This window comes from Streptomyces sp. NPDC056361 (genome assembly GCF_042262805.1).
Taxonomy (GTDB): Bacteria; Actinomycetota; Actinomycetes; order Streptomycetales; family Streptomycetaceae; genus Streptomyces.
This window is the reverse complement of record NZ_JBHJQI010000026.1, coordinates 1-53,827: the sequence shown is the minus strand read 5'-3', so window position 1 is coordinate 53,827 and position 53,827 is coordinate 1. Positions and strand designations below refer to the sequence as shown.

Here is a 53,827-nt window from a genome sequence, read left to right as displayed (position 1 = left end):
CATCGCCGGGGCGGACTCGCCTGCACCGCGGTGTCAGTGTCGGTGTCCCGGAGTTCGGCAAGCAACTCGCTCTGTCCGGCGAGCATTTCGGTGAGGATGCGCCGCGCGGCGCGCAGCAGGTCCGCCACGTCGCCGCCGGCGAGCGCGTAACTGACGGTCGAGCCGTCACGGACGGAGACGACGATGCCGGACCGGCGGAGAACGGCGAGCTGCTGGGACAGGTTGGACGGCTCGATGTCGATCTCGTTCAGAAGCTCGCGTACGGGTACCGGGCCGTTCTGGAGCAGTTCGAGTACGCGGATCCGGGCGGGGTGTCCGAGCATGCGGAAGAACTCCGCCTTGACCTGGTACAGCGGCACCTGCATGCGACAACACTCCCGCCCGGTACGACGAATCCAAGGGCTACCGGACAGACCTGCCGGTTTCTCCATGCCCAGCTCCTGTCATTCTCCCGCCTCCCGGCTCCGGAACGCCCCCCGACTGATCACTTTCAGATGTGTCGAGTTGAAGAATCTTTCAATTCATGGGCGCACGAAGCCGGGAACAAGGGAGAAAGACTAGAGCTCCAGTTCCGCTTCGATGCGCTTCAGCTGGTGCCTGGCCATGGCCAGATTCGCCCTCGCCTTGTCCAGCACGAGGTACAGGAACAGACCGTTGCCCCCACGACCGCCCAGCAGCCGGATGAGGTGGTACTGACTCCCGAGGGTGATCAGCACGTCCTCGATGTCCTCCCTGAGGCCCAGCATCTCCATCGCGCGGACCTTCGCGCGGATCACGTCGGTGTTTGCCGCCGCGGCCACCGACAGGTCGAGGTCCTTGCCCCCGCCCAGCGTCCCCAGCGCCATGCCGCTCGTGTAGTCGACGAGCGCCACCCCCAGACTTCCCTCGATCGAGGTCATCGCCTCCTTCAGAGACGTCTCCACAGTCAACATCAGTACTCGCTCTCTGCGTTCGCGACCGCCCGGCCGCCCTCATGCCGCAGCCGGATCTTGAGCGCAGACGCTACCCACTGACCGCGGGGCCGTCAGGCACATCGGAAATCCGGCCGGAATCCGTCCCCGTGATCTGACATCCGGCGTTCCCGCGGGATCCACCCACCCGGGCGCCCTCAACGTCCTGACCAGCGAGGACAGGCAGCTGATCCTCTCCGCCCGGAACGTCCCGTGACGAAGAGCCGGCCCTCCTCGCACACAGGCCTCGATCACCCTCCCCACGTCAACTCTCCTCCGGAGGCGGCCCCTTCGCCGCCACCTGAGTCACCCGGGCGTTCCAGACCCAAGGCTCCAACGGCTCCTCCCACGTCACCTCGACGTCGAATCCATGGACGGCGCGCGTGACTGCCGTCACCTCCGCGGCCGCCTGGTCCCGCGCGTCCTGCGGGTCGGCATGGACCGGCAGGTCCAGACGCCCACACACCATTCCACCCTCCACGGTGCGGAAGCTGGCGACCCAGCCCGTGGACGTGACCATCAGAAGAATCCCCGCCGGAACACCGAAGGACGGTCGCTTCTTCTTCTCTTTCTTGCGCCTCACCATGCCGCCATCCCACATCATCGGGTGCGGGGCATCGAGGTCGGGCGGAGGTTCCCGGAAGCGCGCCGGCAGAGATACGGAAAGACCTTGCGTGCAAAGGCCGTTGATGGCGGCCATGAGGCAGCCGGAAACTCAGGTGCCGCAATCGCCTCACATCCCTACCCTCACCCCCATGCACCATGAATCCACCCTGCTGAACATCATCGACGTGGAAGCCACCTGCTGGAACGGACAACCACCGCCCGGGTCCGTCAACGAGATCATCGAGATCGGCCTCACCGTCGTGGACGTGCCGGCCCGTCGACGCGTGTCCCGCCACCGCATCCTGGTCCGCCCGGCCCGGTCGACAGTGAGCGACTTCTGCACCGAACTGACCGGCCTGACCCAGGCAGAGGTGGACCGGGGAGTCACCTTCGCCGAGGCATGCCGAATCCTCGCCGACGAGTACGAGGCCGGGGTACGCCCCTGGGCCAGCTGGGGCGATTACGACCGCCGGCAGTTCGCCCGGCAGTGCCAGGCCGACGGGGTCCCCTACCCCTTCGGGTACCCGACGGACCGCACCCACACCAACGCCAAGGCCGTGTTCACCGATGCCCACGGGCTGCGCAAAAGGCCCGGCATGGCCTACGCCCTGCGCATCGCCGGCCTGCCCCTCGAAGGCCGCCACCACCGCGGCGAGGACGACGCGTGGAACATCGCGGCACTCGTCCTCGACCTTGCGACCCGCGAGGCCTGGCCGACGAAGGTCCCGCTCTCCTGAGGGCTGCCCGCATGGGGCTCTTCCCGGACGGGCGGACTACGCACACACGTCGAGGGTGGCCGGGTAGGGCAGGCCGTTCCGTTCGATGTTGTGGGCGCTGTGCGCGACGTAGGCGACGAGCAACTGCTCCACGGTTCCGCCAGGCGCCAGACCGGGGCCGACGCGGTCGGGATGGAGGCGTCCAGTGGAATCCACTCCACGACCTGGCGGACACGCCGCCTGTCGGCGTATTCCTGAGAGTGCGCACCTGAGTACGGATGAACGGGCTCAGGTCCAGGCGATTCAGCGGAAGGCGTCGGCGTTCTCCGAAGCCCACTGCCGGAACGGGCGGGCCGGTGTTCCGGTGACTTGGGAAACTGTGTCGCGCACCATCAGCAGCTCGTGGTTCACGTCTCCGCCGGTGACGTCGAGCACCGCGTCGGCGGCCTCGGGCCCGAAGACCGCGGCCATCTGTGCGCGGGCCTGCCGGCGGCTGATCTCAGCGAAGGGAACGTCCCGGCCCAGTGCTGCCGCGATGGCCTCGACCTGCTGTCGGGCGGTGACCGGCTCTGGACCGGTCAAGGCGTACGTGCGTCCGTGGTGGCCGGGCTCGGTCAGTGCCACGCGTGCCACCGATGCGATGTCCGCAGGGTGGATGGTCGGCAGCGCGGTCTCGGCGTACGGCGCGTGGACGGTCTCGTGGCCACGGATGGAAGTGGCCCACATGAGGGCGTTCGAGGCGAACTGTGTCGGCCTCAAGATCGTCCAGGTCATGCCGCTCGCCTTGAGCAGTTGTTCCACCGCCAGGTTCTCGCCGGCGGGGCCGAGGTGCGGGTGGGTCTGGACGGTGATGGACGACACCAGCACGACGTGCCTGACGCCCGCCTGCCGGGCGGCTTCGAGGATGTCGGCGTCCGAGCCCAGACGCGACACAAGAAACAGCGAGCGGACCCCCTCCAGGACAGACTTCAACGACGCAGGCTCTGCGAAGTCGCCCTCCACGGCCTCGACCCCTTCGGGGAAGACGGCCCGTGCGGCATCACGGGTGAGCCCTCTCAGTGGCCCGACACCGCGTGCGTGCAGCTCTTTCAGCAGAGCGCTGCCTATGTTTCCGGTGGCTCCGGTCACGAGGATCATGGGGCGTTTCCCGTCGTCAGATGATCAAGTAGGCGACACGCTAGAACCTCAATCACGCTTCAGGTCAAGGAAACGCCTGGCCCCCGCGGCTGGGCACGTTCATCCGTACTCGGCTGGGCATGCTCACGTGTACGCCGACAGCTGCCTCCCGGGCGGTTCCCCTCTGCTTCCCACGCGGTCTCGTCGACTTCGCTGCCCCGCCTCTCGCCGGCCGACGGGAAGATCTACACCGTGACCGGGACGCGGCGGGACGGCCCCGTTCTCGGCGGAGTTCGCCGGAACGGGGCCGTCCCCTGGGCACGGCACGGGACCCGCGTCACGCGGGAAGCGGCGGGGTCAGAACTGGAGTGACCAGGCGTTGATGTAGCCGGTGTCGTTGGTCCAGTTGTCGGTGGCGCGGAGCTTCCAGGAGCCGTCGGCGGACTCGGCGGAGGCGTTGACGGTGAAGGTGGCCTGGATGTTGTCGACGCTGTCGTTGGAGTTGTAGTCCTTGAGGAGGAAGGCGGTGCCGTCGGGGGCGACCAGTTCCAGCTTCACGTCGCCGCGGTAGGTGTGGCGGACGTCGACGGTGACGGCGAGGTTCGTGGGGGCGTTGCCGGTGACTCCGGTGACCGTGAGGGGCGAGTCGACGGTGGCGTTGTCGCGGATCTGGTAGTCGTCGGTGTTCTCGAACTTCTTGCCGGTGGGCGGCGGGGTGGTGCCGCCGGTGCCGGTGTAGAGGAGCTTATTGGGGGAGCCGGTGCGGGCGTCGGTGACCTTGTCGGGCGTGGCGTCGGCGACCAGCTTGTCGCGGACCTGGGCCGGGGTCCAGGTCGGGTTGGCCGCGAGCAGGAGGGCGGCCGCGCCCGCGACGTGGGGGGAGGCCATGGAGGTGCCGCTCATCGTCTGGGAGGCGGTGTCACCGGAGTTGGAGGTGGAGACGATGCTGTCGCCGGGGGCGAAGACGTCCAGGCAGGAACCGTAGTTGGAGCCCTGGCCGTTGGACCAGCCGGTGGCCCGGGCGTCGCGGCTGTTGGTGGCGCCGACCGTGATGGCCGACGGGGTGGACGACGGGGAGTAGGAGCACGAGTCGGCGTTGTTGTTGCCTGCCGCGACGACCCAGGTGACGCCGGAGGCTATGGAGGCCGCGACCGCGTCGTTCACCGACTGGGTCTTTCCGCCGCCGATGCTCATGTTGGCCACGGCCGGCTTGACCGCGTTCTTGGTGACCCAGTCGATGCCGGCGAGGACCGGGGCCCAGGTGTCGCCCGAGGTGCCCTGGCAGTTCAGCACGCGGACGCCGATCAGCTTGACGCCCTTGGCGACGCCGTAGGAGCCGCCTCCCACGGTGCCGGCGACGTGGGTGCCGTGTCCCTGGCAGTCGGAGGCGTTGGCGTCGTTGTCGATGAAGTCGTAGCCGCTGACGGCGCGGTTGCCGAAGTCGCGATGGCTCATGCGGATGCCGGTGTCCACGATGTACGCGTTCACGTTGGAGGCGGTGGTCCCGTAGGTGTAGCTCTTGTCCACGGGAAGGTCGCGCTGGTCGACGCGGTCCAGGCCCCAGGAGGGTGGCGTGGGCTGGGTGTCGACCGCGTACGCCACGGCGTCGGCCTCCACGCGGGCCACGGTGGGCTCGGCGGCCAGTTCCCGGGCCTCGCTCTCCGTCATCCGGACGGCGAAGCCGCGCAGGGCGGTGGTGTAGGTGTAGCGCAGACTGCCCGCGTGTCGCTTGGCCAGGGCGCGCGCGGAGGCGGGCACGTCGGCCGAGGAGACCGAGCCCTTGAAGGTGACGATGTAGGAGCCTTCGACCGCGCCGGGACGGTCCGCGCCGACGATGCGGCTTTCCCCGCCGCCCGGCGGTGCGGGCGCGGCAGAGGCCGCGGCGGTCGCGGAGGCCACGGCGAGCAAGGCGGCACTGGTACTGACGGCGAGCAGGCGCCGGAGGGCGCGAGCTTCGAACTCCATGACTGCTTCCTTCGTGGGAGGTGTCCGGACCTGGCTCGATGTCCGGAGGGCGGGATCCGTCGCGCCGGTGGCTCCGGGCGCGCTCCGTCCGGGGTGGGGAGGGCGCGCCCGGAGGGTGGCCGCCGGTCGGCCGGGACGTCGATCCAGGTCAGGACCATGACGATCCGTCGGCCGAGGGCGGTCGTACAGGCGCCTTTGATGGCGGCGCCCGAGACGACGGGACGAGGTGACGTGTCGTACGGAGCGGACTCCGCGACGCACGGATCCGGTCACGCCGTACGACTGCGTGGGGTGCTGCCACCCCGTACCTCCAGCGGTTGGGGACCGCGGTGGACGGGGACGGCGCGACCGGACCGCCCAGAGCTTCGGTCACCCGGGAGGAGGCCGGCAATGCGTAGCGCTACCCAAAGAGTGGGGACGGGGCATCGCCTCCTGTCGTCCGGCGGCGACCGCGTCGGGCCGATGCGATTCCCTGGGTAGTCGCCCCCTATTGCGACGGCGGCCCCGCTGCGGGTAGACCACCTGCGGATAGACCTACGTGCCCGGAGGGCGCCGCGGCCACCCCCGAACAGGGACGCACGGGGAGTCCGGTCCACAGGGGACTCCGCGGCGTTCGACGGAGCTACCGGGCAGTGGCCGGCGAAAGGCGGAGCCGTGGAGAGACCTCCCTTCGATGTGCGGCACGGCGAAGTGGGGTCCGAAGGGGCCGGGTTCGTCGGCCGGGCCGAGGAGGCACGGCGGCTTCGGGCGGCCCTGCGCGCGGGGCGGAGCGTCGTGGTCGTTCGGGGGGCGGCCGGGGCGGGGACGTCGCGGCTCGTCGACGAGGTGCTCGGCGGGGCGGAGTTCGCCGAGTGGACGCAGCTGCGCGGAACCTGCCCGGACAGCGCGGAGCCGGTACCTCTGGAGGCCGTCGCCTCGGCCTTGGCCCAACTGCCCTACCGGCCCGGTCCGCCTGACCGGATGCCGCCGGTCACCGGAGTCGTGGGCCTCGTCGTGCCCGAGCTGGCCGACCGGCTGCCGAGCCCGCCCGCGTCGGCCGCGGACCCGGAGGTACGACGCGGACTGATGCCCCGCGCGGTGGGGGTGCTGCTCGCCTCGCTCGGTGACGCCGTGCTGGTCCTGGAGCAGATCCACCTCGCCGACCCCGCGACTCTCCGGCTGCTCGACCACCTGACGGCCACGATGCCTGCCGGGCTGCGGCTGGTCGTCACCGAGGACGCCGCACCAGGGTTGCCGGTCCTCGGCGTCCGCGCCCCGGGAGGAGGGCGGTGCGAGGAGATCCGCGTACGACCCTGGACACCGGAGGAGACGGAGCAGTTCGTCCGCCTGTGGGCAGGGGGGCACCCGCAGGTGCGACCGGATGAGCTGCCGGAGCTCGCGGCACTGGTGTACGGGCTGTCCGGCGGACTGCCCGGAGCCGTCGGGGCGCTGCTCGACGACGCCGGGGAACTGCTGACGGTCGGTGGGACGGACGGACCGCGGAACGGGTCGGCACCCACCACCGTACGAGCCGTACGAGAGGCAGGGGTGCCCGGGCGTGTGGGGCGGGAGTTCGCCCGGCGGTGCGGGCCGCTCACCGAGAACGCGTGGCGGATCGTCGCCGCGGCGGCGGTCCTCGACCGGCCGGCTCCCGTCAGCGTCCTCGCCGAGGTGGCGGAGTGCCCGCCCGATCTGGCTGAAGCGGCGGTCGACGTGTGCGTACGGCGGTCCGTACTGCGGGCCGACGGGTCGTCGCTCGCCTTCCGGCACCCGCTGGACCGCCGGGCCGCGCTGGCGCGGGTGCCGGAGCCCCGGGTGGCACGGCTCAGCCTGCGCGCGGCCCGGATCCTGCACCGCACCGGAGACGGGCCGGTGCCGCTGGTCGACCTCGCCCGGCTGTACACGGCCGCCGGACGCGTCCGCGAAGCTCTACGGTGCCTGGTGGTGGCCGCCGATCGCGCGGCAGCCACCGGCGACTACGCCACGGCCACCCGCCTGTACACCCGGGCGGTCGTCCAGGATCCGCGCGCCGCAGGACGGGTGCGTACCGCCGCGAAACTGGCCCGCACCGCCCAACTGGCGCGCGCCGGCGAGCAGGTGGTCGCCGCCGTGCGCACGGTCCTCGACGAGGACGACCCGCCGCCGCGCCTGCGCGGCGAGATCCGGTTGCACCTGAGCGTGGTCCTGCGCAACCAGACCGGAGGGGCGCTGGACAGCCTCGAAGAGGTGGCCCGCGCCATTCCCGACCTGGAGGCGTCCGATCCGCAGACCGCCGCACGCGCCATGGCGGTCGCCGCCATCCCCTCCATCCAGGGCTGGCCCGTCGACCGGCACCGGCACTGGCTGGACCGCGGCGAGGCGCTCGCGGAGCAGGTCACCGATCCGGTCGCCCGGGCGGCCATCGCCGCCAACCGGGCCACCGCCCTGATGCTCGTGGGCGACCCACGCGCCTGGTGCGCCGCGGAGGCGCTGCGCGGACCGGCCGAATCCGCGATGGAGGCCGCGCACCACGCCCGGGGCTGGACCAACCTGGCGCACGCGGCCAGCGCGCTCGGATACGGCACGCGGGCACGGGACTTCCTCGACCGGGCCGTAGCCGGGCTCGCCGACACCAGCAGCCCCTATCTGGAAGGACTCACCCAGACCGCCCGCCTGGTCCTCGCCTGGCACGGCGGCCGCTGGGACGACCTGCACGCGGCCGCCGACCGCACCACCCGGCTCTACCAGGAGATACCGGACCTGACCGCCGAGGCGATGCTGGTGCGCGGACTGACCTCGCTCCACGTGCTCGGCGACGTTCCCCGGGCCCGCCACGACCTCGCGGAGGCCGCCCGCACCACCTGCTACGACACGGGCTTCATCCTCACCTCGTCGGCCGCAGCCACCGCCCGCGTCCACCTGGAGGCCGGGCGCCCCGGGCAGGCGTGCGAGGCCGTGGAGGACGTGCTGCGCCGGATCGAACGCACCCAGGGCTGGGTGTGGGCGAGCGAGGTGCTGCCCGTCACGGTGGAGGCCCTCCACGGCAGCGGCCGTACGGCGCGCGCCCGCCGGCTGGTCGCCGACTTCGCGGCCGGGTCCGCGAACGGCGACGCGCCCGCCGCCCACGCGGCCCTGACCGTGTGCAGGGCGCTGCTCGCGGAGGCCGCGGACCGGCCGGACGAGGCCGTCGGCCTGCTGACGGACGCGGAGGCCCAGTGGCGGCTGCTCGACCGCCCCCTCGACGCCGCCCGCGCGGCGGAGGCCCGGGGACGCTGCCTGCTCGACCTGCACGGAGTGGCCGCAGCCCGGGGCATCCAGGACGTGGTCGAGGTCTACCGGCAGCTGGGCGCCCGCTGGGACGTCGCCCGCTGCCAACGACTGCTGCGCCGCCACGCCATCGTCACCACCCACCGCCGTGGCCGCCTCGGATACGGCGACCGGTTGTCCCCGCGCGAGGAGGACGTGGCCCGTCTCGTCGTCCAGGGGCGCGCCAACCGGGACATAGCCGAGAGCCTGGTGCTGTCCACCCGCACCGTGGAGCACCACGTGGCGCGCATCATGCGGAAGCAGAACGCTGCGTCGAGGGGCGACATCGCTGTGCCGTGAGGGAGGCGCGGGGCCCGGACCACGGCACCGCGGTATCGCGCACCTCGCCACCGAGTCACCGCGCACCTCGCCACCGCATGACGGCTGTGGAGGGTGCTGCTTGCGGATGGACGGGTGGCCCTGAGACCTCCTGAGGCGTCGTGTGCTGTCCTGACATCGGAGGGCGCACCCGGTCCGCGTGATCAGCCGTTGATCGCGATTCGGCCGAGACCGGGCCGGAAGCGGCCGGCCGGGACGATACTTGCAAGGGCAGGGTGCCATCGCCTCCACGGCGCCACAGCCGGGCAGGGGCGGGGCGCGCCTCCATCGATGCATCCGAGGGGAGCCGTTCATGACCACGGCGAAAGACCTGTTCATCATCGCGATGGACTCCGGGCAGGAGCCCACCGTCGGGCAGGGGGACCTGTCGCTCGCGCTCGCGGGCGCCGAGCTGATCGATCTCCTCGGTGCCGGGGGTGTCACCCTGGAGGGCGACCGTGTCGTCCCGGGTGAGCCGTCGGCGCCTGGCGACCGGCTCCTCGGTGAGGCGGGGGCGCGGATCGTCCGGCAGACGCCGTACGAGCGCGTCGAAGACTGGCTGTGGCGTCGGGGCAGGGACCTCGCTGCCACTTACCAGACCGCGCTGGAGGTCGATGGCGAGCTGACGCAGAAGGCCGACGGCCGCCTGCCGTTCGGTGCGCGACGCATGGAGCTGGCCGATACGCCGTCCCGTCACGCGGCCGTCGATCGCTGGGAGCGGCGGGAACCCGTCCTGAGTGCCCTCGCTTCGGTCGTCGGCATCGGCGGCGGACCCTCCGACGTCGAGCCGGGCCTCGATGACGAGGCGGCCACCTCTGTGGTCGCCGCCGTGCACGACGCGGTCATGGAGCTGGAGGCCGTCCGTCAGAGGCGGACCATCGAGAACGCGGCCTTCGCCAACCTCTGGCGCGGGCCGTGATGCGAGTGGGGGGCCGGGGCCGAAGCCATCGATGACGGAGAGCGACCCACCGGCTGCCCCACAGGAGTCCGGGGGCCTGCCGATCCGGGTTGGGGGGTCTCGTCTTCATCCGCGTAGAAGTTCATGGCTCCCATTGACGTCCGGCTGCCTGAGCGGTGTCCTGCTATACCGGCTCGTCGACGTTCGAGCTCTGCCACGACATTTCGGTGTCGTGGCGCGGTCCGGGGCGTGGGCCTACGTCTTTGAAGCGGCGTGCCGTGACTCACGCCGCCGTGGTGCGGAACGTGCTGGGGCTGAGGCCCTTGTGGCGTTTGAAGGCGGTGCTGAAGCCGAAGGCGTCGGCGTAGCCGATGGTCTTGGCGATCTGGGCGATGCTGAGGTCGGTGTCGGCCAGGAGCGCCTCGGCGTCGTCCATGCGGCACTCGGTAAGGTAGGCGAGGGGCGGACGGCCCATCAGCTCGGTGAAGCGTCGGGCGAACAGTGCCCGGGAGACGCCGGCTTGAGCGGCCAGCGACGCGACCGTCCAGCTCTCGGCGGGCCGCCCGTGGAAGGCGTGCAGGGCGGGGGCGAGGACCGGGTCGGCGAGGCCGCGGTACCAGCCGGGCGCGTCGGCGCCCGCCCGGTCGAACCAGGTGCGCAGCGTGCAGACCAGGGCCCAGTCGAGGAGCCGGTCCATCAGCGCCTGCGAACCGGCGGAGAGCCGGGCGGCGTCGGCGGCGGAGTTCTCCAGCCAGGCGCAGACCTCGGCGTCCTCGGCGATGACCAGGACGGGCGGCAGGGCGCGCAGGAGCCGTTCGTGGCGGTGCCCCGAGGCGCGGTAGGCGCCCACGATGAGCGCGGTCGCCCCCTCCGGGCCGGTGCCCCAGTGGATGCCGTCGAGTTCCTGGCCGGTGCACGCGGCGTCCGCGGTGAAGCAGTTGATCTCGTACGAGGTGTGGGGGTGGTGGACGGTGCCAGGCTTGTCTGCGAGACGGAACCGTGCGGGGCCCCGGACGATGGCCGTGTCGCCCGCACCGATCGCGCGCTCGGTGCCGTCGGCCAGCAGCAGCGTGCCGCCCCCGCGCAGCACGCTGACCATGGTGAGCGGAGCGGCGTCGGCGAAGGTGATGCTCCAGGGCGCCGTCAGGACGGCATGGCTGACGACCGAGCCCTCGGCCCGGATGCCGCTCAGCAGTGAACTCAGAGGATCCACGGCGTAATCGTAGACGATCTCCTATGCTCTGGAGAGTTTCTCCCATGGATCATCTACGGTGCCGCGGTTGTACTGGACTCACTGCACAGATCGAGCCCTCGGGAGACACCGTGCCGCAGCACAGCAGTGACACCAGGACGGCCCTCGTGGTCGTCGCGCACCACCGCAGCGATTCCCTCACCGCCCACACCGCCCGCCGCGCTGCTGCCCAGCTCGAAGCCGCCGGATACCGCATCGACCTGCTCGACCTGCACGCCGAGGGGTTCGACCCGCGGATGAACGTGGAGGACCAGCCGGACTGGGGCAACCGGGAGAAGCCGTACTCGGACGAGACGCACGCCCACACGCGGCGGATCCTCGACGCCGATGTCGTCGTCGCCGTCTTCCCGGTGTACTGGCAGAGCGTGCCCGCGGTCCTCAAGGGATGGATCGACCGCGTATGGAACTACGGGTTCGCCTACGGCCGCAGCAAGCCCCGCCTGGCGGGCAAGCGCATGCTGTGGCTGGCCCTGGCCGGCGCCACCTCCGACGACCCCCTCGCGGAGTCGATGCAGTCCGCCCTCGAGGCCAACCTGAGCGACGGCATCGCCTACTACTGCGGCTTCTCCCGCTCCACCGTAGGCCTGCTCCTGGACGCGGAGGAGCGACCGCAGCGCATCGACGCCGAAGGCAATCTACTGGTCGGCGAAGCGGTCGCCGGCGCCGAACGGGAGGCGCAGTACAACGATTTCGACCGTCGCGCACGGAAGTTCGTGGACGAGTTCCTCGCGGACGAACTCGTCCCGGCCTGACGACCTCCAGATCCGGTGGTCTGACACTGCGGCAGTACGTGCGGGACCTGGTTGCCCGGCTCGCACCGGCGGACGGCCGGGCGCAATTCCGCCGCCTGCCGGTCGAGCGCCGCGCCGCCGGGATGCCGCCCTACGCGGCGCTGCCGCCGGACGTGCGCGCGCTGGTCAAGGCCGCAGGGCCGGGCCAGCCGCTTCGACCACTCCGGACCGATCCCGCGGCTGCGGACCACCAGGAGCGGGAGGGATGTCGTTGCCCGTGGAGGGGGAGGGGCGGCCGCGGGTGGTGGTGAAGCGGGCCCGGTCCGCGCTCGCGCTCGGCCGAAGAGAGGAAGCCTGCCGGTACGGGAATCATGCCCTGGTGCCGTCGGCGGGCTGCCGTGAACGTACTGCCGTGAACGTACTGCGGAACTCGTCCTCGGCAGCCTGGCGGCGGGAGCCGACCGGGCACGGCGTCCTGCCCGGACCGTTCGAGTCCGCCTGATGGCCGGAAAAGTAGGGTGAGTGCATGCCAAGAACTTCTCCCGCGGTTGCCCTCGACGCCCTGGTCGCCGGCAACAAGCGTTTCGTGTCCGGAATCCCCGAGCACCCCAACCAGGATGCCGCCCGCCGTTCGGAGCTCGCCCCCGGCCAGGACCCCTTCGCCGTCATCCTCGGATGCTCCGACTCGCGACTGGCCGCCGAGATCATCTTCGACCAGGGACTGGGTGACCTGTTCGTAGTACGCACCGCCGGCCATGTCGTGGGCGCAGAGGTGCTGGGGAGCGTCGAGTACGCGACCAACGTGCTCGGAGCACGCCTGGTGGTCGTGCTCGGGCATGACTCCTGCGGCGCCGTCGCGGCCGCTCGTACGGCGGTGGAGCACGGCTCCACCGCCGGTGGCTTCATCCGTGACGTGGTCGAACGCGTCACACCGAGCGTCCTCGCGGCCCGTGCCGCCGGCTTGACGGCCGACAGCGAGTTCGTGGACGAGCACATACGACACACCGTGGACCTGCTGCTCGACCGGTCCCGGCTGCTGTCCCAGCAGGTCGAGGCGGGCGAGGTCGCCGTCGTCGGCCTGGGCTACGCCCTGGCCGAGGGCAGCGCCCGGCTCGTCACCGCCCGTGGCATCGACGACCATGTGCCGGCCCTGGTCGAGGCGGATATCCAAGGTCCATGAGCAGGCGTTTCGACTGCTCGACTCCGCTGCTCGACTCCGCAGCTCCGTCCCGTCGGCGTCCGGAAGGCGGCCTGACGTCGCGGCCCGGTCAGCCCGGTCGTTCTCCCGACTGACACGGTCTACGGTCTACGGCCTGTGAGTCGGCGCTTTCTCTCCGAGAGACGCCCTTCCGGAGGCCAAGGCCGTGGCCGCCGGAACGGCGTCTTTTTCGGGTTCTTCGGGACGTCTTTCTGATCAGACGAAGATGGCGGCGACCGAAGATGGCAGCGACGTGGAGTCCGGCCAGGCGCCGCTCGACGGTGTCGCGCTGTTCGTAGGCGTCGCAGCCGAAGGCACGTGGTCGGCCGCCTCGGCGCCCGCGGCGTTTGCGGGCGACGGCCTCGGCGGCGGACTGTGGGATCACGGCCCGGATCCCGTGCCGGCGGAGGTGGTTCCGGATCGCGCGGGACGAAGAGGCCTTGGCGGCCAGGACCATGTCCGGCCTGGTCCTGGCCGACCGGTCCGCCCGGGCACTTCTGACCGAGCGGGGATGCGCGGTTCCCGACCGTCCTGGCCTGCGGCTTCGGACCCTGGCCGATGTGTTCGCCTATGCCCGGGCCGAGGGCGTCGAGATGCGGCTGGACGCCACCGAGATCCAGGTCCGCAGGCCCTTGACCGGCCGCGGCGGACGGCGGACGGCGGACGGTGCCGCTGATCAGCGGATGGCATGCAGGTGGGCGAAGACGACGAGGTTCTCGGTGTAGTCCTTCGCCCCACGGTCGTAGGGGCCTGCGCAGGTGATGAGCCGCACGAGCGCGTCCGGGGTGTCGGCGTAGACGCGCTGGTTGGGGAAGTCGTTCTTGCGGAAGCTCTCGACGGAATCGACGAGGAAGACGGCGGTGGTGCCGTCGGCGCGGGTGACGTCGAAGGTGTCTCCGGGGTCGAGCTCACCGAGGCGGGCGAAGACCGCCGGGGCGGTGGCGGTGTCGAGGTGTCCGGCGATGAGGGCGGTCCCCCGCTCGCCGGGTGAGACACCGGCGGCGTGCCATCCGACCAGGTTGGTGTCGTCGGCCGGCGGCGGGTCCAGGGCGCCGGAGGAACCGATCTCCAGGTCGGTGAACGGTGCGTTCACACCGATGTCGGGAATCGTCAGACGTACGGGTGCGGACCTCGGCATGGCGGGGCCGGCCGCCGGCCGTGCGCTCGGCGAAGCCGAAGCCGAAGCCGAGGGCGTGGCGGAGCCGGGTTCTGGTGCGGCAGCCGGAAGGTTCTCGGCCGGGGCGGACGACACGGCAGGGCGGGGCGGCTCGGTCGCGTCCTGCGCGAACATCCCTGGGCCCAAAAAGACCAGGAGCACGACCAGCACCAGCGTCCAGAACACCGTGGGCACAACCCACCGCACGGCACGCCGGGGTGCTTGCGCACGGGTGGGGTTTGGCCGGGTCTTCACCGCAAGAGCACCTTTCGAACGCGCAAGTCAGAACAGAGACGGAGCGGGGGCCGGGATGCGTGCGCTCCTCGGAAGGCAGCTCACGCATCCCGGCCGGTGCCCCTTACGCGCCTGCGGCCTTCTTGCGACGGTGGAGGAGGAACGCGGCCGCTCCAGCGGCCAGCAGTACGGCGCCGGTCACGTTCGTGCCCGTGTCCGCAAGACCGCCCCCGCCGGTGTGCATGCCGCCCTTGGGCTTGTCGTGCTCCTTGCCCCAGTCCTTCTCGCGGTCGCTCTGCGCGGGCTTGGAAGTGGACTCGGGCTTGGACCAGTCGTCCGCGTTCACCGTGGTGAGCGCACCGCCGCCCGTGTGCACGCCACCGCTCGGCTTGCCCCAGTCCTTCTCGCTCTTCTCGCCCTTGTCGTGCTCCTTGGACCAGTCGTCACCGCTCACCGCCGTGAGCGCACCGCCACCGGCGTGCACGCCACCATGCGGCTTGCCGTGCTCCTTCTCGCCCTTCTGGTGCTCCTTCTCACCGTGCTCGCCCTTGGACCAGTCGTCGCCGCCGGCGACGGACAGAGCACCGGAGCCGGTGTGCATGCCGCCGTGCGGCTTGTCGTGGTCACGCTTCTGGCTGTGGGCGGAGTCGTCCTTGTCCCAGTCGCCGGCGGTGAGCGCGTACGCGCCGGGAGTGGTGAGGGCCAGGGCGGCTGCGGTGGCGGTGGCGGCGAAGAGAATGCGGGCAGAGCGCATCGATGGCTTCCTTCCGTGCGCCGCGCGAGCCGACCCGCTGTCAGCTCTTCACACGCAGCGACATGACCAACCGTCAGCGGCCTGCCCCATGCCTGCCACTCGAGCTGGTACATCCGTGAGTGCAGACCTTCTCTGTAGGGCCGAAAGGGCGTCAGTGCTCCGTCCCGAGAACGTCACTGGGACGCACCCCTACAAAGGCAGCGGGCAACTTCCACACTTGCCGACGCACTTGGTTAACCACATTTCGTTCAGATGGCGTCCTTCACCGCGCTTACTCGACGCCGCGTACTTTCACGATGCCTTGCCGCGTGTGCGCAGCCGAGGTGTCAGAAAGACAGCAGATGAGGGAGAGCGGCAGCATCCCTTGCCGGCCCAGGAGCCGCGTCTAGGGTCTCCCCGGTCCTGGCTCTGTTCGCGAGAACGGGTTCTGGTTCTGGCTCAGGTTCTGTGGTGCGGCCACGTTGAGTGAGCGGATCACTTCGCGGTTGAACGTTCCCGATGGCGAGAGCGAACCCCGGGTCAGTCTCCCGCCTCGGCTCCAGGCCTCTTGCTGAGGAACTGCTTCGCTGCCTCAACCGCTTCTCCGTTGAGTTCCTCGACGGAGACTCCCCAGCTCTCCTCCCAGCCGTCTAGGTTGTACGCGCAGTGCACAAGGGGTTTCAGCTCTTCGGGATAGCCGAGGTCATAGGCGATGTCTGCCCAGATGAGGTGAGTGCCGACGGCGGGGTCCAGGGATCCGTCGGCGATCTGACCGGCGACCCAGTAGGCCATCGCCCACTTTGCGGCCCGGGGATCCGCGGGCGGGTGGAAGAGCAGTCCCAGCTCCTCCAGTACTTGGTCGAAGAGCTCCGGCGCTTCCGGCTCTTCGCCCCGGAGGAGTCCAGCCAGCAAGGCCAGGGACGGGCTCTCGACCCCAGCGATCAGCGCGTCCAGACCTGCCTGAATGAGCCGGTCCGACCCGACATGCCTGCCAAATGCTCGCTCACGCGCGATGTGTCTGAACTGATCGAGGGCGTCGTCGCTGGTCATCAAAGTCTTCTCCGTCGGCATCTGAGATGGGAAGGCTTGCACATCCGCCGGCGCGCCGCTGCCATCGAGTTCCTCCCGTCGTCGGTGATCAGGACACGAGGACGCGCTTCCGCAGGAGGGCGAAGCCTGCCCGGCCGAACATCTGGCGCTTGAGCATCTTGACCCGGTTGACGCGCCCTTCCACGACACCTGAGCTCCAGGGCAGGGTCAGTCCGGCGACGACGGCGTGGCGGTCGCGGTCGATGCCTGCGGCGAGAGCGTGGAGGCTGGGGAGGTCGTCCTGCCGGACGGCGTCGAGCCAGTCGGGCAGGCACTCGCCCAGGTGCGCGGTGAGCATGGCCGCGAAGGAGCGGACGTGCCCGGTGAGGGCGTCGAGCTCGGAGCAATGCGCCCGGGCGGCCTTGAGCTGGAGTTGTTCGGTCTCGGTGAGGGCGTCCGGACGGCGGAGGATCCATCCGACGCCGGTCCGGGGCGAGGGCGGACGGGCAGTCACCGGCTGCGGTGAGGTGCGCTTGTCGTGGAGGTAGGCGCGGACGCGCTGGTAGCTGCCCTTGTAGCCGAGTGGCACGATCTCCTCCCACAGCTTCCAGGTCGCCCTGCTCATCGGTGGGCTGACGGCAACTCGGCGCGGGGAACACGGTTGGGGCCGTGCTCGCCGGCCTGATGACGGGAAGAGTGAGCGCGCCCGCGCTGCACAAGCTCGTCGGGCACTGACCGATAGGAAGGGGCACCAGACCCGAATCCGCACGGGAGGGTCCGGTGCCCCTTCTTTCTGAAGACAGGTCCCGCCTAGGGGGTGTCTGACAATGCCCGGCCACCGGCCGCGGAGGCTGTTCCGGGAGCACCCGCCTAGGCAAACTAGTTAGTACCACCACAGAACCGTCACCATCCCTGCTCACCACGGCGCATCAGGGGCACCACCCGGAAGGGCGGCTTCCATCCTCTGCGTACGATGCGGCGGTCAGCTTTCGCACATATGGATGGAAAGGCTCCGTGCCACCATGTCCGGCCCCCAGAGCCACGAGTCTTCGCTTCTCCCTTCCTCCGCACCCGGCCCCTGGTGGCAGACGGGCGCGGCACGCGTGGGAGCCATCGCCGCCGTCCCCCTGCTGGGACTGGTGAACGACCGGCTCGGCGGGGTGGCGCTCCTCGTCGCGCTGATCCTCTTGTGGTGGCGCAGCCCTTGGCCCAGGTCGGGCAGGGTCGTCGCCTCGGTCGCGGCGATGGCCCTCTTCGGGGCGGTGCTCCCCGAGCAGCCCGCCGACACCCCGGCCCGTGCGGCGAACGCCGAGGCCGCGAAGCCGCCCACGCGCCCGAGCCGCTTCCCCACCGCTTCGCGGACGACGCCCGAGGCCACGATGCCCACGGTGCCCGACTTCACGGGCGACTCGCTGGACGTGGCCTTCCCGAAGTCGCGGAGGAGGGGCTTCACGGTCACCTACCACGACGCCTCGGACCAGAAGCGGGAGGTGACGGCGCGTTCGCTGTGGAAGGTCTGCTTCCAGGTGACTGGCGGATCGCCCGAGGAGCCGATCGTGGACTTCGGTGTCGTACGCCGCGAGGAACCGTGCCCCGAGGCCGAGGGCGAGACGGTGCCGTGGAAGAAGATGCCCGACGTCCTGGGGCTGACCTGGCGCGCCGCCGTCCCGAAGGTGACGGCCGCGGGCGTACCCGAGGACGATGTGCACGCCGAGGCCGCGTACCTCAACGACAGGCTCCCCCGTGAGGGCGAGTACGACGACTGGCGCGTGTGCCGGCAGGACCCGGTGAGCGGCGGTCCCCTCACCGACGAGGTGTACATCGTGAGCCTCGCGCTCTCCTCGCCCGACCACGGCTGCCCTGCCCCGGACCGGGGCAGGGACGCCTACCTGCCGGACCGCGACGACGACGGCGACCCGGACTACCTCGACCCGTACCCCCGCGACCGGAACCGCACGAGGCTGTACCCGAACGGAATCCCCGGCGATACGGGCGGCTCCGGAGGTTCGGGCGGCTCCGGCGGCGGCGGGCACATCTGCCGCCACACACGCTGGTGCTGACGGTGCCTTGACGCGGCGGAGAACAGCCCGGCCTTCGCCGATTCCCACCCTCCGGCCTTCGCCTCCACGACAGGTTCACCTGATCGTCGCGTCAGGATCGTCGTAGGTCCTGTCCCGCAAAGGGTCTTGGATGGGTTCGCGGAGCCAGAGGATGAGCGAGGCGAGGCGGACTCCGGCCTTGTAGCGGGCGGCGAGTTCGTCGAAGCGGGTGGCGGACCGCGCGGAACTGCTTGAGGCGGTCGAAGCAGCGTTCGGCCACGTTGCGGGCCTTGTAGAGCTCAGGTCGAAGGCCGGCGGTCTGCCGCCGGCCTTCCCTCGCCGCAGGCGGTTGGCCTTCTGGCCCGCCCGCTCCGGGATCACCGCTCGGATGCCTCGCCCGCGCGGGACCTGGCGGATCGCCCGGGACGAGTACGCCTTGTCCGCGAGGACCGCGTCGGGCCTGCGGCGGGGGCGCCCGGCGCCGGTCCGGGCACCTTCTCCGAACTCCGAACAGCTCCCTGGGCCAGCTGTGAAGGCCGCCTCCTTCATCAGCTGTCAGCCTGGAGGCCGCCGGGCAGGTGGGCGTCCGTATCACGGTGGGTTCGGTCCGTGACAGTCCTGATGTGGGGCGCCCGGGCGATCAGGTCGAGGGTGTCGGTCCAGATGTCGCCGATCGGGGCGCCATCGAGGTCGAGCTGGTCGTAGCCGAATGCGGCGGGGAGTAGTTCGGTGGTGAGGAGCAGGTCAGGGGTGCTGTCCAGCGCGGTGCTCCACAGGGCGTGGAACTCCGCGCGCTGGGCGGCGTCGATGGTGGGGACGGGGGCCTGGACGTTCTGGCCGTTGTTCAGGCGGAGGTGCAGTTCGCCGCAGCGGCGGGCCAGGGTGTGCAGGGCTTCTGCCCAGTAGGGGGGCCAGGGGGCCCGCAGTTCGGCCGTGACGGTGTAGTGGCTGAAGTCGCCGCACAGCAGGAGGTCCGGGTGACGGTCGAGCAGGCCGAGGGTGCGCCTGAGGTCCTGGGTGAGTCGGTGGCGGTGGGTTTCGAGGAAGAACGGCAGGGCGTACTGCTCGCTGAGCGTGAGCAGCTCGCGGATCCGGGCGTCCTGCCAGGAGTCGTTCCGCCAGTAGCCGTCCACCTGGGCGTTCAGGCTCGTCATGCCCGCTGCCGCGGCGTGTTCGAAAAGCGGTTCGGCGGGGAGGTCCTCCGGGAGGTGGGCGCAGCCCGACAGGGCCAGGCCCGATTCCGCCACCGTCGCCGAGAAGTCCGGCCGCCCGGAGGCGACGAGGGGCAGAGGCACCTGCACGCCGTCGAAGCCCGCCTGCGCGATGCGGGTGAGGCGTTCGGTCAGGGGCAGGTCCGCGGGCAGGGTCAGGAGGCTGCAGTGCAGACGTGGCATCACAGACCGTCCTGGTCGTGCCAGTGGTTCTGCCATCGGGTGTCGATCGGGTCCGAGGCCGCCTGGTAGCGGATGTCGGTGGAGAGGCGGAACCGTCCGGCGGGGTCCTGGTTGTCGAGGGAGGCGTGGATGATGTGGGCGCTGTGCACCATGAGGTCGCCCGCGGCGAAGTCGGTGACGAGCCACCGGGAGTCGTGCTCCTCGGCCAGGGCGGGCAGGTCCGCGGTGATCGACGCGGCGGGGCGGCGCAGACGGCCGGCGGCCTCGTCCGCCAGGACGCGGTGATGGCTGCCCTCGAGGTAGACGAGGGGCCCCTGGGTGACGGGGCAGTCGCCCAGCGGAATCCAGGAGGAGACCACGCGGTCGGTGCCTTCGCGCAAGTAGACGAGGTCGTAGTGGGCCTGTGTGGCAGTTCCGATGCCCGACTCGCCCGGCCCGACATGGCGGATGATCTTCCTGCGGTGCAGGTGTACGTCGTCGGCGCCGAGCAGCTCTCGGTAGAAGGCGACCAGGTCCGGGTGCCGGCAGAGGGCCTCGTACTCCTGGCCTGGGACGATCTGTTGGAACAGCAGGTGGCGCAGGCGCGCCCGATCCAGCTCTGCGGTGGATCCGGCGAGCCCGTCGAGCGGGTCGGAGCCCGGGCGGGTCAGCCCGGTCCCGGCCAGTGTGGCGAAGTAGTGGCGGCGGAAGCCCTCGATCGTCGTGCGGTCGAAGAATCCCGGCAGGTAGAGGTAGCCGTCCTGGGCGAGGCGGGCCCGCAGGGCGCGCGGGTCGTGGCGTTCGGTGTCCGGGACTGGTTCCAGGCGCCCGAGCCTGCGTTCGCTCGTGTCCAGGCGGTAGCCGTTGGAGCTGAGGGCGTCCGGTAGCGGTCGGTCCAGCTGTCTCGTACTCATGACGGAATCGTCAGGCCTGGCGCTGACGAGGCACAATGCACGGATTCCGAGGAAACTTGGATGATTGTCGACGGAGGTGTGGCGGGTGGCGGCCGACGAGGGCGAGGGCGGGGTGGACTTCGTGGCGCGGTACCGCACTCCGCCAGAGGGCGTGCGGGCGCTGGGGATCGCGGTGACTGGGGCCGGACGGATCCTCGGTCAGCGTCGCCTCCAGTCCGAACGCGTCCTGAACTGCTACGCCGGTGTCCTCGTGCTCCGGGGAGCGGGGTTCCTGGAGCTCCAGGGCCGGGGCCGGCACGAGGTGCGGCCGGGGTCGTTCTTCTGGCTGCCGCCCGGGATCAGCCATCGCTACGGTCCGTCGCCGGACGGCTGGGACGAGTACTGGGTGCTGTTCGAGGGGCCCGCCGCGGCGGCCTATCGGGATCTCGGCTACCTCGGCGCGGAGCACCCGGTCGCCCGGCCCGCCGATCCCGACGAGGCCCGTGCCCTGTGCGTCCGGGTCCTGGACCTGCTCACCGGGCCCGAATCGCTGGACAGCCACATGGCCGCCACGAGTTCCCTCCACGCCCTGATCACCGCGGTGGGCAGTGGCCGGCGGAGGCCCGCGGATCCCGGGCGCGCCCGACGTGACATCGGCCGTCGGGCGCTGCACCTGCTCGACGCCGCCGACGGCCCCGTGCGGATCGGCGACATCGCCCAGGAGCTGGCGGTATCCCGCGACACCCTCATCACGGCCGTCCGCCGGATCACCGGTTCCCCGCCCACGGTGTACCTGACGCGTCGCCGGATCGACCGGGCCAAGGCTCTGCTCACCGACACCGACCGGCCTGTCGCGCTGGTCGGACGGGACGTCGGATATCCCGACCCCGCCTATTTCACCAGGGTTTTCACCCATCACGTGGGCATCGCGCCCTCCGTCTTCCGCAAGCAACAGAGGCGCTGACGGCCGGAGCCGCCCTCCGCCCGCCAGGTCCGTATCCGTGGCCGGACGCCCGCCGGTCGGTACTGCCGGAGTCGTCGAGCTTGAGGGTGAGTGCTCTGAGGGGATCGGCGAGGGCGTTGACGGCTTCGGTGGAGGAGACGGTTTCCAGGCATCCGTGGCCTTCGCAGACGCTTGCGCTTGGGTCGCCACCCGGCCCGACTGCCTGAGCTCGGGGACGGGTCGGAGGAGGGGGCTGGCGCGGTCGGCGTTCCAGGCAGAGCGCGGCTCTGACAGCGGTGTCCACGCTGCGGAGGCGGGGGAGTCGTGTCTGGCGCCGAGGTGGCTCTCGGCGAGACCGGCGGCACGTACGGTGTGCCCTCACGCGGCCGGTATGCCGACGGTATGCCGAGGATTTTCGGAGCCCGAGGCCGCCGCGGGGGTGTCAACCCGTCCGGCTTTTGCCGCGGTGAAGGTGGGTGTTCCCGCGGGCACCGGCCGTACCGGGTTGGACCTTGGTGCCCGCGGAGGGTTCGTCAGTTGGCGGTGACCCGGACCTGGTCGATGACCCAGTACCAGTTGTTCTCACCGGTGTAGCGGAATCTCACCCGGATGTCGGTGGCGCCGGCCGGAACGTTCAGCTGGAGCTTCTCGGCGCGGGACATGACGTCGCTCGTGTACGTCTGCACGCTGATGGGGGTTCCGCCGTTGTAGCTGACGAGGACCTCGCCCTTCTGCGGGTCTTCCTGTCGGTAGTGGGTGACATAAGTCAACGTCGCAGTCCTGCCACCGGTGACCGGCCAGGCGGGGCTGACGAGGGTGGAGTCGAAGGTTCCGGTGAGGTCCTTGTCGTACCACTCGTCGCCGTCGGCGACCGCGAAGACGTTCCGTGCGCGGACGTTGGACTCGCGTTCCTGGTCGGGGGCCGCCCTGGTCCAGAACTCGTCGGTGGTGAAGGTCCAGCCGCGCCACTCGGTGACCCCGGCCGTGCCCATCGAGGAGTTGTCGACGGACCAGCCCGGAGGAGGAGTGTGGGTGAATCCGACGACGTCCGTGCCGAGGTCCGTCTCGTCCACCGGACTCTGGAGTTGCGTGCGCAAGGCGTCGAAGTCGTCCGGGGTGGGCTGGGAGAGGGGGCGGCCGTCGAGCGCCCAGGCCGGGTTGATGGGGATGCCGAGGTGCGCGAGGGCCGAGGCGGCGACATCGGTCAGCTTCACGTCGTACCGGACCGAGCCCGGTGTCGTGGTGCCGCCGGTTGCGATGACGAAGGTCTGCCGCTCGGGCCAGCTCGATCCGCCGTGGCCGCCTGCGTCGGTGTGGCCGTGGTCGGTGGTCACGATGATGAGCCAGTTCTCGGAGGCATAGGTGGTGCGGGATTTCACGGCTGTCACGATCTCGCCCACCTTGCTGTCCACGCCGTGGATGGCGTCCAGGTATGCCTGGCTGGCGGCTCCGTGGCTGTGGCCGGCGTGGTCGACGTCGTCGAGGTGGACGAAGACGGCGTCCGGGTTGGAGTTCCGGAGCCGGGCGACGGCGCGGGAGGTGGTGCCGGCGTCGTACTCGGCGGCAGGCGTGGAGATCCGGGTGTCGACGCGGGGGGAGAGGACGGTGTCGGTGATGGCATTCCAGGAGGCGACCGCGTACGTGGACAGGCGGGGCTTGGCGGTCTCGATGCGGGTGAGGAAGTCCGGGTACTGGGCCAGGTTGTGGCCCCCGAAGGAGTTGTCCTTGACGTTGTGCTTGTCGGGCCAGACACCGGTGAGGACGGTCGCCCATCCCGGGCCGGACAGCGTGGGCGCCATGGGCTCGGCGTACAGGGAGCTGGTGGCGGTGAGCCCCTGGGCCATCAGGGACTTGAGGTGTGGGGCGTCGGCATCCCTGACGCGGCTGAGCAGGACGCCGTCGATTCCTATGACGAGCACCTTGGGGGTACGCGCGGCGGCGCGGGCCAGGGTGGTGAGGGGGCCGGCCGAGAGGGCGAGGGCTGCGGCACCGGCGAGGAGCGAGCGGCGGGTCAGATCCATGACTGTCTCCTGGGGGCTGCTTCCTCCGGTACGGACGGAGGAAGCGGGTGAGGGCGGTGGGGAATGGTGGCCTGGGTGTGCGGAGGCACCCGGGCAGCCGGGTGGGGGGCTTGGAAGACGTATGCCTTGATCGACCACAGCGAGTAGCCGAACGAGCATCCTCATTCGGTTCCGTACACGCGCGGGCAGCGCCCGGAACCGTGGAGGTTGATCAGAGGCGGCGCGAGTCCGACGCAGCTGGGGCCGCCGACTAGGGCGGGGGCGCGCCCCCGCCGACCGGTCGGTCACGGCCGGGGTGATTCGCGTCGGCCGATTCGACGCCGGCGTCGTCAGAGGCTGACGACCGTCCATTCCAGTCCGGCGCCGGGGCCGTCGGCCAACACCTGGACGATCCCGCCCCCGTCGCCCGTGGAGCCGTTCTCCGCTGTCGCGTAGATCCCGTTGGCCCGGTCGACGAGGCAGTAGGTCCCGGTGAGCACGCTGACGATGACCTGGGCGGGCGTGGGAATCTCCGGGTCCAGCGCAGGGGACAACCGTCGGTGAACTCGCCGGTGGAGCCCCAGTGGTCACCGGCCAGAGCCCGGTCCCATGCCGACTTCAGACAATCCGACAGGACCGAGCTCTTCAGGCAGCAGGTGCTGTTGGGCAGCACGAACCGGTGCCGATTGAGGTCGACCTTTTCGAGTTGCGGCGCGCCGTTGGGCACCGCGCCGTACTCGCCGTTACCGGTGACGAATCCGTCCGCCCAGGACCGGGCGGGAATGGTGTCGTACACGCCCTGCTGGGGCAACGTCGCCGGGGCCGCCGCGGCGGCCCCGGCCGTCGACGAGAGGAAGCCACCGGGAAGCGAGGTCGCGCCTGCGGTCAGTGCTGTCGCCGTGATGAATCCTCTGCGGCCGAGAGGGGCGTGCGGGGGAGGCATGGCATGGATCCTTCAATGCAAGAGAACGGGGAGGGTACGGCGAAGGAGGCCGGGGGCAGGCGTCGCAGCAGTGTCCCGTCCGCTGCGATCCCAAGGGGTATGGGAACGTAAACATTCGTGCCGGGTCAGTGCAGCACGCGGCGCTCAGGAGCGTCAATAGCCTCGTCAACGCGTTCGTAAATCACCCGATGAGCCTCGGAATCACCCCGCTCACCGCCGTTCCGGTTCCGCCTGCGCCCACGTCGCCGCGCGCCTGTGGCGGCGGCGCATCAGGGTGAGACGCACAGGTCGTCGCAGCGATTGCCGGTTCGACAGCGCCTCACGTAACCCTCCCGAGGACCAGATCACCAGAGATACCGCTGGCGCCGACGTCTCAATCGATCTGGTCACCCCTGGTGAGAGCCGTCGGCTCTCACCAGGCCATCTGCGACGGGACAGCTGTCTGGGACCCTGTGATCCCGGAAGCCACCCCGGAGGAAAATCACGGTCTGCTCGGTGATCGCTGCGGCACAATCCCAGGATGATCGGCAACCGGATCACCCATCGCACAGCGGACGGCGTCCGCATACCCGGAACCTGGCGGCACGCCTTCATTCGCAACGGCGGCCACTACTTCCTCACCGACCTCTTCATCTACGCGGACGGACTCATCGACTGCTGGGGCCTGGTCACCGTCGAGGAGTTCGAGGAGAAGCTGCGCACCGGCTGGGTGGCCACCAGCTTTCCGGAAGGCGGCGAGGCCTCCTCCCACGACCTGGCGCACTGGAAGTTCAGCGAGCCGGAGAGCTGGCTCACGCCCGAACTACTGGTCGCCGAAGTCCGCGACACCATCGACCAGCTGAACGGGCGCCCCGACTCGACCGGCCGATGCCTGGCCGCCGTCGACACCTTCCTCGCTGACCAGACCGAGGAGAACCGGGCTGCGGCCCACGCCGCGTTCCTGGTCGTCCCGGAGTCGCAGCGCCGCTACGCGCTGGGTGACATGGACAGCAAGGACTGGCCGCTGCGCGTACTGGTGGCAGGTCCCGGCGGCCGGACCTACCTGTCGTTCGACGGAACGGTCACGCAGGAGGAGTACGACAGTGCCCTCGCGTACTTCGAGGAGAGGGCCCGCTGGAGAGCCGAGAGGGCCACCCGCGTCCCCGCAGACGGACCGGCGACACCGCACGCCCCGGCCGTCCAGCTCTACCACTCGTTTCCGAACAAACCGGCGGCCGATCCAGGCAGACTCGGCCTGCGCCACGACTACCCCGCCCCGATCACGGTCGCGGACACCACCTACCCCTCCGTCGCCCACGCCTACTGGGCCTTGTCGGTCACCGAGCCCGAGACCCGGCACGCGATCGCGGCAGCGGAGACCGCCACAGCGGCACGCACCCTCGCGACCGAGGCCCCCCGCCGCGAGGGCTGGGAACACGTCCGGACCGCCGTCATGACCACTCTGCTGCGCGCCAAGTACGACCAGCACCCCGAGCTGGCCGAGATCCTGCTGGCGACGGACGACGCCACCGTGATCTACGACGACATGAACTCGACCTTCTGGGGCGACAACGCGGGCCGAGGCCGCAACTGGTCGGGACGTCTTCTCGAACTCGTCCGCTCCGAAGTGCAGATGCGGCGCGCAGGGATCTTCCGGGTGTGACCGGGCCGGGTGCTCGACCTCACCGAGCCGCTCAAACTTCGCTGCGACGGGACACCGGATCGCTCACGTCCTGCTCGGCACTTCCCCCCGTTACCTTTTTCGTGGCTCCGCAATGGAGCCTCCGGCCTTCGGGCCCGGCATGACTTCCCCCCTTGTTGTTCATGATCCGGGGGGTGTCACCAGGTCCTGAGCATCGACGGACCGCTGATGAGGGGCTTGAGTTCCGGCTTCACCCAAGGCCGGGAGAGCTCTCCGTAACGTGGATGCGGCAGCTCGGTGCCGAGGCAAGGCCGGACGAAAGCGTGATGGAGGGGCCTGCACGTGATCGACACCGGCGACAACGGCGTCTTCCTCGGCCTGGACGTCGGCAAGGGCGAACACCACGCCACCGCGAGGTCGGCGACGGCAGCACCTTCCCGACCGCCGACCACCTCGCCGCCTACGCCGGACTCGCACCGGCGACCCGGAGCTCAGGCTCGTCGATCCGCGGCGAACAGCCCTCCAGGAGAGGAAACAAGCAGCTCAAACGGGCCTTCTTCCTCTCCTCCTTCGCTACCCTGGGCGATCCGGCCTCCCGGGCCTACTACGACAAGAAGATCGCCCAGGGCAAGCACCACACCCAAGCACTGCTCTGCCTCGCCAGACGCCGGGCCGACGTCCTGTTCGCCGTGCTCCGCGACGGAACCTTCTACGAACCGCAGCCGTCGGCCGCGGTCACCTGACCTGCGGGTCTGCGAGGAGAACGACTCGATCGGCCTCAACGTCGAAGCCGAGCACCGGATGGCCGGAGCCGCCCTCCGGGTCCATCAGCACCGGCTTGCCCAGCCGCCGCCCGACCTCCCGAAGGAAGCCGCAGAACACATCAAGTCGCTCCTGGCCCTGCAACTCCCGCAGGTCGACATCGAAGTCGACTTCATCGTCGGCGTGGAAACGGAAGATCGCCAACACGTCGGCAGTCGGCCAGACCCGCAGGTCCGGGCACTCGGCATCCGCCGGACGGGACAGCACGGCCTCCGCCCGGGGCACCGGAAGCACCGTCTTTTCCTCGGAGTACTGGCACTCCCAGCCCTTCTCCGCGACCAGATCGAGGACCGCCTGCCAGTCCTCCACCGAGGCATCCGGGACACGCACGTCCGGCAACGACCCCATCAAGTCCGGGTCGAAGAACCGCTTCACGTCATCCCACAGCAGATCAGCCACCCCGCCATGCTGCCCGGCTCACCCACGCCGACGCACCCGGTTTCCCTTGACCAAAGACATAAGGGCACCCCCTGCAGCACAGCTCGGCTATTACCGGGTAATGGAGTCAGGCCGCGCCGAGGAACTGCTGGGGGTCGTGTCTGCCGACGGGGCGTCCGGTGCGGGCGTAGTGCTGGGCAGCCCGGATTCTGGCCTCGATGCCGGTCAGGGGCCGCGCACGCTGTTCCTTCTACTGCTGGATGTCGAGCCGGGCAAGGTACTCGGCGTGCTCTTCAGCAGGGAGACGCCTGGCGGTAAGGGCGGCGTCCTGCCGGACGCGGGCTGCCGCGATGCGCCCGGCGAACTCGGTCTGGGGTGCAGGGTCGCTGCAGTGTTCGTCGTGCGCGGCCATCGCGCGTAGGTAACCGGCCGACGGCGGTGCGGGCGTACGGACAGGCTAGGCCGTCGGGGCGCCGCCGGTTCGGGTGCGGCCGTGGTGGGGCCGAGGGACGCGATGGGCAGCACCCCGATCGCTTGGACGACGTCGCTGCCGAGCTCGGTGTTGATCTGCTGGCAGAGCTGGGTGCCGAGGAGCCGCAGGTTCGCGGCGTACGCGTGCGACCCCGGGCGCAGGTCGAGGCGGCGGCCCCCGCCGCAGACGGCCCGACAAACTCCACGGCGACAAGGGGGCTACGACTCCCCCCACCTGCGACGCTTGCTCCGCTCCCGCGGTATCACGCCACGGATCGCCCGTCGTGGCATTGAGGACTCACAACGACTCGGACGTCACCGATGGGTCATCGAGCGAACCATGTCCTGGCTCGCCGGCTGCCGTCGGCTCCACCGCCGCTACGAACGCAAGCCAGAGCACTTCCTCGCCTTCACAGCCATTGCCACCAGCCTCATCGACTACCGACGGCTCACCAAGTGACGTTCTAGTCGGCGTCGCTGACGGCTGTGCGAGAGGAGCTCGTGGTCACGATGTCGATGGCGATACGCAGAGACGTCTCTTTCCAACCGAGCAACGCGCGAGTGATCGCGATCGACTGGATGATGCTCATGCCGCGTTCAGCCAGCAGATCCTGAACAGCTTCCATCCCTTCCCCCGCGAGGACGGGCCGGCATTGCTCGACGAGCGCAGTCCATCGCGCGGCTTCCTCGGGCCGCAATCCGACGACGTGGTCGAACATGGCTAGACCTGCCTCCCTGAACTTGCGCGAGCGATACTCCAGGGCTGGTGGTCGTGCCGCGCAGCGTGGGTACGGAAGTCGAAGAAGCCCAGACCATCGACCTTGCGCTCGGTGTCGATCTCTTCGAGCGTCCAGCAGTGGTCGGAGTAGTCGTCGATGGCGACGCCGCCGGCTTCGAGGACGTGTGACAAGAGGGCGCAGATCTCGGCAGGGCCGTCGATGTGGCTGGAGACGCTGACCAGCAGGGCCCAGGTCGGGCGTTGGCCGAACGTGGAGTCCAGCAGACGTACGTCCTCGGGAGTCCAGCCGAGGAACAAATGATCGTCCTGCTCGTCCATGAAGTCGATGAAGAGCTTCCCGTCCGACCAGTACCCGTCCTTGCCGGGCATCAGCTGGTCGAGCCGTGCGGCTGTCGCGGTCGAGTCTCCAGCGGGGAACACGTAGACGGTGCGCATGGGCGGAGCGTAAATGGCGACGCAGGGCTGTGGCCATGGAGTTTCGCCCCGATCATGGGTTGCCTTCGCCGATGGTGGCAGTGCGAGCGGCGAGTTCGCTGAATGACGGGATACCGAGGTTCACCGTTGAGGTACCTCATCGCTGCTGCCGCCGGCTCCACCGACGCTACGAACGCAAGCCGGAACACTTCCTCGCCTACCGACGACTCGCCAAGTGAAACGACGTCTTACTACCGGGTAATGACGGTACAGCCGCGTCTCGTAGCCATCGCAGCCGCTCGAGAGGCCGACGCGCTATTACTGGGTAATGGAGTCGGGCCACACCGAGGGCTAGCTGGGGCTGGCGGCCTCCAACCGTGACCTGTCTCAGCGAAGATGCACCGACCTCACCGAAGTTTCACCAGGCAGGGCTGTCCCGCCTCAGGCGATCCGGCCCTGCCGCGGATGATCTGGTTCGCCGGTCCGGCTGTCAGTGAGGCATGGCAGGCTGCGCCCATGAGCTATGACCTTGCCGTGTGGGAGGGCGAGCGGCCGGCGGATGACGCTGCTGCGGCCCGGCGCTTCCGTGGTCTGTATGACCGCTTCATGGACACGGAAGGGCCCGCGGTTCCTCCGTCTGAGCGGATAGCGGCCTTCGTCGCCGCGCTCTTGGAGCGGTGGCCGGACCTCGCCGAAGACGACGATGACACCTCGCCATGGTCAACCGCTCCGCTGATCGGGGAGGCCCGCGGCCCGTTGATCTACTTCCCCATGCGATGGAGCATGGCCGACGAGGCATCTGCCCACGCGGCGGAGGTCGCTTCGTCGATGGGCCTCAACTGCTATGACCCGCAGGCACGGAAGCTGCGCCCTTAGCGATGGTGCGGGGTCGGCTCTGTTCGAGAGCTTCGACAGCACCTGGGCCTGCTGGGGCGTCGCCCGTTGACCAAGGACGCGAGGCCGGTAGAGCCCCAGCCGGGCGGGGCGCGCTGTGCTGAGCTACGAGTACACCTGCCACCGGGATGACCGCGATCGGCTGGAGGCCGCCGGGCTCGTCGGTAACTCCGGGTTGTCGCCGAACCCCGGGACCTACAGCCCGGCGGGGCCGGCACCAGGGAGGCGCCGGCCTTTCGCGTCGGCGTGCTCCTGGTGCTCGTCGACGCCGACCAGCAGTACGCCGCCGTCGGCTCGCTCGACGGGAAGAAGCCGCGGGGGCGACATCAACGTCGCGCTGCTGGTGCTCGTCGTCGGACCGGTGCCCAGCGGGCGGCGGGTAGTGCTCATGACGGCAGTGTCTCGCCATTGGGTACCGCCGGTACAGATAGACAGATAGGGCGCCGGGAGTCGTTTGCTCCGCCGGAACGGCGGTATGGCAGAGGCATGGCGAGAAAACTTTCCTTTCCGGTCCCGGTCCTCACCGTCGATACCCCCCAGAGGATGGACCGACCTGTGGTTTCCAGGTGGGTCGTTTGGGGCGACCTACAGGTCTTCCCCGGCGATGCGTTCTCTTCTCTGAGCGTGAGCGCGGCCGGAGTCGGGGCCGCCGAGGTCATCGGCGCACGGCTGACGACCATCCAGAAAGGGACGGACGCCGGTTCCTGGTACCTGGTGGCCTACGGGACCGCGATCTCGTACGGATAGGCCCGGGCGGGCAGAGCGCACAGCAGCTGCGCCCGCGCTGACATCTACTCTGCGTACGACAGTAGGAGTCGGGGCCGTCGGCTCGTGATGCAGCGGGTGCCCATCTCGACCAGGCTGACGGGGAAGGTCCACGTTCTCGTGAACATCGCCTCAGGGCCGATCCGGCTGCCTCCCGAGATGGTGAACAACCGCTGTCGAAACTCGGGTCCTGGCTCAGCTTCTGTGGTGTGCCTCCGCCTCGGTGGCAGAGGGCGTCAGCCCGACACGAGCCCGATGTACTAGCTTCCAGGTCTGGCGGGCGGCGACGAGCGCCACCATGGCTGCGAACGCCGTGAAGAGGCCGGCCGCAATGGGGCTCTTGCACCTGGCCGCGGCCACGACCATGTAAACGAAGACAGCCCAGTCCAGCCAGGTTCGCCTCAACAACTCTGCCACGCCACTCATGGCACCTCCCGGCGGGACAGTAGCCCACTCGGCGTAGTGCGCCACTCGGCGTTTGCGCATCACAGGAGCTGAGCCAGAGCCGAAACTCGTGAACAGAGCCACGGGGTGATCCTTCGCAGATGCTCGGTAGGGTCGCGCCATGTCAAACGATCTCGGTTTCACGTGCTCATGCTGCGGCGTTCACCACGCAGAGCTCCCCATGAGCTACTCGACGATGGCCCCTGACGTGTGGGATCCCAGCTTCGAGAGTGATCCGGACTGCCTGCTGTCGTCCGACCAGTGCGTGATCAGGGGCCAGCACTTCTTCATCAGGGGTCTGATCGAGATACCTGTGATCGGCAGCCAGGACGTCTTCTCCTGGGGCATCTGGGTCTCTCTGAGCAGGGACAATTTCGCCCGTGCTCTTGAGGTGTGGAACACGGAGGGCCGCGAGGCCGAGAAGCCGTACTTCGGCTGGCTCAGCACCGAGCTCGCGCTCTATCCCGAGAGCACAATCAACCTGAAGACCAACGCCCACACTCGACCGGTCGGCAAGCGGCCCTTCATCGAGCTGGAGCCCACCGACCACCCGCTCGCCGTCGAACAGCGCACCGGGATCACGCAGGATCGTGTGCATGAGATCGCCACGGCGGTGCTCCACCCGGCCTGACGGGCAGCGTCTGTCAAAGTCCACTGAGACTGGTCGGACTTCGGTGAGACTGCCCAGACTTCGATGAGACGGGCCAGGTGGGTCGACGCTCGTGCCGTGTTCGTGGATCCCCATGGACTCCGCGGCGCGGTATGCGCCTCGTCGGTCGGTACACCCTTGGGCCCGCGTGGCCGGCTGATACGGCGCTTCCTCAGTTGGCCGGGCGCGGTTCCCGTGCGCGCAGCCTGCGTGCGAGCAGGCCGAGCAGCACGGCGTTGACCAGCCCGGACAGCGCCACCCCGATGGAGAAGATCAACGGGCTCAGCCAGGTGATCGAGGAGAAGTACTCGACGGGCGAGGACACCGCCACCGCGAGGATGCTGAACGGCGCGGTGGCCATGAGCGGCCAGATCCCGGCGAATCCGGGGTCCGGCAGTACGAACGCGGCGCACAGGAAGAATCCCAGCGCCACCGCGACCACGGCGAGGTATCCACGCGCGAGCCAGTTGTCCACCGCGGGCGCCAGCAGGGCCCGAACCCCCTGCGGGCGGGTGCCCGCAGGATCCGTCAGATCTGCTCTCTTCTGCTCGGCCGGGTGGGCGACGTGCGGGAGGGGCTCGCGCGCGCCGGTCGTTGTGGCGGTCGCGGCCTTCGTGGCGAGGGCGCCGAGCACGGCAGCGTTCACGAGTGCGCACAGGAAGAGCCATACGGCGAAGACCGCGACCGCCGTCATCTCGGCCGCCCCGTCGATCTCGGCGCCGGGGTCGAGCGGGAGGAACACACACAGGAAGGACAGGGGCGCCGTCAGCAGCAGAGGGCTCCCGGCAAGGGTGCTCTCCGGGAAGAGGAACATGACCGTGAGGGAGAGGGCGAACACCGCCAGATAGCCCCGGGCGGGCCAGTTGCCCGATGCAAGCGCAAGGAGTCGGCGCAGGCGCGGGATACGGCGGGGGCGGGACACAGTCGGCATCGGTTGTTTCCTCGGGTCGGTCCGTTGGTGATCTCCACGGTGGACCACGGGGCGCGCTCAGGCATGAGTACCGGTACTCACCGAGAGGACCGCAGAGTTCACACACGTCTGAGCAAGACCCCTCACTTTGCAGGACGCCAGAGTTCCAGGGCAGGGTCAGGTCGGCGATGACGGCTCACGATCGCGTTCGACTCCTGTGGCGGCTGGGGGGTGGAGGCTGGCGAGGTCGTCCTGTCGCACGGCGCCGAGCCAGTCCGGCGGGCGTTCGCCCTGGCGCTTGGTCAGCATGATCGCGAAGGACCGGACGTGGCTGGCGAGGGCGGCGATCTTTGAGCAGTTGGTCGAAACGGTCTTGAGCCGGGGCTGTTCCGACTCGCTGAGCGTCTGTGGACGCCGGAGGATCCATCCGGCGACTGAGCGGGGCGACGGTGGCCGGACTGCCACCGGCCGTGGCGATGTGCGTTTGAGGGCCTTCGCCACCCTGGCCGTCATCACCAGCACTTCTGTGGCACCGCAGCAGCCCGCTGGCTCTGCCCGGGGCGAAAAGGCGCCGTCTGCCTTGGCCGGGCCGGTGCCCTGCTGTGAGGCGACCGACGACGTGCCGAGGGTGCTGCTCGGCGAAGACCCCGACGAGGCCCCGGACACCAACAGCGAGCCTGAGTAGGGTAGATGAGGCAGGGCGCAGGGAGTTGCGCGGCTGACCCCACGCTCTCGCGACTCGGCGCGGCCCATCACCCCGGCGGACCATGACCGCCGCCTCGCAGTAGTGATACCGCCATGCCCACCCTCGTTACCCTCGCCCTCGACAAGGGGCTGGACCTCTCGGCGCAGCCCTGGGCCGGCTTGCACTCGTCGTGCTTCCGGGCGCTCTGCCGCGGGCGCCAGGCTGTACCGGCGGAGCCGGGCCACTCCGCCCGAACCGCCCCGTGTTCGCCACTTCGCCCTCCTGCGAACCGAGAGCGCCGACGGCTTGCACGTACGGTACGAGACCACCCGGCCGACCGAAACCAAGATCACCGGATCGGCGGCCACCACCGCCTCTACGAGCTGACCGACGCGCAACCGGAGGACGGAACCTACGTAGCCGCGCCCCTCGACCACCGATAGCACCTCACCCTTGCCGGAGATCGCAGCTCCCAACAGACCCGACCCGGGCAGCTCGCCCCCTGCCCCTCCCCAGCGCCTGTACGCCTTCTGATCGACCCGAGACAGGAGAACGACATGTCCCAGAACTCCAACCCCTACGAGCACACCCCGACCGCCATGGTCTTCGACGTCTTCACCGAGGTCTCCAACGAGCTGATCGGCCTTCTGACGCACCGGTCCGACGCCGCGACCGACCCGGCCGAGCGCGAGTCGTGGTGGCAACGCGACCTTGGCGTCCGTGACACCCGCCGAGCCGTGGACCCCCAGAACCGCCAGGCGCTCCTGGAACACATCGCCGCCTGGAAGCTGGAGATCGAGCAGCTGAAGGTAGCCCGGTGACCGACCCCAGCGCCTACTTCCTTATCGAGGACCAGTTACGGGCCCGCTTCGAGGAACGCGTCAGAGAGTTCGTCTTCGGCGGCCTCGAGCCTCGACAGACCCCCGCCCTGGCCCTGCTGGGCGGGCAGCCCCCGGCCGGGAAGAGCCAGGCGATGGCCGCGCCCGTCCGCCGGTACGGTGGAACGCTCGTCCCTCTCACCGGCGACGAACTGCGCCCGTTCCACCCCCGCTACCAGGAGCTCCTCGCCCAGGACGCGCAGACCCGCGAGACGGCCACCGCGCAGTTCTCCGGGGCGATGGTCGGATGAGTATCGAGTACGCCCTCGACCACAGCTGCGGCCTGCTGCTGAAAGGGGTCCTCCGCGACCCGGCGACGACGATCGGGACCGCCGACGGTTCGCCGCTGCCGCTCGCCCCGTGGGGTGGGGGTCGCCGCGCTCGCCGTGCGCGAGGAGCGCAGTCGCCTCGACGCCCTCGACCGCTTCCCGAAGGGCGGCCGCTGGACACCGCCTGAGCTCGAGGACTTGGCCTACAGCAAGGTGCCGGAGACGGTCACGGCCGCCGAGCAGAGCACGGCCGGCACCTCGATCATCATCACCAACCGTTCCGCGGCCGACCTCTGCAGCAGTGAGCGCTGCCCCGATGGCCTGTGGCCCGGCGGCCCCAAGGCCGTCCCGATGAGGGTGGACGAACGCGCGAAGCCGATGCCGGCGCAGGAGGCCGTCTCCTGGCTCGCGGCGTACCGCACGGTCCTGGTCGAGATGGCTGCGCCGGGGCGAGACCATCGACAAAAAGCACCGACAAAGAACCACCGGCAAGAGCCGCCCCGTCCTACGGCGGCTCTCCCAGGACGCCGACACCGTCGCAGCAATGGCTGCACACGACCCGAGCAGCCCGGTCCGCCAACAGCACGAGGTGGTCAAGCCGATGCTGCACCTCCTCGTCGAGAACCCCGCCGTGGCGACAGGCCCCACCCCGCTCACGCTCCTGCCCGACCCGTCTTCCACCCCGCAGGGCGGGGCGGAGAGCCGGAGACGGGAGCGGCTCCTTCCCGCCGCCGGCGCCGCCGGGGACGAGCTCCGCAGCACCTTCGCGGCAGCCTGCCAACAGCACCAGGCACCGCTCCCGCACCGACAGCCTCCTCCCGCCGGCCGAGCGCGACCGCGGCCCGGGCCCGTTCCACCACCACCCACACTCGCCCCGCCTCCTCCACCGGCACCGCTCCCGCCCCTGGTGGCCAGCAACCGCCCGCCCCTGAACAGGGCTAGGGCCGAAGCCGGCAGGACACCTGCCGGCGGCGCGGTTAACGTCGCCGAAGTCCACGACAGCCGCCTGCGCCTGCCGACATCAATGCGTTGAACAAGCAGCCGCCATGAGGGGCGGCCCCTTTCGATGTACGGGCCACCCCTCTCAGGCCGCCCGCAGTATGAGATGGCCTTCCGGTCGACGGCTGGTTTGTGCCAGCATGCCGGGCATGCAGCAGCAGCTGATTATCAGCGGCAGCGTGCCGGCACCGAGCCCGAGGGAGTGACCCTCCCCGCACTCACCGCCCGCACGCAGACCTCTCGCACCTCGCGAGGGGTCTTTTCCGTTTTCCGGCCCCACCACGGCCCCATGAACAGGACCACCACCCATGGAACACACCCGGCTCACCGTCACGCTCCAGCCCGGCCACGGAACACTCGCGCGGCTCGCCGCCATGCTCAACAACCACCACGTGCTGGACCTGACCTACACCACCGCGCCGACGAACACCGCCACAGCCGTCGTATGCGTGGCGCAGTCCGACGCCCTGCGCGCACAGCACAAGCTGCGCAGGCTCGTCGACGTGATCGACGTGACGCCGGCTCCCGCATCGCTGGGCACCGTACAAAAGGCAGACGTCCCCCACGTACTACCGCAGTAAAACCGGCGGCATTTACTGCGGTAGGACAGACAAGAGCAAGGCTGGCGATCGGATCACGGACAAAATCCGACCTCCATGATTGCGTGACAGGTCGGCGCGCAGGATCTCCAGGTCGGTGATCGGTCCCTGGCCGCCGAAGGAGCCGCTGGCGAAGGCGGCTTTGGTGCGGTTCGCCGCGTCGACGAAGCGGATGCCTTCTTCGCGGGTGGCATGGACCCGAAGGGTGCGTGCCAGGCCCATCTTGCGTGCGACGTCCCGCCCGGCACCGCGCAGGTCCACGGTCTGTCCGCCCTACCGCGGTGCGGGAGCCCGCTCGACGACCGTGGCCTGCATTCCGTGCCGTCCGAGCCAATGGGCCAGGGCCGGCCCGGCGATACCGGCTCCCGCGATCAGCACGTTCCGGTGTGTCATGACACTCCCTTTCGGCTTCCTTGTCTTCTCTCGCCCCGGGCGGCGGCCCCCGGGTGCGGTCCGTACGGACCGGCCGGGGCCGCTAGTCGTGCACGGTCCCCGCCCGGGACTCAGATGGTGACGTGTTGCTTGGTGCCGGATTCGCCGGCAGTCGTCTCGGGGGTGATGCCGTGCTGCTCGTCTTCGGGGCGGCCTTTCTTGGGCAGCAGGAAGGTGATCGCGAAGAAGGCCACCAGCAGGCACGCCTGGACGATCAGCGCGTGGTGGAAGCCGCTAGTGAAGTCACCGGTCTTGGCCTGGGCGAAGAACACCAAGCCGAAGACCGCGACGCCGATGGAACCGCCGACCGCCTGGACCGCCGACAGGACGCCGGAGGCGGATCCGATCTCGTCGTCGTCGACCGCGGCCAGGATGAAGCTGAACAGGGCGGCGATCACCATGCCGGCGCCGATGCCCGCCACCGCCACGCCGGGAGCGATGTCCCAGATCGAGAACGAGACGGCATCGAGGTCGTCGAGCTCGAACCACAGCACGGCCGCGCCGGCCAGCTGGACCAGCGGTCCGATCTGCAGCACCTTGCGGCCGATCTTGTCCGCGAGGAACGCGCCGCTGACCGCGCCGCCGATCGCGGTTCCCACCGCGAGGGGCAGGTTGCCCAGCCCCGCCTCACCGGCAGTGAAGTGCTGGCCGATCTGGAGGAACAGGGTCAGCACGAGCTGGGTGCCGATGAGCCCGCCGAAGAACAGGGCGATGCCGCCGAGCCCGACGGTGAACGCGGGCTTGCGCAGCAGGCCCGGGGTCACCAGCGGCTCGCGGCCCGCGGCGGCCGTTCGGCGCTGCTGGAGGGCGAAGAGGACGAAACCGATCGCCGAGGCGGCCATGGACAGCCACGTCCACAGCGGCCAGCCGTTCTCCTGCCCCTGGTTGAGCGGCAGCACCAACAGGGCGCAGGAGATCACGATCAGGGCGGCGCCGGTCATGTCGACCCGGACCGTGCGGTCGCCCGCCTTCTTGGGCACGAACTTCGCGGCGGTGATCAGCGCCGCGACGCCGATGGGCAGGTTGACCAGGAACACCGACCGCCAGCCCAGGTCGAAGAAGTCGCCCTCGATGAGGAATCCGCCCAGGACCGGGCCGATGATGCCGCCCAGGCCGAGCACGGGTCCGAAGATCGCGAAGACCTTGGTGAGCTCGGGGCCGGAGAAGTTCTCCCGCAGCAGGCCCAGGCCCTGGGGCAGCAGCATCGCTCCGGCGGTGCCCTGCAGCAGGCGGAAGGCGATCAGCGACTCGATGTTCGGCGCGATCGCGCACAGCAGCGAGCTCGCGGTGAAGGCCGCCAGGCCGATCAGGAACATCCGGCGCCGCCCGTAGCGGTCGCCGAGCCGGCCGCCGAGAACGAGCCCGGCGCCCAGGGTGAGGGCGTAGCCGCCGATCACCCATTGCAGTCCGACGGGACCGGCACCGAGGGATCTCTCCAGGTCCGGTCCGGCGACGTTGACGATCGAGGCGTCCAGGAGATCCATGATCTCCGCGACGATCATCACCGCCAGGATCAGCCACCGCCATCGGTAGGGCTCGGTCGTCTCGTCAGGGGTGGGGGACGGGTCACGCACGCCAGATACCTCCATGGTGAAGTAATTCCATCGTGAAGGTAAAGTGGTGGCGGTAGGTTGTCAAAGCGGGATGACCGTGCGGACCGCGTGACAGGAGAGAAGGCCGGAAGCATGGAGGAAGCAGTGCGCGACGGTGTCGCGGAGCAGCGTGAGCGGCTGATGGAGTCGTTCAGGATCTACGGCGGTCAATACGCCGAGCTCAGCCGGCGCTTCGCCGCCTGGCTGGGCCTGCACTCCACGGACGCGACCGCGGTCCTGGAGATCGCCGCCGCCGAGGAGCGCGGCACCCCCCTGTCGCCGGCGCGGCTGAGCGAGCGGATCTCCCTGTCCACGGGCGCCACCACCGCGCTCCTGAACCGCCTCGAAGCGGCGGGACACATCACCCGCGCCCGCGAGCACTCCGACCGACGCATCGTCACACTGCGCAGCGGCGGGCACATTCAGGAGAGGGCGGACGAGTTCTTCGGCCCGCTCGCCCACCGCCTCGACGCCACGATGTCGCACTACCCGCCCCAATTCCTGGAACAGGTCGAAGCGTTCATGGCCGACCTGAGCACCACCATGGACAGCCACCTCACGGAACAGGATCGCGGTGACACCGGGCTCCCCCCGCAACCCTGATGGACGAACTCCCTGACCGGCTTGGCCTCGTCTACGCGGAGTTCGCTCAAGGATGCGGCTGGCTGGAGTCGGACCGGCTCCTCACTCGCGGGGAGTACGAGGCCATGAGAGGCTCCGTGCGGTAGTGGGCTGAGAAGGACCGCACGTGGCCGGACGTGATCGCGGAGTTCGGGCCTCCCTCTGTCTTGTTCGGAGGGAGTAACCCCCTGTACGGCAAGACTCACGGCTACCTCAGCGAGGACCTTGAGTAGCCGATGGTGGCCTTCCAGCTGTGGAACGGCAGCATTCCGGGAGCCGAGGCCTGGTCGTCTGGGCGCGAGCGGCCATTGCTTCTCGCGGTGCGATGCGGCGGCGGCCTTTTCCCTGAGACTTCTACCTTCACCCCGGAAGGCAAGCGCCGAAGGCCCAAGGCCTCCTGTTCAGCCTGCACGCCTGCCCTGGACTAGAGCTTGTTCGGCTTGTCCGATCTTTGGGGCTGTTGGCGTCGTCATGACGGTGCTTGTCTAGGTGGGGCGCTGCCTGCCTGTCCTGCGTGTTGTGGGCCGGGTTGTTCAGGGGATGGGGGAGAGGTGCGGGCGTACGGCGAGGTGGTCACCCGCCGCGTCCAGGTCGGCGGTCATCGGGAAGAGGCCGTCGCCCCGGCTCGTCATCGCGCGGAGTGCTCGGGTTTCAGCGAGTTCCTTGGATCCGGCTTTGACTTGCGAAGCGCGTACCTTGCGCAGCCAACCGAGTTAAAGGACTCGCTAGTTCGACAGCGCGCGAACAGGCTGCGCGCGTCGCGAGTCGGCCATCGTGGCACTGAGGTGATCTACGCCTACAAGATGCCTGCCGGAGCCACGTTCACGTGTGCGCCGGCGGCCGATTGTGAATGGCTCCGGCTGCCGGCCCAACAAGCGCCCAAGATCCCCAGCGGCTCGCCCTGACCACCCAGTTCCATGGCATGCGGGAGCGCCGATGCGCCTGGCAACGCCGGCGCTCCTGCCTCGTTGTCCTTGCCGCGTGAGAGGCTGCCCGGCGATACCAGGACACGGATGGAGGGCTGGTGGGATGGGTTTCGAGGGCGAAGTCTGGCGACTGATGCGGCAGGAGGAACCGCTCGGCGAGATCGTGATCGACGAGGCCGACTTTCCTTGGCTGAACGGTCGTTTCGTTCCAACAGCGGCGTTCGGGGAGGTGAAGCCGTGGTTCGACGAGTCGCTGGCTCTTATGGAGGCGGAGGAATACGACCGGTTCGACGACACCTACGACAGGATCACGGACACCCTGTCGCTCGTGGCCCCTTCAGGTCCGGTCGCGGAGTTTCTTCTGCACATCAGTGGCGGTCGTGCGTGGTTCAGGTGGAGTGACGAACCATTCGAGGATGGCTGACCCGCCAGACCCTGGGGAATCGCGTGGCCACAGCCCCTGGGGAATCACGTCGTCGACGTCGGCGAGAACGCCCTTACCACCCCGCCAGAGACCATCGGTGGGATGAGCGACCGCATCGGCACCCGAATGTTCCTGATCGAACAATCAACCGCCCGCACGCGCCGGGCCTCAGTCAACTGCGGCCGCGTCAAAGGAGGAACGACAGACGAAAGCGGGAAAGACACCGCATCGGGATCCCACCAGCGACCCACCAAGCCCACAGGACTATCGAGAAGATCAGTAAGTGGTGGGCTCCGGAAGTCCTTCGGGGGTTGACGCCGGGCTGGATTTGTGGGGGTGCCTACTGTCAGGTGTCGAGGACTACGAGACGGGGGATCGCCGCATGGAGACAGACTGTCCGGTCAGGTACCCCGATCTCGGGCAGCTCCACGAACTCGCCCCCTCGGTCTGAACCGCTTCAGTGTCAGTGTCAGAGGGCACCGTTACCCTCCCCTGCATGGAACAGGAACTTGCCAAGCGCTTCGATCCTCTGCCCGGACGGGTCGGCCACGTGGCTGGCATCGAGTCACTCACACTCGACGGGCGCCGCTACTACTTCGGCTTCGACTACACGAGCGACCTCGTTGTCTCCCCGCTGATTGACGAGCCGGAAGCGATGGCCGCGTTTGCAGCCGAGCACATGCGGCAGACCGACGGCATCCACGACGAGGCCTACTGGGCGGACCTCGTCGCCGACGCAGTCGAGACGTCAGAGCTGGTCTGGGAGCAGCCAGCGCGGGAGTTCACCACGACAAGCCTGCGCACCGACCTGCCGACCCCCGGGAGCCACCTGCTCTACCTGCTGGACGCGGTCAGCGAGTGGGACGAGTCATTCACCCTGCCACCAGCCGCTCAGCAGGCATACACCCGACTGGGGTTCGATGAGGACGCCTTCGCCAAGGGCATCGGCGCATGTCTGCAGGCCATCCTGGAGAACGGAGCCGGCGGCCGCCAGGACGAGCGGACAGTGGTCCACTGCTACCTCACGTCCGTGAAGCTCCTGCCCGGAAACTGGACATTGCTCTTCACTCCGCTCGCAGAAGCCATTGCCGGTCACTCATGACTACTGACCACTCCACCAGAGAACGCTCAGACGCGAGTAGTTCACCATTCCTGAGTGCCCACAGCTACCCGACCTTGTCGGCCACGCTGGCGTGTCTTTCGAGCAGCGCGGCGATGACGGCGAGCCGGTCCTACACCGAGGTGCCGTAGCCGGCCCCGTCGATCCGGCCCATGACGAAGGCCTCGAAGTCCTCCGCGACCAAGGTGATTGCGAAGTCGTCCTCCTGGGCGACGCGTAGCAGCGCCGCTCGCGGTACATGTCGCACGCGCGGTAGTCGAAGGTGGGCATGTCGTCGCCGGCCGCTGCCTCCCCGGAAGCAGCTATGGCCCACACTCCGGCGGCACGCCGTCAGGCAAACACGTCCCCACCGCTATCACGCACCCGCTCGTTAGGGAGACCGGCATGAGCGGGAAGCCACCCTGCGATGTCGACGCCAAGTGGGGCAGCCGTGGTTCTATGTCGCCGAATGCCTTTGTGGTTGGTCCTACGGCCGCTGGGGCGTCGACGGGGCGTTCATCGTCACTATCGCCGTCGCTCGCGGCTGGCTGGAGGGTGCCAGCAGGGCTACTGCTGAGTCCACCATGTGAGCCCTGCGCCGCTGGCTGTGGTGATGAGACCGATGAGCCATCCAGGCACGCGCTGCACCGTCAAGTGCAGTCCTCCCATGCGGAGTTCGATGAGGGGCTGCGTGTCGCTCTCGGACATGGCAGTGCGCTTGGGCATGGCAGTGCCCTCTCTCAGGTGGGATGGGTTGGCCGTTCAGAGCCTGTGCCGCCGATCGTAACTATCCGCATCAGGGCATAGATCGGTGTGCCGGAGCACAGGGGGCGCATGCGCCCTGTCAGCGACTTTCGGCTTGCAGTACCACCAATGCACCGGCCGCTGAGCACACCTCGGCGAACGCACAGCTCAGGTGACGACCAGCTTCCCGTGACGACTCGATCATGATGCCTATCCGCATAGCCGTTCCCAGCTGATGCGCCAGGCGAGACGTTCGCCTACCGATCTGATGGAGCCCCCGTTTCTAGACGCATGCAGGCCAATGCCGCCCTGCACCGGAACAACCCGAATCACACCTGTACCGCCCCCACTGCCAGGAACAGCGGGGGATGGTCGGCTGGTTGCGGCACCGGAGGTGCGCGCTTACCTCGATGGGGTGTTCACGTCGGGCACCCGGCTGGGGTGCGGGGTGATGATCCATGGACGTTCGTGGAGGTGGTGGAGGTGGCTCGGGTGACGTCGATCCGCGTGCCAAGTGGCTGGCTCGTGGTGGACACCCCATGGCTGGAGGACGAAGAGGGGGAGCCGCGGGAGCTCGCGGTTCGGATCCCTCCTGGTGCGTACAGGGTGGATGCGGCATGGACGGAGGCGCCGTACGAGTTCATAGGGGAGTACTTCTCCGGCCGCGAGGTAGCCGCGACGCGCCTGTGCGTGCGGGAGGGCACGGTGGCGGTCTGGGAAATGGGCCCCGCCGCAGGCGACGACATCGAACGCTTTCGTCAGGGCGACGAGGTCGGATTCAACACGGACACCTCCACGGACACCTCCACGGACACCTCCACGGGCAGCTTCGGCGACGCGACAGCCTGGCCCGCGCTGACAGCGCCGTTCCGCAAGTTCTGGGAGCAGTGCAGGACAGCACCGGGCACGCTTGTGTCACGTGACACCGAGAGCCTGGGTGGCGGCGAGTTCGAGATCATCCGTGATGAGGCCCGGGGCGCAGACCTCATCACCTTCTCCGCCACCGAAGGACTTTCCGTAGCCTGGCTCGGCCGTACAGAAAACAGAGAACTCAGCTCCATCGTCGTCATGGACCACATGGACCACATGGGCATGGAAGCGCTGGCCTGAGGACCATTCAGCACGGGCTCCCCGGCGACGGCGGCTGCTCTCTTTGTCTGCCGCAGGTGCACGGAGCCCCAGACTTCCATTCGCGGGTCCGACACGGTGACGTTTCACGAACGGGACGGTTCCCCGATGCTTCGGCTGACCGCTACCCACCTACACCGTCAGGTTCAAAACCGGCGCTCGACGGCCCACCGCCCGAAGGGCGGCGGGCGGTCCTCATGCACGGACTTCAATTTCTCGCAGATGTTCTCGCGCACGATCTGACGAGGCAGGATCCGAGCAGGCCCCTTGAACCTTCCAGATGCCGGAGACGGATCGGCTGCTGGGCGAGCGTGGTCGCGGCGCCGGGCCGCGCGGGGGTCCAGGAGGCCCGCGAGCCCTTCTACCGTGCACCGTCACCTACGGCACGAAAAGGAGGGGCCGGCCCCGTCGTGCTCGGGGAAGCGAGGGGACCGGCACCCGTTCGGCGGAACCCGTCCTGTGGTGGGTGTCCATGACAACCGTACGAACCCGCGTCAGCTCCAGCAGCTTCTGATGGACCGACAGCGCAAGACGTGACCCCAACAGGTGCATACAGGATCCCCACCGGCAGGCAGGCAGGCAGGCAGGCAGGCAGGCAGGTGGGTGGGTGGGGCACGCAGCGGGCGTGGGGCTCCGCGGTGACCGGCGGCCCGGGCGGGCGCCAGCGGCCGACGGACGACGAGAACGCCGGCACTGGCACTCCTCGGGCGCCGCATGGTCAGGGGGGTGGCTTGTACGCGAGAACGGGTTTGTGGTTCTGGCTCTCGCCAATGACCCCGGACCAGTACTCCGGCGTGACCGCGGCGTCCTGAGCGGGATCAGCGACAGCGCCGGCCAGCGGAATCTCCAACGTGACGGCGCCCGCCCGGTGCAACGTGCGACGGCTTCCCGGGCGGGCTCTGCTTCCATGCTGCGCCCTGCGCACAAACGCCGCTCGTTCAGGGGATGTGGGGGAGTGGCGTTTCTGCGGTGAATCTCCTCTTCCGGACGGCTGATGGCAGTCTGCAGAACCCGCCGTGGCGGGGTAGCGGACCGCTTTCTGTCGTTCGTGATCAAGAAGCTGTTGCGCGGTGCCGCGTTCTCCCTCGCTTGTCTCCGCTCGCTCTCCCCACGTCGGCCACTGCCGCTACCGCGCCGGCTACACCCGCGACAAGTCTGAGCACTGGAACACGGGCCTGGACGCGGGCGACGGCTGCAACACCCGCGCGGAGGTGCTGTTGTCCGATCATGTAGCGTGACCTGCCTATTCGAACGGGTGGGGTGGAATGTTGGTCGACGTGGTGCGTGTTGTGGAGACGCTGGCCGAGCAGGGCGACACGGTGCTGCCATGACTGACGATCTGATCGGCACGCAGACACCAGCGCAGCGCATCACAGATCCGGAGCAGGCGATCGAGGCGCTGGAGCGCGCGGTTCCGGGGCTGGCTGATCACCATCGGCCAGAGCGTGCCGTGATCGACTGGGCCGTGCTCGAAGACGGCCTGGGCACTGCGCTGCCTGACGATTTCAAGCGCCTCGCAGAAAGGTACGAGGCCTTCGCCATCGGGGACTTTCTGCTCGTGGGCCTCCCGGATCCGGGTATGGAGCATCACCGCCTTCGCGGTATCCGCGGTGATCTGGAAGGAGTCCTCCAGGATTACTGGGAGGCAGGCATGTCGATCGGTCTGCGGCCGCATCCCGCACCGGGTGGTCTCCTGCCGTGGGCCGAGTCGAACGAAGGCGACAAGTTCCTTTGGAGCACGACGGGTGACAGCCCAGAGCAGTGGCTCGTCACCATCGCCTCCCGGAACGGAGGCTGGTGGCACTACGAAGGCGGCGCTGTCCAGTTCCTCGCCGAGTACTGCAACGGCACCCTGGACCCCTGGGGACTGCCTCCGATCGACCCCGAAGTCACTCCCTGCTGAGCACGGCTCGACTGGCCGATCTATGCGGCAGCGGCATCTGCGGCTCCTGATGAGGCCGGAAAGGCCAGGCTCTCGTCAAAACGCCAGCGACGCTGGAGACAGTGGTAGAGCTGGCCGATCATGCGGTTGAAGAGGTTGCGCTGGGCGGCCGCGTGCCAGTCGCCTTGTTCGCGTCGGCGCCGGTAGTGGGCGTTGGCCCCGGTGGATGCCCGGAGTGAGGCGAAGACCCAGAGGTAGCCGGCGTGGTTGAGCCGGTCATTCTTCACCCACCTTCTGGTGACGGCGGACTTCTTGCCGGAAGCACGGGTGATGGGTGAGGAGCCGGCGTAGGCCTTGAGGCCGCGGGCGTCGGCGAAGCGGGTGCGGTCGTCGCCGATCTCGGCCAGGACTCGGGCGGCGAGCTGGGGGCAGAAGCCGGGGAAGCTCAGCAGGATCTCGGCGTCCGGGTGCTGGGGGAATGCCTCTTCGACCGCTTCGGCGAGCTGATCAGCGGCGGTGCAGGCGGCATCCAGCTGGATGAGGAGGGCGAGCATCTGCTTGCCGAGCGCGTCCTCGACCAGCGGCGGCTGGTGGGCCCACTTGGCGCGGAAGACCTCGCGGAGGCGGTCGGCCTCGGCTTCGATGCCACGCTGGCGGCCGGCGCGCTTGAGCGCGGCCTGGATCTGGGGGGGGCGGGTCAGCTGTGCGGCCCGGGTAGGGGTCGGTGCGGTCTTGAGGAGTTCGCGGGCCTCGGGGCGACACAGGCCGTTGGTCCAGGTGGCCCAAGAACCTGACTCTCTACGTCAACTGACCCTGCCCCACCCCGACCCGCCCCACCCCGGCAGCACCTGCCGGGAGCGGGTCGGCGTTCTCGCCCCAGCGATCGAGTGCGGCTGCGTACGGAACGAGAAGAGGAGCGGAAACGGGGGGCTTGATGGGTGGCTGACGTGGCGCCCGATCGGGCGGAGAGCTGGGGCCCGGGAGGCGTGGATCACCTGCTTCCGCCCCGTCAGCCCATACGCTGGCTGACGATCAAGGAGGTCGGATGCCGTACCGGATCGTCCGCGGCGTACGTGCCGCGGTGCTCGCTTTGCTGATGCTGCTGGGTATGACGGGGCTTGCCGCCTGCGATCCTGATAAACCGGACCCCGCTTCCACCATTGGGGACACCGACGCTCCGCCATCCGAGGACCCGGATGCTCCTCCAACGCAGGACACGGAGGAGACTCGGGATCCGACGAACACGTCGTCCGGGGGCTATGTCCCTCCCCCGCCTCCTCCGCCGGCGGAGACCACCGACGAAACGACTGATCCACCCTTCGAACCGACCCAGTCGCCTTCCCCGCCGACGCCCGAGGAGAGCTCACCGGGGAACGCTGGCATTTCCCCAGAGCCGGCTCCCGAGATCACGTGAGCGAGCCTTTTGCGCACGAGACGGAGCAGCAGCCGCCCAGCGCCGAGAAACCGCTGCGTCAGGGCGAGGGCGATCTCTACGGGCCGTCCGCTCTCGTCAAGATCATCGTCGCTCAGGGGACGTTCATCGCCGCGCTGATGTTCTACCTCGGCGCGATCTACATCAGCACGTACTACGACTACTTCAACCTCCAGTGGGGTTCGATGAACCTGGGGTTCAGCCAGGTCGCCCTGGAGAGCTTGAATCTGCTGAACCTGGACATCATGGTGGCGGCCGGGTGCGTGTTCCTGCTGGTCTGCCTCCCGTGGAGCCGCCGGCCCCGTCGTGTGACGTGGATCGAGGCTGCCGCGGCGCGCTGGTACCCGCTCTTCGTGGTCGCGGGGATCGTGCTGCTCGCGCTGTGGCAGGAGATCCAGCCGTACGGCTGGATCGGACCCCTGACCATCGCTGTCGGGCTTCTTCTGAGCCAGTGCCGGGATGCCGAGGGGCGGCGTCCGCAAGGGTTCCGCCGCCAGGCTGTGCCGGTCTTCGCCGCCGGCGTCTTCCTCTTTTGGACGGTGACCAACGTGGCCTGGCAGCAGGGCAGGCAGGACGCTCAGGCGCACGCCGCGGCCGTCACCCGCTGGACGGGAGTCCTCGTTCTCAGTACCAAACCACTGAGCCTGCCGACGGATTCGGTGCGAGAGGAGAAGCTCTCGAACAACCTCCTGCACCCTTACCGGTACTCAGATCTGCGGCTGCTCACGGAACACGACGGCCGCTACTTCGTGGTGCCGCGCCATTGGAACGCGCAGGTGGACGAGATCTACGTCATTCGGGAGAGCGAGGCGATCTGGATCGCGCTGACCCCCGGCACGCGGCCCCGGCTGATGAACTGAAAGAGCCGGGGTGGCCGCCGATCAGCCGGCGGCGGGCACGTCACCATGGACCGTGTCGGATGAGGTATGGGGCCGCCTGGAGGCGTTGCTGCCGCAGCGCGAGCGGCGCTTTCGGCATCCGGCCGCAAGCCGCTGCCGGGCTGGGGGATGGGATGCTCTGCGGGATCCTGTACGCGCTGCAACCCGGGATCCAGTGGGATCTTGCCTCAAGAGAGCTCGCTTCGGCTCCGGCATGGCGTGCCGGCGCAGGCTGCGGGACTGGAACGAGGGCGGCGTCTGGCAACGCTTGGATGAGGTCCTGCTAGCCAAGCTCAACGCGGCCTCCCGGTTGGACTGGTCCCGCTGCCTGGTTGATTCCTCGCACGTCCGGGCACCCATGTCCGCTTCGTCAAGACCAGTCGCTTCCTCGCCGACCTCGCCGGCGGCCACGCGGACCGCACCTGGGAGAAACAGATCCGCGAACTCGTCCGCCCCGACGTCCTCATCCTCGAGGACTTCGCCACGCGACAGCTTTCCGCAGCCCAGGCCGACGACCTTTACGAACTCGTCTCCGAGCGGCAGAGACACTCGCTGATCGCCACCAGCAACAGGGCGCCCAGCAACTGGTATCCCCTCTTCCCCACCCCCGTCCTCGCCGAGTCCCTCATGGACCGGCTCGTCAGCATTAGCCACCAGGTGATCATGAACAGGCAGAGCTATCGGCCGAATAAGCGGCCCAGGATCTCCACTGACAAGACCAAGTAGGGAATACCGGTAGACGTCGTCGGGATACTGCCGTCATGGCCGTCACTCAGCAACTCGCCCGCATCCCGGCGGAGTATCTCGCCTCCTGCCGCCAGTCAGCCGACGCATCGCCGGATGGAGATCCTCTCTGGGATCCACCGTCCGTGGACGTCCTCGACCTGGACTGGGCACCGTTCCTGCTCCAACGGATCTGCGAGCTGGGAGGTCTCGACGACGTCCATCGAAGTGCTCTCCGGCAAGCTCTCGAGGGCGACACTGCCATCGACCTCACCTTCCTCAACACACATCCGCATACCATCGCCCCCTTCGGACCAGACCCCACGGCCCTTTCCGCGGCTCAGGTGGATCGCGTTGCGGAAATGCTCGCGCAGATCGACTTTCCGGCCCTCCTGGCCGCCCTGCCGACAGACGAAGCAAAGGCCGCCTCCTTGATCGGCAACGGCGCAGACAAGATCGTCGGTGGCCCGAAGAAGTACGTGCTGGGGCACTTCAACGTCCTACGCGAGTTCTACCGTGCTGCAGCCCAGCGGCAGCTTCTCGTCGCGCTCTGGTGGGACTGACACTAAGCGTTTTCAGCTTCGTCCCTCCAGGGTGAGGGCGGTACTGACGACTGACGTCATGGTGTGGGGGTGAGCGGGCTCCGGCCAACTGGCTCGGAGGGTCCGAGAGGAGGTCGGCAAGGAAGCGCAGGAACAGGGCGGCTCGGTCTGTGTACTCGACGGCCTCGGCATGTGGCCGTTTGACGGGCGGTCACCGTGCTGAGGAGCCGGCCCTGTGCTTCGGGTCGGAAGATAGTGTGGGGAGGAGTGGGAGGCACGCACGAAGTAGCATCCCTGCAGGGTTCTCCGGTCGGCACTTCGCAACCTCCGTCGTGGAGCAGTCGGACAGAGGCATCCATGCAGAGAGGGCAGAGTGCAATGAGTGTGGCTGAGAGTTGGTCCCGCGTGATGACTCTTCTTCGGCAGCACGCCCCGGTCGATCACGCAGATCTGCCAGGGCCCGCTACGGAGCAGACGCTCGCGGCCGCCGAGGAGCGGATGGGCATCTCCCTGCCTGCGGACCTGCGAACGTGGCTGTTGCAGAACAGTCTGGATCTGCCGGAGGAAGACGTCGACGATGGAGTGGCATGTTGCGGCTTCGACGGGTTCCCGGACGAGGGAAGCTTCTTTCTGGGCATCCGGGCGATGGAGAAGCTCTACGCGAACCGCTCTACGCACTGTGGATTCGACCCTCCGGACCAGCCGGACAATCCGTTCTGGCGTAATGAGTGGATCCCGTTTCTGTCGGACCAGGACGGCTGGATGGGAAAGTTCATCGATGTGCGGGACGGGCGTGTCGGCAGCTGGTTCGTGGGTGAGGTCACGGTCACGGGCGAGTACGAATCGATGGCCCAGTACTTCGACTCCGTGGCGGAGATGCTGACGAAGATCGCCGATGGAAACCATCCGGTCTGCGAGGTTGCCGAAGGCCGACTCGTCTGGTCGTGAGGCGGTTCCCCACCGCATGACGGCCATCGCCAATCCGTCCTCACCCTGGAACGGCAATGAGCTTCGTCAGCGTTGCCGCTCCAGAGTGAGGACGGCGGCGGCGATGACGGTCATCTGGTTGGGGCTGCAGCGGGCTCTGCGGAAGATTCGCCAGGACTTCAGTCTCGCGATGCTTCGTTCGACCGGCACTCGCGCCGCTGACAGGGCCCGGTTGATCGTCTGCTGGGTCGTGGTGAGGTCCCGGCCGGGAAGCCGTCTGAACGGTGTGGTCAGCCAGGGGCCGGCGCCGATGTAGGCACGGTCGGCGAGGACGGGGACACCCTGGCGTTCGCAGATCCGGATGATGCGGTGGGTGCGGGCCGCGGTCAGGTCATGGGTGCGACCGGGCAGCGCGGGCGAGATCCACAGCAGGTCGCCCGCGGGATCGGCGACGACCTGCACGTTCACGCCGTGACGGCGGTGCTTCTGCGAGAAATCGGCCCGGCTGTCGCCGACCCGGTCGCACTCGGCGAGCGTCCCGTCGAGCAGGACGTAGTCCGGATCGGCCTCGCGCAGGACCCGCAGGAGGCCGGGCGCCCTTCGTGACAGGTGTTCAACGACGGCTTTGACGTAGGCGTGGGCGGTGCCGACGGATATGCCGAAGCCGGCAGCGATCTGCGTGAGCGTGTCGTGTCGGCGGAGGTAGACCGGCCGACGAGGGCACGCTGGTGGGGCGGGAGCTTGCAGCGGCGGTCACCCTCACGGGTGACGATGAGCATGGATACCCACTCGACCAGGGCGTGCGGCAGGTCGAGTGCGGCAGGATGGGGAACCAACGAGGCTCCTGTGCCGATGGGTTGAGACGTCGAACACCTCCCTCAACGGCGCGGGAGCCCTGTGCGTTGCGGTCCTCAGCCTGACTCGGCCTGGGTCACTCGATCAGTGGCCACTCTGAAAGAGCTCACTGAGCCTTTTCCAACCTGGCTGTGAGATCGAGGGGGCGCGGTGACGGGACAACGAAGCCCCAGGTAGATGGGTTGTCGGCTAACAGCAACCTTCTCCGCCTAGAGCCCCGAGTCATTGCCCACCCATCCGGGCTGCATCTGTCCACTTCCGCGCTGCGGCTGCTGCGGCGGGAGCTGACCGCTCGGCGACGACAGGTCGGCACCCGGCGGCGGCTGACCTGCAGCTGCCAGGCGCGGACGATCCTGGCCCACCTTCGCTGCGGTCACACCTTCGCCGAGCTCGCAGCCAGATTCCGCGTGGGCCTGCCCTCAGACGTACCGCCGCGCGAAGTCAAAAGCCATGCTGCAGGGGAACGTCTGATCGTGCGAGGCGGACTTGCGCGGCTGGTATGCGGCCGGGCAGGTAGACGAATCCGTTGCCGTTGTCGAGGAGCAATCCCTCATCGATGCCGTCCACGGACCAGATATCAATCGGCCCACCGGTGTTGTTGATCTGAAGGAAGAACCCTGCTTCCTCCTCGCCTCGACAGACGAAGATCCCCTCCACCTCGGGGCGGCGGCTGCCGGCGATTCCCGGTGCGGCGCCCATGCGGGTCCAATCCAGGCCATGCTGTTCGATCGACTGCCGATTGAGCATGGACGAAACGTGGAAGAGGTTCGAGGTATCAAGCACGCCAGGAGTATAGGAGGCAGTGCGGCTTCCTCCTCAGGTTGAGGCGGTCAGCTCCAGGGTGAGGACGGCCTTGACGAGGTCGGTGATGCGGGTGGTGCTGCAGCGGAGCTTCCGCAGCAGGCGCCAGGACTTGAGGGTGGCCATGGCCTGTTCGCCGAGCGCGCGGATTTTAGCGTGGGCGTGGTTGACGGCCTTCTTCCCGGCGGAGAGCTTGTTCCAGCGGCCGCGGAAGGGGACGCGGACGGAGGGCCCGGAGCCTTGGTAGGCCTTGTCGGCCCAGCACCGGATGCTGCCGGTGCTGGGGGCGTCGAGCAGGCCGTGGGAGCGGGCTGCCTGGATGTCGTGGACCGCGCCCGCCAGTGCCGGCGAAGCCCAGATGAGTTTCCCGAACGGGTCGGTGAGGACTTGGACGTTCATGCGGTGCTTGCGGTGCTTGCCGGAGTAGAAGGGGCGGTCGGCCGCGATGCGGTCGATGGGCAGCAGGGTTCCGTCCAGGATCACGAGCGCCTTGCGTGCGGCAACCGCCATGGCCTGCTGGAGGGTGGGGGCGAGGACGGCCAGGACGTCCACGGCCTCGGTGACGTAGCGGTGGGCGGTGGCCAGGCCGACGCCGAACCCGGCCGCGAGTTGGGCGAGGTGTGACCGCAGCCAGGTGGGCAAGTGTCATCAACGCCTGTCGGCCGCAAGTGAGTCGACACCAGCGGGTGCCGATCCGTCGCCGCCGAGCGGTCAGCTCCCGCCGCAGCAGTCGTAGTTTGGAATGGGCTCACTGCCTTGCGCGAGTCCCTCAAGGCCCTGAGGCATCCTGCCAAGCGGCCGAGTGATCACCATCCGAGTAAGGCGACGGCGACGTCCAAGCCCGGTGGTTGAGCGACGGCGCGACCTCGATCGAGCTCTGGCTAGCCCCACCGGAGTCAGGGTTCTGTGCCTTCCGGGAAAGGTGACGGTAGGCCCTGAACGCCATCGAGGGTGGCGTTCGAGAGGTAGGCACCTGTGAGATCGGCGCCTGTGAGATCGGCGTATGAGAGGTCAGCGTACCCGAGATTGGCGCGCCTAAGATCGGCGTGCCTGAGATCGGCGTGGCTGAGGTTGGCGTGGCCGAGATCGGCGTCTGAGAGGTCCACGTTTTGGAGATAACGATTCTTCAAGTTGGCGACGCCGAGAGATGCACCCTTCAAGGTCGCGCATGAGTTCTTGAGCCCTAGTTTCTCGCGGTATGTAGTGTCGTACCCGGCATCGCAGAACAAAGCAGTTTTGAGGTCAGAACCGGAAAGTTCTGCGTTCGTCAAGTTTGCGCTGGAGAAATCTGTGTTGGTGAGGTCCGCACAAGGGTATTTGGTCTCCTCCTCAACGCAGAAGGAGACGCCAGCGAGATTGGCGCCGACAAAATTCGTATTACGAAGCCGTGCTTGGTTGAGGATGACGCTTGTGAGGTTTGCGCGGCTTAGGTCAGCCCCGCTAAGGTCTGCCTTGTCCAACCTGGAGGCCTGCAGATCCGCTTGGGGGAGTTGAATGTCACGCAGGTCTGCCCCGCTGAAAATCGCTTCGCGTAGCGGGACGACGGCTTCCACACCCCTAACGGGTTGAGGGTACCACCCTCTTAGGTTGGTGTGGCTTAGGTCAATTGCGCTTTGGTCATATTGAGGGTCGCGTCGAGCCAGGATGTTCATCGCAACCCTGATGTCCGCAGGCGGCTGGGGCGTCGCGGATTTGGGCTGTACTGGGGAGTGCCGACGGATGTATGCGGAGAGTACCGACACTACCGTGCTTTGGTCCGGTGGGGAGTCTTTCATGATCCGTTCGAGTGCGTAGATGCCTCCGAGCCGCAAATCCATAGAGTTGGAACCCAGGTTCCCGATCGCTGCGTTGAAACGGTTGGTGATCTGCCCTTGTTCGCTGATCCGCAGTTCCTCACTCGTTTGGCCGACCTGCAACCAGGTGAAGAGCAGGGCGCCCACAGCGGCCAGGCCGGGCAAGCTAAGGAGAAGTAGGGTCAGCCGCGACGGGGGTGCGCTGGAGCCCCTCCCCTCTGGGTGGCTCCCGCGGGTGCGACGACGCATGGTCCGGCGGAGGTTTGCGATTCGGCTGGGCCTACTCATGACCTCATTGACGCATGCGTGGCGTAAGGCCGCTCGGCCACTGTGCCGTTCCCTCAGTTGGAAGGTCCCAGCTTGTGCCACTCGTGGCCGCACCTGTTGGAACACAAGCGCTCACGGCGCCGCCCGTCGGCAACCGCGAGCGAGACCAGCAATCGGAAGGCTTTCCGGCGTTCGTCTAGGGGAGTGAGGCTTGCGATCTTCCCTAGCCGTTTGTTGATTCGGCCGCGTGTTATTGAACCGAAACTCTTGGGGTTCCTTGAGGGCAACGCTGAAAATGCTCCCTATGTTGTTCTGCGAGATGTGGTGAGCCCTTCGTATGGTTGACCCGCCCAGGGGTGCCGGGTGTGGTTCAAAAGGCTCCGCCGTTCGTGGCTCTCAGTGAGTCTCTTTCACCCTCTAGCACAGGATGAAAGAGGCTCACTGACTTCCTCAGGGTCTGCTGCATGTCAGCAGATCGGGAATTATATAAACTTCCGCCTGAGGAATTAGGTGAGCGTCCACCCGTGCTGCTCTTCGTTCGCCAGGCGGTTGCTGCCGACAATGATGGCTGGCGCCGCCCGTGCTCTGTCGGCTTCCTCAGGAGTCGTTTGGCGGCCGACCCCGTGAACGGTGCCTGCGCTGTCTCTGGTGCGGATACCGGCCTTCGCCCGGAATCAACATCATGGAATCATCAGGCAATGACCGAACCGAGAGGCGACGACGGCCGCACCTTCCGGCGCGAGACCGAGCTGGGCGTCAACGAGATCGCCTAAGGGCTTGCCGGGAAACAAGTCGTGGCTTCCGGCTGTGGGACTCGTTGTTCTGGTATGGGGAGAGCGGAGGGGATCGAGGACGTCCTGGCGGTGA

The 53,827-nt window shown here is 68.7% G+C and carries 54 protein-coding genes and 13 pseudogenes (1 of these 67 cut by a window edge); 32 read left to right on the top strand and 35 right to left on the bottom strand.

What is annotated here, in order from left to right; genetic code table 11:
• From ACFCY7_RS11450 to ACFCY7_RS11440, 3 genes are all read right to left on the bottom strand, one after another.
• Nucleotides 1–365: the 5' portion of an ArsR/SmtB family transcription factor gene (locus tag ACFCY7_RS11450; RefSeq protein WP_376483488.1), read on the bottom strand. It extends 1 nt beyond the left edge of the window; 365 of the gene's 366 nt are visible here — the first part of the coding sequence; it begins with the start codon at nt 363–365; only part of the stop codon is in view: it crosses the left edge, with 2 bases visible at nt 1–2.
• 192 nt (nt 366–557) lie between these two features.
• On the bottom strand, nt 558–932 hold the full coding sequence (locus ACFCY7_RS11445) for a hypothetical protein (protein ID WP_376483486.1): 375 nt from the start codon (nt 930–932) through the stop codon (nt 558–560).
• A gap of 283 nt (nt 933–1,215) precedes the next feature.
• On the bottom strand, nt 1,216–1,650 hold the full coding sequence (locus ACFCY7_RS11440) for a hypothetical protein (protein ID WP_376483485.1): 435 nt from the start codon (nt 1,648–1,650) through the stop codon (nt 1,216–1,218).
• A gap of 55 nt (nt 1,651–1,705) precedes the next feature.
• On the opposite strand from ACFCY7_RS11440, the gene ACFCY7_RS11435 reads away from it, so the two are divergent.
• Nucleotides 1,706–2,293: an exonuclease domain-containing protein gene (locus tag ACFCY7_RS11435; RefSeq protein ID WP_376483483.1), complete on the top strand. Its 588-nt coding sequence runs from the start codon at nt 1,706–1,708 to the stop codon at nt 2,291–2,293.
• A 36-nt stretch (nt 2,294–2,329) separates the two neighbouring features.
• Here the strand turns inward: ACFCY7_RS11435 and ACFCY7_RS11430 are convergent, their stop codons facing one another.
• The 3 genes from ACFCY7_RS11430 to ACFCY7_RS11420 form a co-directional block, all read right to left on the bottom strand.
• Nucleotides 2,330–2,488, bottom strand: coding sequence for a hypothetical protein (locus ACFCY7_RS11430; protein WP_376483481.1), 159 nt, complete (start codon nt 2,486–2,488; stop codon nt 2,330–2,332).
• A gap of 87 nt (nt 2,489–2,575) precedes the next feature.
• The gene (locus ACFCY7_RS11425; protein WP_376483479.1) at nt 2,576–3,409 is read right to left on the bottom strand and encodes an NAD(P)H-binding protein; all 834 of its coding nucleotides are present in this window, start codon (nt 3,407–3,409) and stop codon (nt 2,576–2,578) included.
• 336 nt (nt 3,410–3,745) lie between these two features.
• A complete protein-coding gene (locus ACFCY7_RS11420; RefSeq protein ID WP_376483477.1) occupies nt 3,746–5,353 on the bottom strand; it encodes a S8 family peptidase in 1,608 nt (535 codons plus the stop codon).
• Nucleotides 5,354–6,007: 654 nt separating this feature from the next.
• Here ACFCY7_RS11420 and ACFCY7_RS11415 point away from each other — a divergent pair.
• Complete coding sequence (locus tag ACFCY7_RS11415; RefSeq protein WP_376483475.1) at nt 6,008–8,917, top strand: LuxR C-terminal-related transcriptional regulator; 2,910 nt, start codon at nt 6,008–6,010, stop codon at nt 8,915–8,917.
• Between the two features lie 331 nt (nt 8,918–9,248).
• Nucleotides 9,249–9,854, top strand: a complete 606-nt coding sequence (locus tag ACFCY7_RS11410) for a GPP34 family phosphoprotein (protein WP_376483473.1) — start codon at nt 9,249–9,251, stop codon at nt 9,852–9,854.
• A 262-nt stretch (nt 9,855–10,116) separates the two neighbouring features.
• Here ACFCY7_RS11410 and ACFCY7_RS11405 read toward each other — a convergent pair whose 3' ends face one another.
• Nucleotides 10,117–11,046, bottom strand: a complete 930-nt coding sequence (locus ACFCY7_RS11405) for an AraC family transcriptional regulator (RefSeq protein WP_376483471.1) — start codon at nt 11,044–11,046, stop codon at nt 10,117–10,119.
• A 110-nt stretch (nt 11,047–11,156) separates the two neighbouring features.
• Here ACFCY7_RS11405 and ACFCY7_RS11400 point away from each other — a divergent pair, with 110 nt between their 5' ends.
• Entirely contained in the window at nt 11,157–11,837 is a 681-nt protein-coding gene (locus ACFCY7_RS11400; RefSeq protein WP_376483469.1) for an NAD(P)H oxidoreductase, read from the top strand.
• Nucleotides 11,838–12,342: 505 nt separating this feature from the next.
• On the top strand, nt 12,343–12,996 hold the full coding sequence (locus ACFCY7_RS11395) for a carbonic anhydrase (protein ID WP_376483468.1): 654 nt from the start codon (nt 12,343–12,345) through the stop codon (nt 12,994–12,996).
• A gap of 289 nt (nt 12,997–13,285) precedes the next feature.
• On the opposite strand, the pseudogene ACFCY7_RS11390 reads toward ACFCY7_RS11395, so the two are convergent.
• Nucleotides 13,286–13,554: pseudogene (locus tag ACFCY7_RS11390) on the bottom strand (IS5/IS1182 family transposase); the annotation flags it as partial.
• Between ACFCY7_RS11390 and ACFCY7_RS11385 the strand changes: the two are divergent.
• Nucleotides 13,503–13,670: pseudogene (locus ACFCY7_RS11385) on the top strand (IS5/IS1182 family transposase); the annotation flags it as partial. The pseudogenes ACFCY7_RS11390 and ACFCY7_RS11385 sit on opposite strands and share 52 nt — an antisense overlap.
• Before the next feature lie 20 nt (nt 13,671–13,690).
• Here the strand turns inward: ACFCY7_RS11385 and ACFCY7_RS11380 are convergent.
• From ACFCY7_RS11380 to ACFCY7_RS11365, 4 genes are all read right to left on the bottom strand, one after another.
• The gene (locus ACFCY7_RS11380; protein ID WP_376483526.1) at nt 13,691–14,305 is read right to left on the bottom strand and encodes a class F sortase; all 615 of its coding nucleotides are present in this window, start codon (nt 14,303–14,305) and stop codon (nt 13,691–13,693) included.
• Between the two features lie 223 nt (nt 14,306–14,528).
• The gene (locus ACFCY7_RS11375; RefSeq protein ID WP_376483466.1) at nt 14,529–15,158 is read right to left on the bottom strand and encodes a hypothetical protein; all 630 of its coding nucleotides are present in this window, start codon (nt 15,156–15,158) and stop codon (nt 14,529–14,531) included.
• A 519-nt stretch (nt 15,159–15,677) separates the two neighbouring features.
• Nucleotides 15,678–16,187 carry a hypothetical protein gene (locus ACFCY7_RS11370; RefSeq protein WP_376483464.1) on the bottom strand — a complete coding sequence of 170 codons (510 nt, stop codon included), beginning with the start codon at nt 16,185–16,187 and terminating at the stop codon, nt 15,678–15,680.
• Nucleotides 16,188–16,275: 88 nt separating this feature from the next.
• The gene (locus ACFCY7_RS11365) at nt 16,276–16,791 is read right to left on the bottom strand and encodes a transposase (protein WP_376483462.1); all 516 of its coding nucleotides are present in this window, start codon (nt 16,789–16,791) and stop codon (nt 16,276–16,278) included.
• Nucleotides 16,792–17,269: 478 nt separating this feature from the next.
• Here ACFCY7_RS11365 and ACFCY7_RS11360 point away from each other — a divergent pair, with 478 nt between their 5' ends.
• Nucleotides 17,270–18,226, top strand: coding sequence for a hypothetical protein (locus ACFCY7_RS11360; RefSeq protein ID WP_376483461.1), 957 nt, complete (start codon nt 17,270–17,272; stop codon nt 18,224–18,226).
• Nucleotides 18,227–18,301: 75 nt separating this feature from the next.
• Here ACFCY7_RS11360 and ACFCY7_RS11355 read toward each other — a convergent pair.
• The 3 genes and pseudogenes from ACFCY7_RS11355 to ACFCY7_RS11345 form a co-directional block, all read right to left on the bottom strand.
• Nucleotides 18,302–18,694: pseudogene (locus ACFCY7_RS11355) on the bottom strand (transposase); the annotation flags it as partial.
• Between the two features lie 59 nt (nt 18,695–18,753).
• A complete protein-coding gene (locus tag ACFCY7_RS11350; protein WP_376483460.1) occupies nt 18,754–19,599 on the bottom strand; it encodes a sugar phosphate isomerase/epimerase family protein in 846 nt (281 codons plus the stop codon).
• Nucleotides 19,599–20,492, bottom strand: a complete 894-nt coding sequence (locus ACFCY7_RS11345) for a phytanoyl-CoA dioxygenase family protein (protein ID WP_376483459.1) — start codon at nt 20,490–20,492, stop codon at nt 19,599–19,601. Before ACFCY7_RS11345 ends, ACFCY7_RS11350 begins: the two co-directional genes overlap by 1 nt.
• A 64-nt stretch (nt 20,493–20,556) precedes the next feature.
• On the opposite strand from ACFCY7_RS11345, the gene ACFCY7_RS11340 reads away from it, so the two are divergent.
• Nucleotides 20,557–21,435 (top strand): helix-turn-helix domain-containing protein, encoded by an 879-nt coding sequence (locus ACFCY7_RS11340; RefSeq protein ID WP_376483458.1) that lies wholly within the window; start codon nt 20,557–20,559, stop codon nt 21,433–21,435.
• Between the two features lie 512 nt (nt 21,436–21,947).
• Here ACFCY7_RS11340 and ACFCY7_RS11335 read toward each other — a convergent pair.
• The 3 genes and pseudogenes from ACFCY7_RS11335 to ACFCY7_RS11325 all read right to left on the bottom strand — a co-directional run.
• On the bottom strand, nt 21,948–23,435 hold the full coding sequence (locus ACFCY7_RS11335; protein ID WP_376483456.1) for an alkaline phosphatase family protein: 1,488 nt from the start codon (nt 23,433–23,435) through the stop codon (nt 21,948–21,950).
• 329 nt (nt 23,436–23,764) lie between these two features.
• On the bottom strand, nt 23,765–23,968 hold the full coding sequence (locus ACFCY7_RS11330; protein WP_376483528.1) for a hypothetical protein: 204 nt from the start codon (nt 23,966–23,968) through the stop codon (nt 23,765–23,767).
• A gap of 128 nt (nt 23,969–24,096) precedes the next feature.
• Nucleotides 24,097–24,357 (bottom strand): annotated as a pseudogene (locus tag ACFCY7_RS11325) (hypothetical protein); the annotation flags it as partial.
• A 520-nt stretch (nt 24,358–24,877) separates the two neighbouring features.
• Between ACFCY7_RS11325 and ACFCY7_RS11320 the strand changes: the two are divergent.
• Together ACFCY7_RS11320 and ACFCY7_RS11315 are read left to right on the top strand one after the other, a co-directional pair.
• Entirely contained in the window at nt 24,878–25,999 is a 1,122-nt protein-coding gene (locus ACFCY7_RS11320) for an NADAR domain-containing protein (RefSeq protein ID WP_376483455.1), read from the top strand.
• A gap of 395 nt (nt 26,000–26,394) precedes the next feature.
• A pseudogene (locus ACFCY7_RS11315) lies at nt 26,395–26,721 on the top strand (transposase); the annotation flags it as partial.
• On the opposite strand, the gene ACFCY7_RS11310 reads toward ACFCY7_RS11315, so the two are convergent.
• Entirely contained in the window at nt 26,714–27,199 is a 486-nt protein-coding gene (locus tag ACFCY7_RS11310) for a hypothetical protein (RefSeq protein WP_376483454.1), read from the bottom strand. The pseudogene ACFCY7_RS11315 and the gene ACFCY7_RS11310 overlap by 8 nt on opposite strands.
• A gap of 100 nt (nt 27,200–27,299) precedes the next feature.
• On the opposite strand from ACFCY7_RS11310, the gene ACFCY7_RS11305 reads away from it, so the two are divergent.
• Both ACFCY7_RS11305 and ACFCY7_RS11300 read left to right on the top strand, forming a co-directional pair.
• Nucleotides 27,300–27,599: a hypothetical protein gene (locus tag ACFCY7_RS11305; RefSeq protein ID WP_376483452.1), complete on the top strand. Its 300-nt coding sequence runs from the start codon at nt 27,300–27,302 to the stop codon at nt 27,597–27,599.
• A 196-nt stretch (nt 27,600–27,795) separates the two neighbouring features.
• Nucleotides 27,796–28,109 (top strand): annotated as a pseudogene (locus tag ACFCY7_RS11300) (transposase); the annotation flags it as partial.
• A gap of 4 nt (nt 28,110–28,113) precedes the next feature.
• Here ACFCY7_RS11300 and ACFCY7_RS11295 read toward each other — a convergent pair.
• Together ACFCY7_RS11295 and ACFCY7_RS11290 are read right to left on the bottom strand one after the other, a co-directional pair.
• Complete coding sequence (locus ACFCY7_RS11295; RefSeq protein ID WP_376483451.1) at nt 28,114–28,368, bottom strand: hypothetical protein; 255 nt, start codon at nt 28,366–28,368, stop codon at nt 28,114–28,116.
• Nucleotides 28,369–28,370: 2 nt separating this feature from the next.
• Nucleotides 28,371–28,823, bottom strand: coding sequence for a hypothetical protein (locus ACFCY7_RS11290; RefSeq protein ID WP_376483449.1), 453 nt, complete (start codon nt 28,821–28,823; stop codon nt 28,371–28,373).
• A 444-nt stretch (nt 28,824–29,267) separates the two neighbouring features.
• On the opposite strand from ACFCY7_RS11290, the gene ACFCY7_RS11285 reads away from it, so the two are divergent.
• Entirely contained in the window at nt 29,268–29,678 is a 411-nt protein-coding gene (locus ACFCY7_RS11285) for a hypothetical protein (protein ID WP_376483447.1), read from the top strand.
• Nucleotides 29,679–29,891: 213 nt separating this feature from the next.
• Here the strand turns inward: ACFCY7_RS11285 and ACFCY7_RS11280 are convergent, their stop codons facing one another.
• A complete protein-coding gene (locus ACFCY7_RS11280; RefSeq protein WP_376483445.1) occupies nt 29,892–30,086 on the bottom strand; it encodes a hypothetical protein in 195 nt (64 codons plus the stop codon).
• Nucleotides 30,087–30,320: 234 nt separating this feature from the next.
• Between ACFCY7_RS11280 and ACFCY7_RS11275 the strand changes: the two genes are divergently transcribed.
• Nucleotides 30,321–30,443, top strand: coding sequence for a hypothetical protein (locus ACFCY7_RS11275; protein ID WP_376481103.1), 123 nt, complete (start codon nt 30,321–30,323; stop codon nt 30,441–30,443).
• Nucleotides 30,444–30,656: 213 nt separating this feature from the next.
• Here the strand turns inward: ACFCY7_RS11275 and ACFCY7_RS11270 are convergent, their stop codons facing one another.
• The gene (locus tag ACFCY7_RS11270) at nt 30,657–30,989 is read right to left on the bottom strand and encodes a hypothetical protein (protein ID WP_376483444.1); all 333 of its coding nucleotides are present in this window, start codon (nt 30,987–30,989) and stop codon (nt 30,657–30,659) included.
• Between the two features lie 97 nt (nt 30,990–31,086).
• Here ACFCY7_RS11270 and ACFCY7_RS11265 point away from each other — a divergent pair, with 97 nt between their 5' ends.
• The gene (locus tag ACFCY7_RS11265; protein WP_376483442.1) at nt 31,087–31,536 is read left to right on the top strand and encodes a DUF2199 domain-containing protein; all 450 of its coding nucleotides are present in this window, start codon (nt 31,087–31,089) and stop codon (nt 31,534–31,536) included.
• A 190-nt stretch (nt 31,537–31,726) separates the two neighbouring features.
• On the opposite strand, the gene ACFCY7_RS11260 is transcribed toward ACFCY7_RS11265, so the two are convergent.
• A complete protein-coding gene (locus ACFCY7_RS11260; protein WP_376483441.1) occupies nt 31,727–32,485 on the bottom strand; it encodes an SCO4225 family membrane protein in 759 nt (252 codons plus the stop codon).
• A gap of 286 nt (nt 32,486–32,771) precedes the next feature.
• Here ACFCY7_RS11260 and ACFCY7_RS11255 point away from each other — a divergent pair, with 286 nt between their 5' ends.
• The 3 genes from ACFCY7_RS11255 (at nt 32,772) to ACFCY7_RS11245 (ending at nt 34,278) form a co-directional block, all read left to right on the top strand.
• Entirely contained in the window at nt 32,772–33,149 is a 378-nt protein-coding gene (locus ACFCY7_RS11255; protein ID WP_376483439.1) for a hypothetical protein, read from the top strand.
• 557 nt (nt 33,150–33,706) lie between these two features.
• Complete coding sequence (locus ACFCY7_RS11250; RefSeq protein WP_376483438.1) at nt 33,707–33,970, top strand: hypothetical protein; 264 nt, start codon at nt 33,707–33,709, stop codon at nt 33,968–33,970.
• Entirely contained in the window at nt 33,967–34,278 is a 312-nt protein-coding gene (locus ACFCY7_RS11245; RefSeq protein ID WP_376483436.1) for a zeta toxin family protein, read from the top strand. Before ACFCY7_RS11250 ends, ACFCY7_RS11245 begins: the two co-directional genes overlap by 4 nt.
• 221 nt (nt 34,279–34,499) lie before the next feature.
• Here ACFCY7_RS11245 and ACFCY7_RS11240 read toward each other — a convergent pair whose 3' ends face one another.
• Nucleotides 34,500–34,718 (bottom strand): hypothetical protein, encoded by a 219-nt coding sequence (locus ACFCY7_RS11240; RefSeq protein WP_376483434.1) that lies wholly within the window; start codon nt 34,716–34,718, stop codon nt 34,500–34,502.
• Nucleotides 34,719–35,603: 885 nt separating this feature from the next.
• Here ACFCY7_RS11240 and ACFCY7_RS11235 point away from each other — a divergent pair.
• A complete protein-coding gene (locus ACFCY7_RS11235; RefSeq protein WP_376483432.1) occupies nt 35,604–35,876 on the top strand; it encodes a hypothetical protein in 273 nt (90 codons plus the stop codon).
• A gap of 12 nt (nt 35,877–35,888) precedes the next feature.
• On the opposite strand, the gene ACFCY7_RS11230 is transcribed toward ACFCY7_RS11235, so the two are convergent.
• The 3 genes from ACFCY7_RS11230 to ACFCY7_RS11220 form a co-directional block, all read right to left on the bottom strand.
• Entirely contained in the window at nt 35,889–36,155 is a 267-nt protein-coding gene (locus ACFCY7_RS11230; RefSeq protein WP_376483431.1) for a hypothetical protein, read from the bottom strand.
• A 12-nt stretch (nt 36,156–36,167) separates the two neighbouring features.
• Nucleotides 36,168–36,287, bottom strand: coding sequence for an FAD-dependent monooxygenase (locus ACFCY7_RS11225; RefSeq protein ID WP_376483429.1), 120 nt, complete (start codon nt 36,285–36,287; stop codon nt 36,168–36,170).
• Between the two features lie 110 nt (nt 36,288–36,397).
• Nucleotides 36,398–37,900, bottom strand: a complete 1,503-nt coding sequence (locus ACFCY7_RS11220) for an MFS transporter (protein WP_376483427.1) — start codon at nt 37,898–37,900, stop codon at nt 36,398–36,400.
• A gap of 111 nt (nt 37,901–38,011) precedes the next feature.
• Here ACFCY7_RS11220 and ACFCY7_RS11215 point away from each other — a divergent pair, with 111 nt between their 5' ends.
• The 3 genes from ACFCY7_RS11215 to ACFCY7_RS11205 all read left to right on the top strand — a co-directional run bounded on the left by ACFCY7_RS11215 (nt 38,012) and on the right by ACFCY7_RS11205 (nt 40,991).
• A complete protein-coding gene (locus tag ACFCY7_RS11215; RefSeq protein WP_376483425.1) occupies nt 38,012–38,521 on the top strand; it encodes a MarR family winged helix-turn-helix transcriptional regulator in 510 nt (169 codons plus the stop codon).
• A 1,047-nt stretch (nt 38,522–39,568) separates the two neighbouring features.
• Complete coding sequence (locus ACFCY7_RS11210) at nt 39,569–39,889, top strand: hypothetical protein (protein WP_376483423.1); 321 nt, start codon at nt 39,569–39,571, stop codon at nt 39,887–39,889.
• 496 nt (nt 39,890–40,385) lie between these two features.
• On the top strand, nt 40,386–40,991 hold the full coding sequence (locus ACFCY7_RS11205) for a hypothetical protein (RefSeq protein WP_376483421.1): 606 nt from the start codon (nt 40,386–40,388) through the stop codon (nt 40,989–40,991).
• 130 nt (nt 40,992–41,121) lie between these two features.
• Here the strand turns inward: ACFCY7_RS11205 and ACFCY7_RS11200 are convergent, their stop codons facing one another.
• On the bottom strand, nt 41,122–41,256 hold the full coding sequence (locus ACFCY7_RS11200) for a hypothetical protein (protein ID WP_376483419.1): 135 nt from the start codon (nt 41,254–41,256) through the stop codon (nt 41,122–41,124).
• A gap of 968 nt (nt 41,257–42,224) precedes the next feature.
• On the opposite strand from ACFCY7_RS11200, the gene ACFCY7_RS11195 reads away from it, so the two are divergent.
• The 3 genes and pseudogenes from ACFCY7_RS11195 (at nt 42,225) to ACFCY7_RS11185 (ending at nt 44,763) form a co-directional block, all read left to right on the top strand.
• Nucleotides 42,225–42,842: a DUF4241 domain-containing protein gene (locus ACFCY7_RS11195; protein ID WP_376483417.1), complete on the top strand. Its 618-nt coding sequence runs from the start codon at nt 42,225–42,227 to the stop codon at nt 42,840–42,842.
• 1,148 nt (nt 42,843–43,990) lie between these two features.
• Nucleotides 43,991–44,092 (top strand): annotated as a pseudogene (locus tag ACFCY7_RS11190) (HNH endonuclease); the annotation flags it as partial.
• Between the two features lie 95 nt (nt 44,093–44,187).
• Entirely contained in the window at nt 44,188–44,763 is a 576-nt protein-coding gene (locus ACFCY7_RS11185) for an SMI1/KNR4 family protein (protein WP_376483415.1), read from the top strand.
• A 20-nt stretch (nt 44,764–44,783) separates the two neighbouring features.
• Here ACFCY7_RS11185 and ACFCY7_RS11180 read toward each other — a convergent pair.
• A pseudogene (locus ACFCY7_RS11180) lies at nt 44,784–45,509 on the bottom strand (transposase); the annotation flags it as partial.
• 643 nt (nt 45,510–46,152) lie between these two features.
• Between ACFCY7_RS11180 and ACFCY7_RS11175 the strand changes: the two are divergent.
• From ACFCY7_RS11175 to ACFCY7_RS11155, 5 genes and pseudogenes are all read left to right on the top strand, one after another.
• Nucleotides 46,153–47,034 carry a hypothetical protein gene (locus ACFCY7_RS11175; RefSeq protein ID WP_376483414.1) on the top strand — a complete coding sequence of 294 codons (882 nt, stop codon included), beginning with the start codon at nt 46,153–46,155 and terminating at the stop codon, nt 47,032–47,034.
• A gap of 10 nt (nt 47,035–47,044) precedes the next feature.
• Nucleotides 47,045–47,392: pseudogene (locus tag ACFCY7_RS11170) on the top strand (transposase); the annotation flags it as partial.
• Between the two features lie 17 nt (nt 47,393–47,409).
• A pseudogene (locus ACFCY7_RS11165) lies at nt 47,410–47,778 on the top strand (ATP-binding protein); the annotation flags it as partial.
• Nucleotides 47,779–47,813: 35 nt separating this feature from the next.
• A complete protein-coding gene (locus tag ACFCY7_RS11160; protein WP_376483412.1) occupies nt 47,814–48,338 on the top strand; it encodes a DUF1877 family protein in 525 nt (174 codons plus the stop codon).
• A gap of 387 nt (nt 48,339–48,725) precedes the next feature.
• The gene (locus ACFCY7_RS11155) at nt 48,726–49,265 is read left to right on the top strand and encodes an SMI1/KNR4 family protein (protein ID WP_376483525.1); all 540 of its coding nucleotides are present in this window, start codon (nt 48,726–48,728) and stop codon (nt 49,263–49,265) included.
• A gap of 66 nt (nt 49,266–49,331) precedes the next feature.
• On the opposite strand, the pseudogene ACFCY7_RS11150 reads toward ACFCY7_RS11155, so the two are convergent.
• Nucleotides 49,332–50,080 (bottom strand): annotated as a pseudogene (locus ACFCY7_RS11150) (transposase family protein).
• Between the two features lie 201 nt (nt 50,081–50,281).
• On the opposite strand from ACFCY7_RS11150, the pseudogene ACFCY7_RS11145 reads away from it, so the two are divergent.
• A pseudogene (locus tag ACFCY7_RS11145) lies at nt 50,282–50,515 on the top strand (hypothetical protein); the annotation flags it as partial.
• Nucleotides 50,516–50,540: 25 nt separating this feature from the next.
• On the opposite strand, the gene ACFCY7_RS11140 reads toward ACFCY7_RS11145, so the two are convergent.
• The 4 genes and pseudogenes from ACFCY7_RS11140 to ACFCY7_RS11125 all read right to left on the bottom strand — a co-directional run bounded on the left by ACFCY7_RS11140 (nt 50,541) and on the right by ACFCY7_RS11125 (nt 53,247).
• Complete coding sequence (locus ACFCY7_RS11140; protein WP_376483410.1) at nt 50,541–50,882, bottom strand: hypothetical protein; 342 nt, start codon at nt 50,880–50,882, stop codon at nt 50,541–50,543.
• A gap of 33 nt (nt 50,883–50,915) precedes the next feature.
• Nucleotides 50,916–51,630, bottom strand: a pseudogene (locus ACFCY7_RS11135) (transposase family protein).
• Between the two features lie 166 nt (nt 51,631–51,796).
• Nucleotides 51,797–52,858 (bottom strand): pentapeptide repeat-containing protein, encoded by a 1,062-nt coding sequence (locus ACFCY7_RS11130; RefSeq protein ID WP_376483408.1) that lies wholly within the window; start codon nt 52,856–52,858, stop codon nt 51,797–51,799.
• Nucleotides 52,859–53,034: 176 nt separating this feature from the next.
• Nucleotides 53,035–53,247 carry a DUF5958 family protein gene (locus ACFCY7_RS11125; protein WP_376483406.1) on the bottom strand — a complete coding sequence of 71 codons (213 nt, stop codon included), beginning with the start codon at nt 53,245–53,247 and terminating at the stop codon, nt 53,035–53,037.
• A 237-nt stretch (nt 53,248–53,484) separates the two neighbouring features.
• On the opposite strand from ACFCY7_RS11125, the gene ACFCY7_RS11120 reads away from it, so the two are divergent.
• A complete protein-coding gene (locus ACFCY7_RS11120) occupies nt 53,485–53,733 on the top strand; it encodes a hypothetical protein (protein ID WP_376483404.1) in 249 nt (82 codons plus the stop codon).
• Nucleotides 53,734–53,827: the final 94 nt, after the last annotated feature.

What these genes read in the sequence shown, in the direction of transcription:
- ACFCY7_RS11445 (WP_376483486.1), bottom strand. Translation starts at nt 932, where the DNA reads ATGTTGACTGTGGAGACGTCTCTGAAGGAGGCGATGACCTCGATCGAG.
- ACFCY7_RS11440 (WP_376483485.1), bottom strand. Translation starts at nt 1,650, where the DNA reads ATGGCCGCCATCAACGGCCTTTGCACGCAAGGTCTTTCCGTATCTCTG.
- ACFCY7_RS11435 (WP_376483483.1), top strand. Translation starts at nt 1,706, where the DNA reads ATGCACCATGAATCCACCCTGCTGAACATCATCGACGTGGAAGCCACC.
- ACFCY7_RS11425 (WP_376483479.1), bottom strand. Translation starts at nt 3,409, where the DNA reads ATGATCCTCGTGACCGGAGCCACCGGAAACATAGGCAGCGCTCTGCTG.
- ACFCY7_RS11420 (WP_376483477.1), bottom strand. Translation starts at nt 5,353, where the DNA reads ATGGAGTTCGAAGCTCGCGCCCTCCGGCGCCTGCTCGCCGTCAGTACC.
- ACFCY7_RS11410 (WP_376483473.1), top strand. Translation starts at nt 9,249, where the DNA reads ATGACCACGGCGAAAGACCTGTTCATCATCGCGATGGACTCCGGGCAG.
- ACFCY7_RS11395 (WP_376483468.1), top strand. Translation starts at nt 12,343, where the DNA reads ATGCCAAGAACTTCTCCCGCGGTTGCCCTCGACGCCCTGGTCGCCGGC.
- ACFCY7_RS11380 (WP_376483526.1), bottom strand. Translation starts at nt 14,305, where the DNA reads ATGTTCGCGCAGGACGCGACCGAGCCGCCCCGCCCTGCCGTGTCGTCC.
- ACFCY7_RS11375 (WP_376483466.1), bottom strand. Translation starts at nt 15,158, where the DNA reads ATGCGCTCTGCCCGCATTCTCTTCGCCGCCACCGCCACCGCAGCCGCC.
- ACFCY7_RS11370 (WP_376483464.1), bottom strand. Translation starts at nt 16,187, where the DNA reads ATGACCAGCGACGACGCCCTCGATCAGTTCAGACACATCGCGCGTGAG.
- ACFCY7_RS11365 (WP_376483462.1), bottom strand. Translation starts at nt 16,791, where the DNA reads ATGAGCAGGGCGACCTGGAAGCTGTGGGAGGAGATCGTGCCACTCGGC.
- ACFCY7_RS11350 (WP_376483460.1), bottom strand. Translation starts at nt 19,599, where the DNA reads ATGCCACGTCTGCACTGCAGCCTCCTGACCCTGCCCGCGGACCTGCCC.
- ACFCY7_RS11345 (WP_376483459.1), bottom strand. Translation starts at nt 20,492, where the DNA reads ATGAGTACGAGACAGCTGGACCGACCGCTACCGGACGCCCTCAGCTCC.
- ACFCY7_RS11335 (WP_376483456.1), bottom strand. Translation starts at nt 23,435, where the DNA reads ATGGATCTGACCCGCCGCTCGCTCCTCGCCGGTGCCGCAGCCCTCGCC.
- ACFCY7_RS11320 (WP_376483455.1), top strand. Translation starts at nt 24,878, where the DNA reads ATGATCGGCAACCGGATCACCCATCGCACAGCGGACGGCGTCCGCATA.
- ACFCY7_RS11305 (WP_376483452.1), top strand. Translation starts at nt 27,300, where the DNA reads ATGGAGTCAGGCCGCGCCGAGGAACTGCTGGGGGTCGTGTCTGCCGAC.
- ACFCY7_RS11295 (WP_376483451.1), bottom strand. Translation starts at nt 28,368, where the DNA reads ATGTTCGACCACGTCGTCGGATTGCGGCCCGAGGAAGCCGCGCGATGG.
- ACFCY7_RS11290 (WP_376483449.1), bottom strand. Translation starts at nt 28,823, where the DNA reads ATGCGCACCGTCTACGTGTTCCCCGCTGGAGACTCGACCGCGACAGCC.
- ACFCY7_RS11285 (WP_376483447.1), top strand. Translation starts at nt 29,268, where the DNA reads ATGATCTGGTTCGCCGGTCCGGCTGTCAGTGAGGCATGGCAGGCTGCG.
- ACFCY7_RS11280 (WP_376483445.1), bottom strand. Translation starts at nt 30,086, where the DNA reads ATGAGCACTACCCGCCGCCCGCTGGGCACCGGTCCGACGACGAGCACC.
- ACFCY7_RS11265 (WP_376483442.1), top strand. Translation starts at nt 31,087, where the DNA reads ATGAGCTACTCGACGATGGCCCCTGACGTGTGGGATCCCAGCTTCGAG.
- ACFCY7_RS11260 (WP_376483441.1), bottom strand. Translation starts at nt 32,485, where the DNA reads ATGCCGACTGTGTCCCGCCCCCGCCGTATCCCGCGCCTGCGCCGACTC.
- ACFCY7_RS11255 (WP_376483439.1), top strand. Translation starts at nt 32,772, where the DNA reads ATGATCGCGAAGGACCGGACGTGGCTGGCGAGGGCGGCGATCTTTGAG.
- ACFCY7_RS11250 (WP_376483438.1), top strand. Translation starts at nt 33,707, where the DNA reads ATGTCCCAGAACTCCAACCCCTACGAGCACACCCCGACCGCCATGGTC.
- ACFCY7_RS11235 (WP_376483432.1), top strand. Translation starts at nt 35,604, where the DNA reads ATGGAACACACCCGGCTCACCGTCACGCTCCAGCCCGGCCACGGAACA.
- ACFCY7_RS11225 (WP_376483429.1), bottom strand. Translation starts at nt 36,287, where the DNA reads ATGACACACCGGAACGTGCTGATCGCGGGAGCCGGTATCGCCGGGCCG.
- ACFCY7_RS11215 (WP_376483425.1), top strand. Translation starts at nt 38,012, where the DNA reads ATGGAGGAAGCAGTGCGCGACGGTGTCGCGGAGCAGCGTGAGCGGCTG.
- ACFCY7_RS11210 (WP_376483423.1), top strand. Translation starts at nt 39,569, where the DNA reads ATGGGTTTCGAGGGCGAAGTCTGGCGACTGATGCGGCAGGAGGAACCG.
- ACFCY7_RS11205 (WP_376483421.1), top strand. Translation starts at nt 40,386, where the DNA reads ATGGAACAGGAACTTGCCAAGCGCTTCGATCCTCTGCCCGGACGGGTC.
- ACFCY7_RS11185 (WP_376483415.1), top strand. Translation starts at nt 44,188, where the DNA reads ATGACTGACGATCTGATCGGCACGCAGACACCAGCGCAGCGCATCACA.
- ACFCY7_RS11160 (WP_376483412.1), top strand. Translation starts at nt 47,814, where the DNA reads ATGGCCGTCACTCAGCAACTCGCCCGCATCCCGGCGGAGTATCTCGCC.
- ACFCY7_RS11155 (WP_376483525.1), top strand. Translation starts at nt 48,726, where the DNA reads ATGACTCTTCTTCGGCAGCACGCCCCGGTCGATCACGCAGATCTGCCA.